Origin of the sequence: Rothia sp. L_38 (assembly GCF_050689125.1) — a bacterium.
Lineage (GTDB): Bacteria > Actinomycetota > Actinomycetes > Actinomycetales > Micrococcaceae > Rothia.
The window spans coordinates 57494-115164 of sequence record NZ_JBOEQD010000007.1 but is presented as its reverse complement, the minus strand read 5'-3'; the positions used below and the strand labels follow the sequence as shown (position 1 = coordinate 115164).

43 protein-coding genes (2 of these 43 running past the window's edge) are annotated in these 57671 nt (G+C 60.9%); 16 read left to right on the top strand and 27 right to left on the bottom strand.

The genetic code is table 11. The annotated features are described in order from the left end of the window. Positions 1 to 1003 carry the 3' portion of a hypothetical protein gene (locus tag ACRCJM_RS07055; RefSeq protein ID WP_431464354.1) on the top strand. Its footprint begins 524 nt before the window's first position, so only the last 1003 of its 1527 coding nucleotides appear in the window; the start codon falls outside the window, past its left edge; its stop codon occupies positions 1001 to 1003. 71 nt (positions 1004 to 1074) lie between these two features. Here the strand turns inward: ACRCJM_RS07055 and ACRCJM_RS07050 are convergent, their stop codons facing one another. From ACRCJM_RS07050 to ACRCJM_RS07010, 9 genes are all read right to left on the bottom strand, one after another. Further along, on the bottom strand, positions 1075 to 2334 hold the full coding sequence (locus tag ACRCJM_RS07050; RefSeq protein ID WP_431464353.1) for an FAD-dependent oxidoreductase: 1260 nt from the start codon (positions 2332 to 2334) through the stop codon (positions 1075 to 1077). A gap of 179 nt (positions 2335 to 2513) precedes the next feature. After that, entirely contained in the window at positions 2514 to 5639 is a 3126-nt protein-coding gene (locus ACRCJM_RS07045; RefSeq protein WP_431464352.1) for a fibrinogen-like YCDxxxxGGGW domain-containing protein, read from the bottom strand. A 337-nt stretch (positions 5640 to 5976) separates the two neighbouring features. Next, positions 5977 to 6516, bottom strand: a complete 540-nt coding sequence (locus tag ACRCJM_RS07040; protein WP_431464351.1) for a hypothetical protein — start codon at positions 6514 to 6516, stop codon at positions 5977 to 5979. A 116-nt stretch (positions 6517 to 6632) separates the two neighbouring features. Then, on the bottom strand, positions 6633 to 6767 hold the full coding sequence (locus ACRCJM_RS07035; protein ID WP_431464350.1) for a hypothetical protein: 135 nt from the start codon (positions 6765 to 6767) through the stop codon (positions 6633 to 6635). Between the two features lie 288 nt (positions 6768 to 7055). Beyond that, positions 7056 to 7385, bottom strand: a complete 330-nt coding sequence (locus tag ACRCJM_RS07030; RefSeq protein WP_185172966.1) for a metal-sulfur cluster assembly factor — start codon at positions 7383 to 7385, stop codon at positions 7056 to 7058. 27 nt (positions 7386 to 7412) lie between these two features. Beyond that, positions 7413 to 8171 (bottom strand): Fe-S cluster assembly ATPase SufC, encoded by a 759-nt coding sequence (sufC, locus tag ACRCJM_RS07025; protein WP_185172967.1) that lies wholly within the window; start codon positions 8169 to 8171, stop codon positions 7413 to 7415. A 29-nt stretch (positions 8172 to 8200) separates the two neighbouring features. Beyond that, positions 8201 to 9448, bottom strand: a complete 1248-nt coding sequence (sufD, locus tag ACRCJM_RS07020; protein WP_431464349.1) for a Fe-S cluster assembly protein SufD — start codon at positions 9446 to 9448, stop codon at positions 8201 to 8203. A gap of 3 nt (positions 9449 to 9451) precedes the next feature. Further along, positions 9452 to 10909: a Fe-S cluster assembly protein SufB gene (sufB, locus tag ACRCJM_RS07015; protein ID WP_237206843.1), complete on the bottom strand. Its 1458-nt coding sequence runs from the start codon at positions 10907 to 10909 to the stop codon at positions 9452 to 9454. A gap of 99 nt (positions 10910 to 11008) precedes the next feature. Then, complete coding sequence (locus ACRCJM_RS07010) at positions 11009 to 11767, bottom strand: helix-turn-helix transcriptional regulator (RefSeq protein ID WP_431464348.1); 759 nt, start codon at positions 11765 to 11767, stop codon at positions 11009 to 11011. Positions 11768 to 11906: 139 nt separating this feature from the next. On the opposite strand from ACRCJM_RS07010, the gene ACRCJM_RS07005 reads away from it, so the two are divergent. The 4 genes from ACRCJM_RS07005 to ACRCJM_RS06990 all read left to right on the top strand — a co-directional run bounded on the left by ACRCJM_RS07005 (position 11907) and on the right by ACRCJM_RS06990 (position 16048). Further along, positions 11907 to 12941, top strand: a complete 1035-nt coding sequence (locus ACRCJM_RS07005) for an ABC transporter ATP-binding protein (RefSeq protein WP_431464347.1) — start codon at positions 11907 to 11909, stop codon at positions 12939 to 12941. Next, a complete protein-coding gene (locus ACRCJM_RS07000) occupies positions 12938 to 13705 on the top strand; it encodes an ABC transporter permease (RefSeq protein WP_431464346.1) in 768 nt (255 codons plus the stop codon). The genes ACRCJM_RS07005 and ACRCJM_RS07000 overlap by 4 nt, the downstream gene beginning before the upstream one ends. Positions 13706 to 13746: 41 nt before the next feature. Beyond that, positions 13747 to 14910 carry a COX15/CtaA family protein gene (locus ACRCJM_RS06995; RefSeq protein ID WP_431464345.1) on the top strand — a complete coding sequence of 388 codons (1164 nt, stop codon included), beginning with the start codon at positions 13747 to 13749 and terminating at the stop codon, positions 14908 to 14910. 802 nt (positions 14911 to 15712) lie between these two features. Beyond that, positions 15713 to 16048 carry a hypothetical protein gene (locus ACRCJM_RS06990; protein ID WP_237195883.1) on the top strand — a complete coding sequence of 112 codons (336 nt, stop codon included), beginning with the start codon at positions 15713 to 15715 and terminating at the stop codon, positions 16046 to 16048. Between the two features lie 80 nt (positions 16049 to 16128). Here the strand turns inward: ACRCJM_RS06990 and ACRCJM_RS06985 are convergent, their stop codons facing one another. Further along, a complete protein-coding gene (locus tag ACRCJM_RS06985) occupies positions 16129 to 17088 on the bottom strand; it encodes a heme o synthase (RefSeq protein ID WP_423816782.1) in 960 nt (319 codons plus the stop codon). Between the two features lie 479 nt (positions 17089 to 17567). Here ACRCJM_RS06985 and tkt point away from each other — a divergent pair, with 479 nt between their 5' ends. The 5 genes from tkt to pgl all read left to right on the top strand — a co-directional run bounded on the left by tkt (position 17568) and on the right by pgl (position 24280). Next, positions 17568 to 19679 (top strand): transketolase, encoded by a 2112-nt coding sequence (gene tkt, locus ACRCJM_RS06980; protein WP_431464344.1) that lies wholly within the window; start codon positions 17568 to 17570, stop codon positions 19677 to 19679. Between the two features lie 26 nt (positions 19680 to 19705). After that, entirely contained in the window at positions 19706 to 20812 is a 1107-nt protein-coding gene (tal, locus tag ACRCJM_RS06975; RefSeq protein ID WP_431464343.1) for a transaldolase, read from the top strand. A 186-nt stretch (positions 20813 to 20998) separates the two neighbouring features. Further along, positions 20999 to 22534, top strand: coding sequence for a glucose-6-phosphate dehydrogenase (zwf, locus tag ACRCJM_RS06970; protein ID WP_431464342.1), 1536 nt, complete (start codon positions 20999 to 21001; stop codon positions 22532 to 22534). Further along, positions 22531 to 23514 (top strand): glucose-6-phosphate dehydrogenase assembly protein OpcA, encoded by a 984-nt coding sequence (locus ACRCJM_RS06965; protein WP_431464341.1) that lies wholly within the window; start codon positions 22531 to 22533, stop codon positions 23512 to 23514. Before zwf ends, ACRCJM_RS06965 begins: the two co-directional genes overlap by 4 nt. Then, positions 23507 to 24280 carry a 6-phosphogluconolactonase gene (gene pgl, locus ACRCJM_RS06960; protein ID WP_431464340.1) on the top strand — a complete coding sequence of 258 codons (774 nt, stop codon included), beginning with the start codon at positions 23507 to 23509 and terminating at the stop codon, positions 24278 to 24280. Before ACRCJM_RS06965 ends, pgl begins: the two co-directional genes overlap by 8 nt. 71 nt (positions 24281 to 24351) lie before the next feature. On the opposite strand, the gene secG is transcribed toward pgl, so the two are convergent. The 10 genes from secG to uvrA all read right to left on the bottom strand — a co-directional run bounded on the left by secG (position 24352) and on the right by uvrA (position 36994). Then, entirely contained in the window at positions 24352 to 24609 is a 258-nt protein-coding gene (gene secG / locus ACRCJM_RS06955; RefSeq protein WP_431464339.1) for a preprotein translocase subunit SecG, read from the bottom strand. A 74-nt stretch (positions 24610 to 24683) separates the two neighbouring features. Next, positions 24684 to 25460, bottom strand: a complete 777-nt coding sequence (gene tpiA, locus ACRCJM_RS06950; protein WP_431464338.1) for a triose-phosphate isomerase — start codon at positions 25458 to 25460, stop codon at positions 24684 to 24686. Positions 25461 to 25572: 112 nt separating this feature from the next. Then, positions 25573 to 26796: a phosphoglycerate kinase gene (locus tag ACRCJM_RS06945; RefSeq protein ID WP_431464337.1), complete on the bottom strand. Its 1224-nt coding sequence runs from the start codon at positions 26794 to 26796 to the stop codon at positions 25573 to 25575. Between the two features lie 151 nt (positions 26797 to 26947). Continuing rightward, the gene (gene gap / locus ACRCJM_RS06940) at positions 26948 to 27952 is read right to left on the bottom strand and encodes a type I glyceraldehyde-3-phosphate dehydrogenase (protein WP_185172979.1); all 1005 of its coding nucleotides are present in this window, start codon (positions 27950 to 27952) and stop codon (positions 26948 to 26950) included. Positions 27953 to 28254: 302 nt separating this feature from the next. Continuing rightward, positions 28255 to 29235 (bottom strand): DNA-binding protein WhiA, encoded by a 981-nt coding sequence (gene whiA / locus ACRCJM_RS06935; protein WP_237212037.1) that lies wholly within the window; start codon positions 29233 to 29235, stop codon positions 28255 to 28257. Positions 29236 to 29297: 62 nt separating this feature from the next. After that, positions 29298 to 30320, bottom strand: a complete 1023-nt coding sequence (locus ACRCJM_RS06930) for a gluconeogenesis factor YvcK family protein (protein ID WP_431464336.1) — start codon at positions 30318 to 30320, stop codon at positions 29298 to 29300. Further along, complete coding sequence (gene rapZ, locus ACRCJM_RS06925) at positions 30320 to 31210, bottom strand: RNase adapter RapZ (protein WP_431464335.1); 891 nt, start codon at positions 31208 to 31210, stop codon at positions 30320 to 30322. The genes ACRCJM_RS06930 and rapZ overlap by 1 nt, the downstream gene beginning before the upstream one ends. Before the next feature lie 47 nt (positions 31211 to 31257). Further along, positions 31258 to 33246: an excinuclease ABC subunit UvrC gene (uvrC, locus tag ACRCJM_RS06920; RefSeq protein WP_431464334.1), complete on the bottom strand. Its 1989-nt coding sequence runs from the start codon at positions 33244 to 33246 to the stop codon at positions 31258 to 31260. A 65-nt stretch (positions 33247 to 33311) separates the two neighbouring features. Then, positions 33312 to 33998, bottom strand: coding sequence for a lysophospholipid acyltransferase family protein (locus ACRCJM_RS06915; RefSeq protein WP_431464333.1), 687 nt, complete (start codon positions 33996 to 33998; stop codon positions 33312 to 33314). Between the two features lie 122 nt (positions 33999 to 34120). Continuing rightward, positions 34121 to 36994, bottom strand: a complete 2874-nt coding sequence (gene uvrA / locus ACRCJM_RS06910) for an excinuclease ABC subunit UvrA (protein ID WP_431464332.1) — start codon at positions 36992 to 36994, stop codon at positions 34121 to 34123. A 162-nt stretch (positions 36995 to 37156) separates the two neighbouring features. On the opposite strand from uvrA, the gene ACRCJM_RS06905 reads away from it, so the two are divergent. The 3 genes from ACRCJM_RS06905 (at position 37157) to ACRCJM_RS06895 (ending at position 41415) form a co-directional block, all read left to right on the top strand. Then, the gene (locus tag ACRCJM_RS06905) at positions 37157 to 37861 is read left to right on the top strand and encodes an MBL fold metallo-hydrolase (RefSeq protein WP_377130023.1); all 705 of its coding nucleotides are present in this window, start codon (positions 37157 to 37159) and stop codon (positions 37859 to 37861) included. Positions 37862 to 37905: 44 nt separating this feature from the next. Next, positions 37906 to 39618 carry a D-lactate dehydrogenase gene (gene dld / locus ACRCJM_RS06900; protein WP_431464331.1) on the top strand — a complete coding sequence of 571 codons (1713 nt, stop codon included), beginning with the start codon at positions 37906 to 37908 and terminating at the stop codon, positions 39616 to 39618. A 183-nt stretch (positions 39619 to 39801) separates the two neighbouring features. Then, entirely contained in the window at positions 39802 to 41415 is a 1614-nt protein-coding gene (locus ACRCJM_RS06895; RefSeq protein WP_431464330.1) for an alpha/beta hydrolase, read from the top strand. A gap of 133 nt (positions 41416 to 41548) precedes the next feature. Here the strand turns inward: ACRCJM_RS06895 and ACRCJM_RS06890 are convergent, their stop codons facing one another. Next, positions 41549 to 43258 carry a formate--tetrahydrofolate ligase gene (locus ACRCJM_RS06890; RefSeq protein ID WP_431464329.1) on the bottom strand — a complete coding sequence of 570 codons (1710 nt, stop codon included), beginning with the start codon at positions 43256 to 43258 and terminating at the stop codon, positions 41549 to 41551. Positions 43259 to 43496: 238 nt separating this feature from the next. Here ACRCJM_RS06890 and ACRCJM_RS06885 point away from each other — a divergent pair, with 238 nt between their 5' ends. After that, positions 43497 to 45005 (top strand): L-lactate MFS transporter, encoded by a 1509-nt coding sequence (locus ACRCJM_RS06885; protein ID WP_431464328.1) that lies wholly within the window; start codon positions 43497 to 43499, stop codon positions 45003 to 45005. A 49-nt stretch (positions 45006 to 45054) separates the two neighbouring features. Here the strand turns inward: ACRCJM_RS06885 and ACRCJM_RS06880 are convergent, their stop codons facing one another. The 3 genes from ACRCJM_RS06880 to ACRCJM_RS06870 form a co-directional block, all read right to left on the bottom strand. Continuing rightward, the gene (locus ACRCJM_RS06880; protein WP_431464327.1) at positions 45055 to 45684 is read right to left on the bottom strand and encodes a cation transporter; all 630 of its coding nucleotides are present in this window, start codon (positions 45682 to 45684) and stop codon (positions 45055 to 45057) included. Positions 45685 to 45780: 96 nt separating this feature from the next. Beyond that, positions 45781 to 47523: an ABC transporter ATP-binding protein gene (locus ACRCJM_RS06875; protein WP_431464326.1), complete on the bottom strand. Its 1743-nt coding sequence runs from the start codon at positions 47521 to 47523 to the stop codon at positions 45781 to 45783. Then, positions 47516 to 49165 (bottom strand): ABC transporter transmembrane domain-containing protein, encoded by a 1650-nt coding sequence (locus tag ACRCJM_RS06870; protein ID WP_237198843.1) that lies wholly within the window; start codon positions 49163 to 49165, stop codon positions 47516 to 47518. Before ACRCJM_RS06870 ends, ACRCJM_RS06875 begins: the two co-directional genes overlap by 8 nt. A 339-nt stretch (positions 49166 to 49504) precedes the next feature. On the opposite strand from ACRCJM_RS06870, the gene ACRCJM_RS06865 reads away from it, so the two are divergent. Beyond that, on the top strand, positions 49505 to 52108 hold the full coding sequence (locus ACRCJM_RS06865; protein WP_431464325.1) for a DEAD/DEAH box helicase: 2604 nt from the start codon (positions 49505 to 49507) through the stop codon (positions 52106 to 52108). 210 nt (positions 52109 to 52318) lie between these two features. Then, positions 52319 to 53731, top strand: a complete 1413-nt coding sequence (locus tag ACRCJM_RS06860; RefSeq protein ID WP_431464324.1) for an alpha/beta fold hydrolase — start codon at positions 52319 to 52321, stop codon at positions 53729 to 53731. 91 nt (positions 53732 to 53822) lie between these two features. On the opposite strand, the gene ACRCJM_RS06855 is transcribed toward ACRCJM_RS06860, so the two are convergent. The 3 genes from ACRCJM_RS06855 to uvrB form a co-directional block, all read right to left on the bottom strand. Next, complete coding sequence (locus ACRCJM_RS06855) at positions 53823 to 55019, bottom strand: TerC/Alx family metal homeostasis membrane protein (protein ID WP_431464323.1); 1197 nt, start codon at positions 55017 to 55019, stop codon at positions 53823 to 53825. 163 nt (positions 55020 to 55182) lie between these two features. Beyond that, positions 55183 to 56391, bottom strand: a complete 1209-nt coding sequence (locus tag ACRCJM_RS06850) for an MFS transporter (RefSeq protein WP_431464322.1) — start codon at positions 56389 to 56391, stop codon at positions 55183 to 55185. 78 nt (positions 56392 to 56469) lie between these two features. Further along, a protein-coding gene (gene uvrB, locus ACRCJM_RS06845) for an excinuclease ABC subunit UvrB (protein WP_431464321.1) crosses the window boundary here: on the bottom strand, positions 56470 to 57671 show its 3' portion. Its footprint extends 943 nt past the window's final position; the window shows 1202 of its 2145 coding nt (coding positions 944–2145); its start codon lies beyond the right edge, outside the window; its stop codon occupies positions 56470 to 56472.

Here is a 57671-nt window from a genome sequence, read left to right as displayed (position 1 = left end):
ACTAGCTGAAGAACTGCTCAAAACCACCTACGGCTCTAAAACCGGGTCCATCAACTATATGAACAGCTACATGGAATCGGGCGAAGTCTCACCCCTCATCATCGACGAGGTGGGCACCCAGTTCCTGAACGGGGCAACGGTGCAGGGCAAAATTAAGCACTGGGCCAACCTGCGCTCCAACGGGTTTGAGGGCCCGCAGGGAACCATCATTCTGACCTCAAACGCCGACGGGGCTGTGCTGCAAGATGCCATCAAAAAACGCGTCTGGTACATCTCTATTACCAGCGACTACAAGCCCACTGACCAGCAGGTCTATAACTTCACCTCCCTGGCGGGGTCGGTCAACAACAACCTCTTCCGCCACGTGGTCTACACCCTCAGCCAGCGGCTCGACCACCTGACCGCCCACGAGATTCAGCGTTTTTCACGCAACTGGGTCTGGCTTACCGCCGAGATTCTGCAAGAAACCCTGGCCCGCTTTGGGCTAGAAACGGCCTTTCCTGCCAAAATGTTCACCCCCTACAGCTACCGCGACGAAATCGCCCGCGGCATCATCACCGACACCATCCACCAGGCCCACGCCAAGGACGCCCTAGCCTTCAGCGCGCACAGCCCCGAGGTGGCGTCCGTCCTGCGCTCTGCCTGGGAGGCAGCCGGCACCTTCAACAAGACCCAGAAAGAAGAGATGATTGAATTTCGCTCTATTCTGCCCGCCGACTGCGTTTTAGAGGCAACCCCTAAGGCCATCACTCTAAACATCGAGCGTACCGACGCCTATCTGGGCGAGCCCCTGCTAGCCGGCTACCGCGAGCGCAGTCCGCTCAATGTGGTGACCAAGAGCGAGCATGCCCTCGCCCTGCTCGAAGCGCAGCGGGAGAGGTCTGAGCGGGAGAAGGCCGAGCTGAGGTTGGAGTTAGAGACTGAGCGGGTTGCTTTGTTGACTCGGCAGATTCAGGACGCTGAAGCCCGCTCGCGCGGGTGGGGGCGGCTGTGGCGGCGGTAGGCTCCGCTGCGCCTGAACCGAGCGTGCACCTATCGGGCGCACGCTCGGCGATTTGGTGCACGCTCGCTCGCCTAAGCCAGCAGCGCGTTGAACACCTCAGAGGTCGAGGGGTGGGTGTAGATGCCCTCACCGACCGCAGCGGCCGGGATCTTCTGGGTCATGGCCAGGGCTACCGTGTTAATCAGCTCCTGGGAGTCAATGCACCAGAGGGTGGCACCCAGGATCTGGTTGGTTTCCTGGTCGAGAACGAACTGGGCAATACCCTCTGGCTGACCCATGATCTTGGGGCGGGGCACAATCACCAGGTCAGCGATTTTTGACTCGCGCACCTCAACCTTGTAGTCACGCCCAGCAGCCTCGGCGGTCAGCCCCACGGTGGATAGCGGCGGGTCAATAAAGGTAGTGGTGGGCAGCAAGCGACCGGTGCGGGTACGAGATCCGTCGCCCCAACGGTGCGACATCACGATGCGATGGTCGTCAAAGGACGCGTAGGTGAACTGGGGTGCGCCGGTTACATCCCCGACCGCGTAGATACCCTCAACGCTGGTGCGGCAGTGGTCATCGACCTCAATTCCCTTCTCGGTGTACTCGACCCCGGCTGCCTCAAGATTGAGCCCGGCAACTACAGGGCGGCGGCCGATCGCAACCAGAATAGCCTCATCGTCAAGCTGCTCGCTAGCCTGTTCAACTGCAATACGCTGGTCAACGATGTTTATACCCTGGTTCTCCAGGTGCTCGCGCACCGCCTGGGCAATGTGCCGGTCGAGGGCAGGTAGGAAGTCCCCTTCCCCCTTGTAGATGGTAACCCTGCTACCAAAGCCAGAGAACATGGTAGCGAACTCTAGACCAATCGGCCCGCCGCCAACTACGGCGAGAGAAGCCGGGGTGCTCTCAAGCTGCTGGATGCTGGTGGAGTCGTGCACGCGTCCGCCCACCTCAACACCCGAGCTGGCCCCGGTGTTAATAATGATGGTTGAAGCGCTCACCTGCACCTGCTCCCCCACCTGCACGGTAGAAGAATCAACAAACCGGGCAGCCCCATCGAGTAGCAGTACGCCTTTACCCTCTACCATCTTCTGGTTGGCGGCGTTGAGTCGGGCAATGAAACCATTACGGTCATCGCGAGCCTCAGTAAATTCCCGGTGTAGGTGGGTCTGCTCCAGCAGGAACTTGGTTGGAACACAGCCAATATTGATGCAGGTGCCACCGTACATGGCAGGGTCTTGCTCAACCAGCGCTACCCTATCGCCGGCAGCTGCACGCTTCATGGCAATCGTTTTACCCGCCTTACCAAAGCCCAGTACCAGCACATCGACGGTTAATTCTTCCACCAGATCTCCTTTTGTTTGAAAGTCGATTACGGATCTTACCCTGCCTACCTTACTCCTGGCAGGCGTCCGCCCCGGGCACCTGCCCAGCAATTTCGCAGAGAAAAAACTCCCCGCTAGCAGATAGAGTTCGTCTGCTCGCGGGGAGTTTTCAGGGGCTAGCGCGGTTTCAAAACCGGGGCTTAGCGCACCTCACCGATCATGTCGAAGGTGGTTGCTGCACCCTTGGTGTTGGAGTTGACCATTACCGCAATGGAGTTCTTGCCCTGCTTGAGGTCAGAAGCGGGAATCTCGATAACCAGCGGGGTGGTGCGGGCAGCCCCAAAGTCTACAGCGCGGGTGGCGGTGTAGGTGGGCAGGGCACCCCAAATCAGGTTCTGGCGGGTGTATTCCTTGCCGTTGACCCAAATCATCATTCCGTCATCCACGTAGGTGGTGAGCACCAGCTTCTGGCCCGCTGCCAGGTTGAGGTTGAGCTCCTTGCGCAGCATCATCGACACCGGCTGAGCTCTGGATGAGAACTGGTACATAGTCGCCACACGCGGCTCACCCCAACCTACAGACGAGTAGGTGGTGTACCACTTGGCGGTGTCGTACTTATAGTCGGTGGCGCGCCAGGTGGAGTCCAGCCCCTGCCAGGCGTTCAGGCCGAAAGCAATCTTCCACTCATCCCCCGATGCCAGAACCGGTTCAGAGTTTTCTGCCGGTACAGCAAAAGGTTCAATGGGAGCAGGGTTGTTGATGACGGTACCGTTGGCAGGTGCCTCAGTGGTTGCTTCGGCGGTCGGGGTAGGCTCGGCAGGCACCTCAGCGGTAGGCTCAGCGGTGGGCTGAACAGTAGGTTCGGCGGTGGGCTCCACCGGAGCTACAGGCTGCTCGGTCTTCTGTGCCAGAGCAACGGGGGTTGAGGCTGAGAAGTTGCCTGCGGCGTCCGCCGATCGCACGAAGTAGCGGGCATCGTCGGTGTGGGCCACCGAGTAGGTGGTGTCGGTGGTGGTTGCGATGACGCGGTTATCGCGCAGCACCTGGTAGATGACGTTGCGACCGGCTGAGGGCCAGGTCAGGACGTCGGTGGCACCGTCGGTGCTCACAGCCAGTGAGCGCGGGGCGGCAGGGGCAGTAACGTCGCGAGGTGCGTAGCGGGCAAAGCCCACGGTCTGCTGCATACCGTTAGCACCCTGGGAACGGTTGATGTCGCCACCCAGCCAGAGGGTGCCGGTGGAGTCAACGAACTGTTCCCAAACACCGTCACCGCGAGGGCCGCGCAGGTTGGGGGCGAACTCGCCGATCACGCGACCGGTTTCAGCGTCAAAGGCTGCTGAGAGGCGGATGGACTGCAGGTTGAAGAAGCCCTTGTTGGTCCAAGGCTGCATCCAGGTGCCGGAGCCCTCGTAGATGTAGTTGCCGCAGTGGCAGGCACCGTAGATGACCTTGTTGTTCTGGTCTTCGTAGAGGTCCTGGAAGTCGCCGCCCTCGATGGTGATAGCCGAGTAGAGACGGCTCATGGTGTTCTTGGCGTACTGGTGGATGATGTGCTCTGAACCGGCAGCCCAAACGGTAGAGCCGGCATCCTCAACGTCGTTCTGGTAGCCCTGGCGCTGAATGGTGGGGAAGGACGGTTCCCAGGTCCATGCCTTGGCAATGTTGCCGTCGGTGGTGTTGAGCTGGGCTAGCTTCCAGGTCTTGGTGCCGTTGACCTCTGAGAAGTAGCCTGCGGCAGCAACAGTTGCCCCGTCATCTGCTGCTGAGAGGCCGTTGACGGTGCCGTTGAGGTAGGGGCGCCAGTTAGCATCCGGCCCGTTCTGGCTGAAGCTGAAGCGACCCGCGTTGCGGGAGTAGCCGGTGGCCCCGGTCTTGGTGTTGACCACGTGCGAGAAGGCACCGCCCACGTAGAGGTAGTCGCCCTGCACATCGAGGGTACGGGCGCTGGTGATGGAGCCTGCACCGCGGTTTTCGATACCGAAGTTGTAGGTGCGGTCGATCTCACCGGTGACGGGGTTAAGAATGACCAGGCCGGCCACCTTTTCGCCGTTGACCTCGGTGAACTCACCGCCTACAGCCAGGGTGCCGTTAGGCAGGGCTTCAAGGGCCTTAATCTGACCGTTGAAGGTGGGCATGAAGGTGCGCACGAGCTCACCGGTGGTCACATCGTAGCCAGCGAGGAACTTCTGCTGTACCTTTTCGCCGGTGGCAGCGTTTTCTACCCAGGCGAAGTCGCCGCCGGTGAAGACGGTGTTACCCACCTGGGTGATGGCCTGCACATAGGTGTTGAGTTCGCCCAGGGTTCCGGTGCCGGTGGTGTCGCTGGTGCGCCAGGTGACCTTGGCTGAGTAGGAGTTGGGCAGGGCACGGCGGGTAGAGCCGGACGCCCCCGCGTCAGCGTAGTCGGATAGGTTCAGGTCTGCCTGAGTCAGCTTGGGGCGCAGGAACACCTGGGAGAAGGGAATGGGGTTGGAGCCGGTCTTGGACCACAGGTGGGTGGTGGCATTATCGGCGCCGCGAGCGATAGGGCCGTAGGCAAAGCCCATGCGCCAGGCCTGCTTGCTGGTACCGAGGAAATTGACCTGGTACATGGAGAGTACCGGCTTCATCATCTGCCCGGTAAGCGATGAGAAATTGCGGAAGGAGCTGGTGACGGTCGGTGAATCGCCACGGAATTTGATATCGCGCCAGGTCTGGGTACCTGAGAGGGCCCAGGTCCAGTCGGTGGCGTTGGCGCGGGTGGCGGTGACGTTCTGCCATTTGGTGCCCTCGGCGTTGGCTGCACGGCGGATGCGGAAGCCCCCGGTCAGGTCTGAGACCTTCTGGTTGCCGATGAGGGCATCGATGGTGGTGGAGGGCAGCTGCACGGGGGTGAAGGCGTCGGTACCGTCGGGGTTGTTGTACAGTTCAGAGGCCTTGCCCTTGCCGTTGTAGCTTTCCTCCCAGCCGTCGCGGCCGCGGCCGATCATAACCCAGCCGCCACCGTCAGTTTCCTGGTCGCAGTAGAACTGTTCGGGGGCTGCCATCTCTGGGGTCCAGAGCCAGTAGGTGCCGCTGGTGGCAGCGGGGTCGGTCTGCTTGGCTTCCCAGCAGCTGGCGGCTGCGGTTTCACTGGTTTTACCGTCGGGGGTGTAGCTATCCGAGGCGGTTGCGCCAGGGAGTACGGTCACGGCGGTTGCCAGGGCGAGGACGCCTACCCCGGCCTTGGTGGCAAGGTTGGGCTTTTTGAGTGAGAAGGGGGCTTTGAGCTGGGTGCGGGTAGCCGCCCAAAAATCGCGCGCTGTGGTGCGCTTCGACGGGCGCGCCGAAGTGTCTTTATGTTCCATGTGTTCCCTAGTGTGCGAGTTGTCCGCCGGTTAGTCGGCGGATCATTGTGCGTTATATATAGCTTAGGGTTTACCGCACCCACCCTGCCTATTGCGGCCTGTGGTCATTGCTGGGGCTACACACCACCAACTAGCCCACAAATAAAAACCGGTCAGGGTATATGACCACGTGAAAGCCCCTGCAGCGCCCAAGATGAGTCTTCAGCGCAATAAAGACCAAACTGTGGAACCAGCCACACCAGCTCACTTTAACTGGATACAACAAGGACGCCGCCCGGCACTCCCCTGCCCGAGGGCAAGAAAGGTGCAGGGCGGCGCCTAAGTATAAAACTACGATTTAGAGAACATTAGAACCGTTCTTGATGAGAGCTCCGTTGTTCCACATGAAAGCCACAATTTCAAGCTGTCGCCCAGCTGAAGTTCTTACCAGCGCACGGACGCCCCAGTTAGGAATGAAGTGGCGATTAGCTGCGTCAAATTGCAAAGGAGACACGTTTGCCCCATAGGATACAACCAGCGGCTGACTAAGAACAGTACTTACATGACTAAAGCAACCATCAGAAGTTGCCGACGAAGCACCTACTCCGTTGCGGTTCATGTACTCCACTGACCACATATCAGCAGATACGGTAGTCCCCTGCGACGTTAGAGTTACCGGAGTAGCCGATGACCCACCATAAAAATTCCATCCGGCGTTAGTGGTGCCTCCGGTTTCAGACTGGGCGTCACCATAGGGGTAGAAGCCAGCCGGGTTCTGAGTCAAGTCATCGTTAGAAGTAAGCGTTTGAACGTACTGAATAAGCTGGGTGCTGGTAATGGTCTCACCGTCTGCCAGACCGTTAACAGTTACGTTCAGATTGCTCAGTGACCAGCGCATGTAAGGTTCAACTTGATCACCGTTTGCGTTGGTGTTGGAGTATACCCACCGCCCGGTAGCTGAATCGAGCTTTGTATTGCCATAGTAGAAGTCATTAGTTGCCGTAAGACTTCCACTTAATTGGCATAGGTCGTTGGAAGCGGCGAAAGCAGGAATAGTAGCTGATGCGGCGACAACAGGTGCGCTCCAGGCGGCACCGCGCACCAGGCGGCACCGCGCACCAGGGTGCGGCGTGAAAGTGAGGTAGTCATGGTGTTTCCCTAAAAAGTGTACGTGAGTTTTCTCGAACTACTTTATCACCCTACAGCCCGATATTTGCGCAAAGAATTCTATCCTTTTCATCACAGCTAGCTGATTCAAAACTGAAAGTTCCCCGCGTTTCAGCAGGTCACTTCTAAGATACACTCACTTTGCCAACACAGCCGGATGGCAAAAGTTATTGAAAACACAGGGCACAAAAATGAGGACGCCGCCCCGCACTCCCCTACCCGAGGGCAAGAAAGGTGCGGGGCGGCGTCCGCCCATGTTAACCGCGTGGGTTAGATGTTGAAGCCGAGGGCGCGCATCTGGTCGCGGCCGTCCTCGGTGATGCGCTCGGGGCCCCACGGGGGCATCCAAACCCAGTTCACGTGCCACTCGTCAATCATGGTTTCCAGGTTCTGCTGAACCTGTTCCTCGATGACGTCCTGCAGGGGGCAGGCGGCGGTGGTCAGGGTCATGTCGAGCACGAGGGCGCCTTCGTCATTCCAGCGCATACCGTAAAGCAGACCCAGGTCAACGATGTTGACGCCCAGTTCGGGGTCAATCACGTTCATGAGGGCTTCTTCGATAACCTCTTGGCTGGGGGCACCAGCGGGGGCTTCTGACATAGCAGTCACCTTTCAGTTCAGCCGCTACTACTTAGCAGCCAGGTAGCGCTCGTAGCCCTCTTCTTCAAGACGGTCAGCGAGCTCGGGGCCGCCCTGATCTACCATCTTGCCGTCCACGAAAACGTGAACGAACTGGGGCTTGATGTAGCGCAGGATGCGGGTGTAGTGGGTAATCAGCATAACGCCCATGTCGTTGGCCTGGTGAGCGCGGTTAACACCCTCAGAAACGACCTTGAGAGCGTCGACGTCCAGGCCGGAGTCGGTCTCATCGAGAATACCGAACTTGGGCTTGAGCAGTTCCAGCTGCAGGATCTCGTGGCGCTTCTTTTCGCCGCCGGAGAAGCCTTCGTTGACGTTACGGGAGATGAAGGCGGGGTCGATGGAGAGGTTCTCCATGGCTGCCTTAACGTCCTTGGTCCAGGTGCGCAGGGCGGGAGCTTCACCGTCAACAGCGGTCTTGGCTGAACGCAGGAAGTTGCTCATGGTGACGCCGGGGATTTCGACGGGGTACTGCATAGCCAGGAAGAGGCCGGCGCGGGCACGCTCGTCGACGGACATCTCGGTGACGTCTTCACCGTCGAGCAGGATCTCACCGGAGTCGATCTGGTACTTGGGGTGGCCGGCGATGGTAGAAGCCAGGGTGGACTTACCGGAGCCGTTGGGGCCCATGATGGCGTGGATTTCACCGGAGTTAATGGTGAGGTTAACGCCCTTGAGGATGGGCTTGGTGTTTTCGTCGTCCAGAATAACGGAGACGTGGAGGTCCTTGATTTCAAGGGTTGCCATAGTTTGTTTCTCCTGTAAAAGGTAAAGCTTTAGTTGTTGGAAATCGCGAGTTCAGCTTCGAGGGCATCGGTGAGCTGTTCTTCAAGCTCGGGGATGCGGATCTGCTGAATAATCTCGTTGAGGAAGCCGCGGACGACCAGGCGGCGGGCTTCAGCCTCGGGAATACCGCGGGCCTGCAGGTACCAGAGGTGCTGCTCGTCGAGCTGACCGGTGGTGGATGCGTGGCCGGCGCCTTCGATGAGGCCGGTTTCGATTTCCAGGTTGGGTACGGAGTCAGCGCGGGGGCCGTCTTCGAGAATCAGGTTGCGGTTGAGCTCGTAGGTGTCGGTGCCTTCTGCGTCCTTACCGATGAGCACATCGCCTACCCATACCGAGTGTGCACCCTTGCCCTGCAGGGCACCCTTGTAGGTGACGCGGGACTTGCAGTTGGGCTCGGTGTGGGCTACGAAGAGACGGTTCTCAATGTGCTGGCCGGCATCGACGAAGTAGAGGCCGTACATCTCGGTTTCAGCGCCGGGGGCGGTGAACTTGGTGGAGGGGGTGACGCGCACCAGGTCGCCACCGAGGGAGATGTTGACGTGCTTGAACTTGGCGTCGCGACCCAGAGCAGCGTACTGGGCTGAGGCATGGATTGCGTCGTCCTCCCACTGCTGAACGGTGATGACGGTCAGGGAGGACGAGTCGCCCACCTTGAACTCTACGTTCTGGGAAAGCACAGCTGAGCCGGTGTGGCGCAGTACAACAACGGCCTTGGAGAAGGGCTTGGTCTCGATGAAGAGATGCTGCGCTGCGGCGTCCTTGCGGGTGCCCTTGACAGCAACCTCAATCTGGCCTTCCAGTTCAGCCTCGGCGGGAACAGTGATAGCGGTTGCCTCTGAGAAGGTGCTCCAGGCGTTAGCCGCTACACGGTCCTCGGGAATGCCGGCCGAGCCAATGCGGGCGTCGTCGCGGGTGATGGTTTCAACCTGGACGCCTGCGGGAGCATTGACCTCTACAGCGGGGGCAGCACCGGTGAGTTCATCGGTGTGCAGGCCACCTAGACGCTTGAGCGGGGTGAAGCGCCAGTCTTCTTCGCGGCCGGTCAGGGCTGCGAAGTCTTCGACCTTGTAGGAGGTCTTGCGCTCGGCGCGGGAGCCGTCGATCTCGACCTTGTCGGTGTTGTGCTTTGAGACGCGGATGGTGTCGTCGGTGGCTAGCTCGGTAGCGAGCTTTTCACCTTCCTGGTCCATACCGGGAATCGCGGGGTTGTTGTGACCCTGGTTTTCTGCGTTAGCCATAATTTAGCCTACGGATCCTTCCATCTGGAGTTCGATCAGGCGGTTGAGTTCAAGGGCGTATTCCATGGGTAGCTCGCGGGCGATAGGCTCCACGAAGCCGCGCACGATCATGGCCATGGCTTCGTCCTCGGGTAGGCCGCGCTGCTGCAGGTAGAAGAGCTGCTCTTCTGAGACGCGGGAGACGGTTGCCTCGTGGCCCATGGTGACATCGTCCTCGCGGATATCTACGTAGGGGTAGGTATCTGAGCGGGAGATAGTATCGACCAGCAGGGCGTCACAGACGACCGAGCTCTTGGCGTGGGATGCACCTTCGCGTACCTGAACCAGGCCACGGTAGGCGGCACGGCCACCGTTACGGGCCACAGACTTGGACACGATGGTGGATGAGGTGTTGGGGGCGATGTGGACCATCTTGGAACCGGTGTCCTGGTGCTGGCCCTCGCCGGCGAAAGCGATGGAGAGGGTTTCACCCTTGGCGTGCTCGCCGACCATGTAGACAGCGGGGTACTTCTGGGTGACCTTGGAGCCGATGTTGCCGTCAATCCATTCCATGGTGGCGCCCTCGTGGGCGATGGCGCGCTTGGTCACCAGGTTGTAGACGTTGTTGGACCAGTTCTGAATGGTGGTGTAGCGAACGCGAGCGTTCTTCTTCACAATGATCTCAACGACTGCGGAGTGCAGGGAGTCGGTCTTGTAGATGGGGGCGGTGCAGCCTTCGATGTAGTGAACGTAGGAGCCCTCGTCAGCGATGATGAGGGTACGTTCGAACTGGCCCATGTTCTCGGTGTTAATGCGGAAGTAGGCCTGCAGGGGGATCTCTACGTGAACTCCCGGGGGAACGTAGACGAATGAGCCACCTGACCATACGGCGGTGTTCAGAGCTGCGAACTTGTTATCGCCTGCGGGGATCACGGAGCCGAAGTATTCTTCGAAGAATTCGGGGTGTTCCTTGAGGGCGGTGTCGGTGTCCAGGAAGATAACACCCTGGGCTTCGAGGTCCTCACGAATCTGGTGGTAGACAACCTCTGACTCGTACTGGGCGGCAACACCGGCGACCAGACGGTTACGTTCTGCTTCGGGGATGCCGAGCTTCTCGTAGGTGTTGCGGATGTCTTCGGGCAGTTCTTCCCAGGTTTCGGCCTGGCGCTCGGTGGAGCGAACGAAGTACTTGATGTTGTCGAAGTCGATGTCCGAGAGGTCTGCACCCCAGGTGGGCATGGGCTTGCGGTCGAAGAACTTGAGGGCCTTCAGGCGAAGGTCCAGCATCCATTCGGGTTCGTTCTTCTTGGCTGAAATGTCGCGCACGACATCTTCGTCAAGACCACGCTTTGCAGCCTGGCCTGCTTCATCGGAGTCAGCCCAGCCGTACTCGTAGGTACCGATACCTTCGAGTTCGGGGTTTGCCTCCAGAATTTCTGAAATGACGGTGTTGTTGGCGGTGCGCTCAACCTGTTCAGTCATTACGGCCTTTCTTGGTGGGTTGGTTTTCACCGAGGTAAGTCGGTGAAATCTTCTTCTCAGTGGCAGAATCTGCTGGGCATGCCCTGCCGGTGGAAAGTTTTATGGGGCGGTGTCGCCTGCGGTTTCTTCGGGGTTTTGTGGGGCGGACGCCGGTGCGCGGCCGAGCGGGATGTGGGTGGTGCAGACGTGGGCACCACCTGCCATGGTGGAGAGTCTGCGCACATCGACCCCGAGAAGTTCGGAGATGATTTCGGTTTCCTGGTCGCAGAAGACAGAGAAGTCTTCGGCGAGGTCTCGCACGGGACAGTGGCCCTGGCAGAGCTGGATGGAGGCCAGCAGGTTATCGGGCAGCTTAGACCGCATGCCAACAGCCGGGGCCATTTCGTTGGCGGTAGCGACGAAGCCGTCGCGGGTCATTGCCTCTGCGAGCGCTTCGGCGCGGGCTGAGACGTCATCGCCTGCCGCTTCGACGATGGGGCGGTAGCGCTCTGCCATGTCGTGGGCGCGGGCTGAGGCGAACTGGCGCAGAGCGTCTTCCCCGACGGCGTCCTTCAGCATGGTGAGGGCGTCGCGGGCGATGTCGAGGTAGTCGTTGCCCAGTTCGCTGTGCCCCTGCGGGGCGATAACGTAGCGGCGGGCGGGACGGCCTGCTCCGGCACCGTGCTGGCGGTGGGAGGCAACCTCGATGAGGCTGTTCTTTTCAAGCGCGTCGAGGTGGCGGCGGACGGCTGCCGGGGTGAGGCTGAGCAGTTCACCCAGTTTGGCCGCAGAAACAGGGCCGTGAGTGAGAACTCCCTGGAGCACGCGGTCGCGCGTGCGTTCCTCTGTTTCTGCAGGGCGGGCAGTTTTAGTGGACACAGTTCTGCCTTTCTCTGCGGAATACACAAATAAAGTATGTCGTAATTGGGGTCCTTTAAGCTAGTAAGGACTACCTATTTAAGGCAGTACGGCAGCAGGCGTCCGCCCAGAGCCGAAACGAAAGGGCTAGAATAGACGGGTGACGACACACCACCTGCCCCCCAGCCTTAGCCCACGTGAGAGCGCATCTGATGCACCCGCGTCCGCCGCTCTCATCATTGACAACCTGGTCAAGGACTTCAACCCCTCCAAGGACTTCGCGCGCAAGCACCCCGAAGCTCTCACCAGTGAGGGGCTCAAACGAGCGGTAGACCACCTCTCCCTCACCATTGAACCGGGTCAGGTAACGGTTCTGCTGGGAGCTAACGGGGCCGGGAAAACCACCACCCTAGCCTGCGCCCAGGGCCTGCTCAAACCCACCAGCGGTAGCATCTCCCTGCTCGGTCACACCCCCTGGGGGGCCTCCCCTGAACTGCGTGCCCGCGTTGGCATCATGCTGCAGGACGGCGGCCTACCCCCGTCCGTCCGTCCGCTTCCCCTGCTGCGGCACATCGCCAGCATGTACACCAACCCCCTCGACGTTGATGCCCTAGCAGCCCGACTCGGAATCGATGCCTTTAACGGCACCACCATCCGCAGACTCTCGGGCGGGCAAAAACAGCGGGTCGCTCTGGCAGCTGCCATCATCGGTCGGCCCGACATTCTCTTTCTCGACGAACCCACCGCCGGCCTTGACCCCCAATCGCGCAGCGTCGTTTTCGACATCATCCGCGAACAGCGCGACGCCGGCGTAGCCGTTGTACTCACCACCCACCTGCTCGATGACGCCCAGCGCATCGCCGACTACGTCTACATGATTGAGCACGGCAAGGTGGTGCTCTCAGGCACCATGTCTCAGGTATTAGCTAGCGGACAGGACGACACCCGCTGCCTGACCTTCACCGCCCCACCCGGCATCACATTGGATGCTATCTGGCCGCAGGCTGACCCTTCCCTGCAGCTGGTGGAGAGCCCCGAGGGGCACTACCGGTTGAGCGGGCCGCTAACCCCCCAGCATCTGGCCGACCTCACCGCCTACTGGGCCGCCCAGGGCATCATGCCCGGCGAATTCTCCCTGGCCAACCGCACCCTAGAAGACGTCTTCCTCGAACTATCAGGCAGGGATATCCGATGAGCACCACCTCAACAGCCGCACCGACCCTCACCCGGGTGCTCGCCCAGGGCAAGTTCGAAACGATTGCCATGCTCAAAAACGGCGAGCAGCTCATGCTCAACATCGCCTTCCCAATTATGAGCCTGCTCGCCCTGGCCTACACGGGCTTTCTCGACCCCTGGGCCAACCGCTACGGGGTCAGCCGCGTCGATATAGCTGTACCCGGTGTTCTAGCCCTCTGCGTGCTCTCCACAGCCCTATCCGGTCAGGGCATCGCCACCGGCTTCGACCGCCGCTACGGGGTGCTACGCTTTATCTCCACCACCCCGCTCGGCAAGGGCGGCCTGATCGCGGGCAAGGTACTTGCAGTACTCTCTGTGCTTTTAATTCAGTACCTGCTGGTAGGGGCACTAGGCCAGCTGCTGGGCTGGACGGCCACCGTACCCGGCGTCCTCATGTCCCTACCCACCCTGCTCCTGGGGGCAGCCTGCTTCACCTCCCTGGGGCTACTCATCGCCGGGACCGTGCGTGCCGAAGCAACCCTGGCCATCGTCAACATGGCCTGGGTGCTGCTGGCTGCAGCCGGGGGAATCCTGATTCCCACCGACCGCTACCCCACCTGGCTATCCCCCATCATTGACCTGCTCCCCTCAGCAGCCCTGGGCAACGCCCTACGCGGGGACTACATCTACCACAGTTTCCTGCTGCTCCCCCACCTCATCCTGGTAATAGCAACCGTCGTTTTTGCCACCCTGGCCACCCGATTCTTCAAGTGGTCAGCCTAAGCTGACCCACACCGTCCGCAACCCTCGTGAAGGAAAGCTCCATGCCGACCACGCACACACCCACCGCAGGCACCTACCAGCCTGCTAGCCTGGGTGAAAAACTTATCCCCCGCTCCTACACCCGCTGGGTCAGACAGACCGCCTGGGCAGTAGCCATCGCCAATATCGTGCTCATTATCTCCGGCGGCGTCGTCCGCCTGACCGGCTCCGGCCTGGGCTGCGACGCCTGGCCCCGCTGCACCTCAGACGGCTCCTGGACCACCACCCCCGAAATGGGCATCCACGGCATGGTCGAATTCGGCAACCGCCTACTAATCTTCGTGCTGGTCGCCGTTACCGTCATCGCCTTCCTGGCGGTGCTGGGAGTGGTATTCCCTAAGCGCCTTTCCCCCATCTCTTTCCTGTGGGGACTTCTCGTTGGTGCCCGCCCAGAGGCCTACAAAGCTGGCGGCCTGGGCGCCTGGTTCGAAGCCCGCTGTCTCGTAGCCCCTCGGTCTCGTTACTCCGATCTCTTTAACCTGACCCTGCTGCTGCTCTGGGGTATTCCGGTGCAGGCTGTGGTCGGTGGTATCTCGGTCTGGCTGCGCCTTAACCCCTGGATGATTACCGTCCACTACATGCTTTCAGCCCTGATGATCATGATTGCCGGTATCTACCTCAACCGCGTTTACCGCTACTTTGAGGGAACCGCAGCACGCGAAGGCCTCTCCTCCACTGGCCAGTCTCGGGGTGCGGACGCCGGCACCCCCGCGTCCGCCCATCTCATGCGGGTACTCGGTTGGATCGGTGTAGTGCTGGTTGTTGCGCTGATGTTCATGGGTACCGTTACTACGGGTACCGGCCCGCACGCCGGGGACGCCGAAACCCACCGCCATGCTTTCAACCCCGTCTGGGTGACCCGTATGCACGGAACTCTTGTATGGGTCTACTGCGCATCGGTGCTGGGCTTCTTCGTGCTGTGGAAGCAGAAGGGCTGGGCACCTATTTTCGGCAAGTCTCTGGTCTTTGTGCTGGTGGTCCTGGGCTACCAGGCTGTGGTGGGCTACACCCAGTACTTTAACGGGCTGCCGATCTGGCTGGTGGAGATGCACCTAATCGGGTCGGGCATCTTTGCGCTGGCTGCGTCTTCCCTGTTTGAGCGTCAGCTGGTGCTGTCATCCCCCGCTGCGCGCGAGAAGGCGGCGGGACGCGTCCTAACGCCCTAGCCTCCTCGGTAGGTACCATCTAAATCAGAAAAACCCACGAACTAGGTGGGTTTTTCTGATTTAAATGGTCTTTTCCACAGTGCCCTGGGCTTACTTCACAATGCCGTCATAGCTGCACCAATTTTAGGTACGTCGGAGCATCTCCCTCCCGAATTCTCACTACTGGCAGTGCCCGAACCTTATCCACAATCACCTCCAGCGCTAGCCAAAAGATTTGGCCTTGGTTATGCCTAGTGTCATGAAGATGAATAAATACACCACCACGATACGTACGACCCAGCAACTCCTAGACCAGGGCTATACGCATGACAGCATCAGACGAGGGCTGGTAGACCAGCAACTTACCCGCATCAGAAAGGGTATCTACTGCCCAACTATCTGGTGGAACTCCTTGAAACCCCATGAAATCTACCGAGTACACATTGCCGCTGTGCACATATCTGACCCTACTACCACGTTCTCGCACGCAGCAGCAGCCTGCCTACACGGATTAGCTCTAGCGAAAACCCCGCCAGCAGTCGACATCGTTGGCCCACCAGATTCACGCGGACGGGCTGCCGGAACCCGCAAACATTACACCTACAAACCGATAGAGGAGCACAGGACGCTCGTGGGCGGCTTGAGAGTGACAGGTTTGCTCCAGACGGTTGTAGATTGCGCGAGGTATCTTCCCGTAAACGAGGCAACCGTCATCGCAGACAGTGCCTTGAACCAAAAACTGGTGAGTGTGGAGGAACTCTCACACGAGCTTTCTCAGATAGTTGGGTGGGGTTCTCGCAAATGCCGAAGGGTTGCACTGGGTATGAGCCCCCATGCCGAAAGCCCGGGTGAAACCTTACTTCGTCTTATCTTGATTGATGCGGGTCTGCCAGCACCGGCCGAACAGGTTGAGGTAACCGTTGGCGGGCTACGTTTCAGGCTTGATTTGGCCTACCCTGATCAGATGATTGCCCTTGAGTTTGATGGCGAGGTCAAGTATGAGAACTTCGGCCCACGACAAGATGCTGAGTGGTCTGAGCGCCGTCGGGAGTCTCTTCTCCAAAATTCGGGGTGGACAGTCCGCCGGTATCGATGGGTTGATCTTATGACACGTCGGGCAGAAATCGTTGCCGAAATCCGTTACCTCCTTAACCGCTAGCGTCCGCCAGAAAAGACCATTTAAATCAGAAAAACCCACCTAGTTGGTGGGTTTTTCTGATTTAGATGGTACCTACCTGTTTAGAGGGGGAGCACCGGGCCGCCCACGAAGGGGTCGACCGCCAGGGCAATGAACAGCACGGTCAGGTAGGTGATTGAGCCGTGGAAGACCACCATAGCTGTCCGGCTGGTTGCCTGCTCCGCCAGCGCCAGGCGGTGCAGCTTGTGGCAGTGGTAAAGGAACCAGGCACCAATCAGCACGGCGGTGGCAGTGTACACCCAGCCAGCTCCACCCAGCGGAACCAGCAACAGGGAGCACATGACCATGGCCCAGCCGTACAGCACAACCTGCACCGACACGCTCTTGGCGGAGTCAGTAGCGCCCAGCATGGGAATGCCGGCTGCACGGTAGTCCTCGGCGTACTTCATGGACAGGGGCCAGTAGTGCGGGGGCGTCCAGAGGAAAATCACCATAAAGAGCACCACAGCGGCCCAAGAAATGGTGTTCTCCACAGCAGCCCAGGCAATGAAGACCGGCATACAGCCAGCGAGGCCACCCCAGACGATGTTCTGCTTGGTGCGCTTCTTCAGCCACAGGGAGTAGAAGACAACGTAGAGGAAAATCGCGACAACGCCGAGACCAGCTGCCAGCGGGTTCACCAGGAAGTAGAGGTACACGATTGAAACAACCGACAGCACCCAGGCAAAGATAAGGGCTTCCCGATCGGTGAGCTCGCCGGTGACCAGCGGACGCTTCTCGGTGCGTTTCATCAGTCGGTCAGCTTCGCGGTCGATATAGCAGTTGAAGGCACAGGACGCGCCGGCGGCAAGTGAGCCGCCAATCATGGTGTGGAGCACCAGCCAGAGGTTGGGGAAGCCACCGGCGGCAAAAATCATGGTGGGCGCAGTGGTTACCAGAAGCAGCTCAATAATTTGAGGCTTTGTGAGGTGAATATAGGCCCTAATTTTGCGACCCAGGGAGACGCGGCCGGGTGCAGGCGCAGCGGGGGTTTGCTGGCCTTCTTCGGTACGGTCGATCACGGTGTTGATGCCATGGCCCTTCACGTATGCTGACTTCCCTTGACTGTTGTGTGTGCAGCTCTTCGGTTCCCCCGCCGGGCGATTCACTATGTGAAATAGGTGGCGGTTTTCGGCGTGTTGGGGTGCGGACGCCGTCTGCGCGCCCGGGTGCCCCTCGCACCGATTTTTTTGGGTGGTGCCCATCACTTTTAGCCAGGGTTGGCCGGTTTGTGAGCACGCCAAAAGAGCTTTTGGTCAAATTACATCGTATAACGCCTACCTACCCCCTGGCTAATAGATTAAGCGCACCCCTAAAGCGGGGGCGTCCGCTGAGAGGCAAACCAAGCCCACATATGCGCAGGTGAACTATCCTGGAAGTAGCGTCTTTTGCCGGTTTTACCGTGTGCTTGTGTGGGCTTGTCCCGCTGGGCGTCGGTGGGCGGGTAGAAGAATAAGTTTGATGAATATTTCTGGGTAGCCAGATTGAGAGAGGACGGCTGATGCCTAACCTGAATCAGAAGCTTGAATGGACCGAGAAAGACCAGCGCGCGGTTGATACCGCTCGCGTGCTTGCTGCGGACGCCGTTGAGAAGGTTGGCTCAGGCCACCCCGGTACCGCTATGAGCCTGGCTCCTGTGGCCTACCTGCTCTTCCAGAAGGTCATGCGTCAGGATCCCCGTGATGACCGCTGGGAGGGCCGCGACCGCTTTATTCTCTCCCCCGGCCACACCTCGCTGACCCTGTACAACCAGCTGTTCCTGGGTGGTTTTGGTCTGGAACTTGACGACATTAAGGCCCTGCGCACCGCTGGCGCCCTGACTCCCGGCCACCCCGAATTTGGTCATACCAAGGGCGTCGAAATCACTACCGGCCCCCTGGGCCAGGGTCTGGCGTCCGCTGTGGGCTTTGCCTACGCCCAGCGTCGCATGCGCGGCCTCTTCGACCCCGAAGCTGCCCCCGGCACCTCCCCCTTTGACCACACCGTCTTCACCATTGCCTCTGAGGGCGATGTGCAGGAGGGTGTAACCGCCGAGGCGTCCGCTCTGGCCGGCCACCAGCAGCTGGGCAACCTGGTCGTCATCTACGACCGCAACCACATCTCCATTGAAGATGACACCGACGTTGCCTTCACCGAGGACGTCGCAGCCCGCTACGAGGCCTACGGCTGGGACGTTGCCAAGGTCGATTGGACCGCTGGCGGCGACTACAAGGAAGACGTCGAGGCCCTCTACGACGCTATCGTCGCAGCAACCAAGGTCACCGACAAGCCCTCCTTCATCGAGCTGCGCACCATTATCGGCTACCCCGCCCCCACCAAGCAGAACACCGGTGGCATCCACGGCTCCAAGCTGGGTGCCGACGAAGTTGCAGCCACCAAGAAGGTACTGGGCTTCGACCCCGAACAGCACTTCGTGGTAGAGCCCGAGATTCTTGAGCACACCCGCGCCCTGGTTGAGCGCAGCGCAGCTGAGCGTGACGAGTGGCAGAAGTCCTTCGACGCCTGGGCTACTGCCAACCCCGAGCAGGCCAAGCTCTACGAGCGCCTGGTTGCTGGCGAGCTGCCCGCCGAGCTGGATGAGGCTCTGCCCACCTTTGAGGCTGGCACCTCCATCGCAACCCGTGCAGCATCGGGCAAGGTTATCAACGCAATCGCTCCGGTTCTGCCCGAGCTCTGGGGCGGTTCAGCCGACCTAGCAGGGTCAAACAACACCACCATCGATACCGAGAAGTCCTTCAACCCCGAGTCCCGCTCCACCAAGAGCTGGACCGGTCACCCCTACGGTCGTGTACTGCACTTCGGTATCCGCGAGCACGCCGCCGCGGCAATCACCAACGGTATCGCGCTCTCCTCACCCACCCGTCCTTTCTCTGGCACCTTCTTCGTCTTCACCGACTACCAGCGCCCGGCCGTCCGTCTGGCAGCGCTCATGGGTGTGCCTAACATCTTCGTCTGGACCCACGACTCTATCGGTCTGGGCGAGGACGGCCCCACCCACCAGCCCGTTGAGCACCTGACCGCTATGCGCGCAATCCCCAACCTCGATGTTGTGCGCCCCGCTGACGGCAACGAAACCGCCGTAGCCTGGCGCAAGATCCTGGACATCAAGGACCACCCCGCCGGCCTGGTGCTCTCCCGCCAGAACCTGACCAACGTGGCTCGTGAAGACCTGCATGCGGACGCCGAGGGTGAGAAGTTTGCTTCCGCTAACGGCGCTGCCCGCGGCGGTTACGTGCTAGCTGATACCGAAGGCACCCCCGACGTCATCCTCATTGCCACCGGTTCTGAGGTCGAGGTTGCCCTAGCAGCCCGCACCCAGCTGGCTGAAGAAGGCATCGCAGCCCGCGTGGTCTCCATGCCCTGCCGCGAGTGGTTCGCAGCTGAGTCGGCTGAGTACCGCGAGTCGGTGCTCCCCTCAGCCGTCAAGGCCCGCGTGACCGTTGAAGCCGGTCTGGCTATGCCCTGGCTGGACATCCTGGGTGAAGCCGGTCGTGCCGTTTCCCTGGAGCACTACGGCGCTTCAGCCTCAGCAGAAGAACTCTTCGCTGACTACGGCTTCACCGCCGAGAACGTCGCAGCCAAGGCCCGCGAGTCCATCGCCGCTGCCCGCTAACCGAACGTCAAGTTAAGGAAAACATTATGACTACCCCCACCCAGAAGCTTTCAGACGCAGGCGTCTCCATCTGGCTCGATGACCTCTCCCGCGAGCGTCTCACCAGCGGTAACCTGCAGGAGCTCATCGACACCAAGAACGTGGTCGGTGTAACCACCAACCCCTCCATCTTCGCTGCAGCTCTGTCGAACGGAGCAGCCTACGCCGAGCAGATGAAGAAGCTGGCAGCAGAGGGCACCGAAGCAGAGGCAGCTGGCTTTGCTGCCATGATTGACGACGTGCGCGACGCCTGCGACGTGTTTGCCCCCATCTACGAGGCGACCCAGGGCTTTGACGGCCGCGTCTCCATCGAGGTCTCTCCCTTGCTGGCCCGCGAATCAGCTGCAACCCTGGCCCAGGCTAAGGAGCTCTACTCAGCAGTTGGCCGAGAGAACGTCATGATCAAGATTCCCGCCACCGAAGAGGGCCTAGAACCCATTGCTGAGGCTCTGGGCGAAGGTATCTCAGTCAACGTCACCCTGATTTTCTCCCTGGAACGCTACCGCGCCGTCATCAACGCCTACCTGCTGGGTCTGGAAAAGGCTCTGGAAAACGGCAAGGACCTCTCAAAGATCCACTCCGTAGCCTCCTTCTTTGTCTCCCGCGTGGACACCGAAATCGACGCCCGCCTGGAGGCCATCGGCACCGATGAGGCCCTGGCCCTGCGCGGCAAGGCCGGTGTAGCCAACGCCCGCCTAGCTTTCGAGGTTTACGAGCAGGCCTTCTCCTCAGAGCGCTGGGCCCGACTGGAGGCAGCAGGAGCCAACCGCCAGCGTCCGCTCTGGGCATCCACCGGCGTGAAGAACCCCGCCTACCCCGACACCCTCTACGTCACCGAAATTGCAGCCCCCGGCACCGTCAACACCATGCCCGAGGCAACCCTCAACGCAACCTTCGACCACGCAGAGGTTGCGGGTAACGCTATCGAGGGCACCTACGAGGAATCCACCGAGATCCTCAACCAGCTCGAAGCTGTAGGTATCTCCTACAACGACGTGGTAGAAAAGCTGGAAACCGAAGGCGTTGAGAAGTTCGAGGTCTCCTGGAAGGAACTGCTCGAGACTGTCACCGCCGCACTGGCTGACAGCAAGTAGTACCGTTTCACGCTGAGGGTGGGGGTCGTATCCCCCACCCTCACTGCACCCGCTCACCATCACCCCAGCCCGGCGGCAAGCACCTGCCGGCCCGGTGGGCACTAGTACACTAGAACAAGAGAACCGCGGCAGCCCCCACGCCTTTCGCAGCTGCCGCCCCAACCAACCTGTGAAGGATTCACGGCGGTGGCCAACACTCACGATTCAAACCCCCTGCGCGACCCGCGCGACCGCAGACTAACCCGCGTGGCAGGCCCGTCCTCCCTGGTCTTCTTCGGCGTCACCGGCGACCTTGCGCGCAAGAAACTACTCCCCGCGGTCTACGACCTGGTTAACCGCGGCCTGCTCCCGCCCAGCTTTGGCCTGGTGGGTTTCGGACGCCGCGAGTGGAGCCACGAGGACTTCCAGCAGGAGGTGCGCGGGCACGTTGAGGCCCACGCCCGCACCCCCTTCCGAGAGGACGTCTGGAACCAGTTCGCTGCCGGCATTCGCTTTGTCACCGGCACCTTCGACTCCGATGAGTCCTTTGAAAAGCTCAAGGTGACCCTGGCAGAGCTCGACGAAACCCGAGGCACCCGCGGCAACCACGCCTTCTACCTGTCGATTCCGCCCAAGGACTTCGACCAGGTACTGCAGAAGCTAGCCGATCACGACCTGGCCAACCACAACCAGCACGAGGGTTGGCGCCGTGTGGTTATCGAAAAGCCTTTCGGCCACAATCTCGAAACCGCCCGCGAGCTCAACGCCATTGTTGAGCGGGTCTTCCCCGCCGATTCGGTCTTCCGTATCGACCACTATCTGGGCAAAGAAACCGTGCAGAATATTCTGGCCATGCGCTTTGCCAACCAGATGTTCGAGCCCCTGTGGAACGCCACCAACGTCGACCATGTGCAGATCACTATGGCCGAAGATATCGGCATCGGTACCCGCGCTGGCTACTACGACGGCGTGGGCGCTGCCCGCGACGTCATTCAGAACCACCTGCTGCAGCTGCTGGCACTCACTGCCATGGAAGAGCCCGTCAGCTTTAACGCCGAGCACCTGCGCGCCGAGAAGGCCAAGGTGCTTGAGGCAGTCCAGATTCCCGATGATATTGCCTCAGCCTTTGCCATCGGCCAGTACGCTGCCGGCAACCAGGGCGGTGAAGAGGTCAATGGCTTCTTTGACGAGAACGACATTCCCGCCGACTCCCGCACCGAAACTTTCGCCGCCCTCAAGCTGAACATCAACACCCGCCGCTGGGCGGGCGTGCCCTTCTACCTGCGCGCGGGTAAGCGTCTGGGCCGCCGCGTCACCGAAATTGCCGTGGTCTTCAAGAAGGCTCCCAACCTGCTCTTTGGCGGCAGTGCCGATAGCTCCGGCCAGAACGCTATTGTGATTCGCGTGCAGCCCGATGAGGGAATGACCCTGCGCTTTGCCTCGAAGGTGCCCGGCACCCAGATGGAAATCCGCGACGTCAACATGGACTTTGGCTACTCCCACTCTTTCACCGAAGAGTCTCCCGAGGCCTATGAGCGTCTGATTCTCGATGTGCTGCTCGGTGAGCCCCCGCTCTTCCCCCGGCATGAAGAGGTTGAGCTCTCCTGGAAGATTCTTGACCCCTTCGAAGAGTACTGGGAAGAGAACAAGATTAAACCCGAAGCCTACGCCCCCGGTTCGTGGGGCCCGGCTTCAGCCCACGAAATGCTGGAACGCGACGGCCGTGCTTGGAGGCGCCCATGATGAAGAAACTCAAAGACACCACTGTGGGCGAGGTTGCCAAGGAGCTCTCCCGCCTGCGCAGTGAGGAGGGGGCGACCACGTCCTCTCGTGTGCTCACCCTGGTCATTCTGGCCGAGAAGGGCCACTCAAAGACCGCGGTTGAGGCGGCACTGAAGGCCTCCTACGAGCACCCTTCCCGCATTATCGTCCACATTGACTACGGTCAGGACGCCGACGATCGGCTTGATGCCCGCATTTACGTAGGCGGCGACGCGGGTGCTTCAGAACTCATCATTCTGCGCGGGTACGGTTCGGCGGCTGTTGCTACCGAGTCCCTGATTTCGGGGCTGCTGCTACCCGACTCCCCTATCGTTGCCTGGTGGCCCCACTCGGTCCCCGAGAACCCGGCAGAGCACTCTATCGGCAAGATTGCCCAGCGCCGTATCACCGATTCAGCCCGCGCCTACGACCCCTTGGGTGTGCTAGAGAAGCTGGCTGCCAGCTACAAGGACGGTGACACCGACCTGGCATGGATTCGCCTGACCCTCTGGCGTATTCAGATTGCTGCTGTCTTCGACCAGATCGAGCCCTCCCCCGTCAAGCGCGTGGTGGTCTCCGGTTCGTCCATGAGCCCCTCGGTCGTTCTACTCGGTGCCTGGCTGGGTGACCGCCTGGGCGCTGAGGTACACCTGCGCACCACCGATGTACAGCGCGGCCTCTACAAGGTAGAACTTGAACGCGAAGACGGTTCCATCATCATCCACCGCCCCGGTCGCAACATTGCTACCATTTCTTCCCCCGGTGTGCCCGACCAGCAGATTTCCCTGCCTGCGCGCTCCCTGGCCGACTGCCTGGCAGAAGAGCTGCGTCGCCTTGACCCCGATGAGGTCTACGGCGAGGTGCTCAAGTCTGTTGTCGCCAGTGGCAACATCGTGGTCGATGTGAACGTAGACGATGTGCACGATGAGAGTGCCGACTATACGGAGGTCTACGATGCCTAATCCTATCGTCGTTTCCCACCTTGATAAGGCCCAGCTGCAGCTGGCCGGTGCCACCCGTATCATCAATGTGGCTGCCACCGCTGTGGCTGCCCGCGGTATTGCCCACCTGTCGCTAACCGGTGGCACCATGGGCATTGCGGTACTTGCGGGTATTGCAGAAAACCCTCTGAGCGCTACCGTGGACTGGTCCAAGGTTCATTTCTGGTGGTCAGACGAGCGGTTTGTGCCGCGCGGCCACGCTGATCGCAACGAACAGCAGGCCAAGGACGCCTGGCTCACGTCCCTGGGGCTGCCGGAGGAGAACCTGCACGTCATGGGTGCCTCAGATGTTTTTGACACCCCGGAGGCAGCAGCCGAAGCCTACACCGCTGAGCTAGCCCGCTACGCCCCCGAGGGTGAGGCGTCCCCCCTCTTTGACCTGACCCTACTGGGTATGGGACCCGATGGCCACATCGCCTCCCTCTTCCCCGACCGGGCCGAGATTCTAGAGGCTGAGGCCACCGCCCTCGCGGTGCACAACTCCCCCAAGCCCCCACCCACCCGCGTAAGCCTGACCCTGCCGGTGATCAACTACTCAGAGCGCATCTGGTTCCTGGTTGCCGGTAGCGACAAGGCCGAGGCAACTGCCCGCCTGCGGGCGGCGTCCGCTCTGCCTGAAACCCAGCTAACCGCCGAGATTCTCACCCAGACCCCGGCAGCTGGAGCCCGCGGCCTGCTCGAAACCCTGATTCTGGCAACCGAAGACGCCCTCGGCTCAGCTTCCTAGAGTTCAGGGATTCAGAGACAAAAAATTCCCGCCTACCGGTGAACCGGTAGGCGGGATTTTTTGATGTAAGCCTAGATAACAGCAACCTCAGAGAAACGCATCACCAGGGCGTAACCGATAACCGCAAAGACCCACAGCAGAATCACTGTAACGGTCAGACGGATCAGGTTTTTAGATGCCATGCCCGAAGAGTTCAGCGAGGTGGTCATGCCACCACCGAACATATCTGAGAGGCCGCCGCCCTTACCGCGGTTCAGTAGAACCAGCAGGATGGTAAGAATGCTCGCGATAGCGATCAGGACCATCAGGATAATCTTGAGGGTTTCCACGCAGAACCTTTCAGTCGGGTTGAAGGGCGTTTCGAAGCGCCACCAATCTACTATACCCCTAGTTAGGGTATTTTTTAGGCCTTGTATCGTGCGATGTTAGCGAATTCGGTGGCGTCGAGGGATGCACCGCCCACCAGTACGCCGTCGACGTCTGCCTCTGCCATAATCTCGGGGGCTGATGCTGCCTTGACGGAACCGCCGTAGAGTACACGAACCTTATCGGCGACCTCTGCGGAGTAGAGCTTGGTCAGTTCCTCGCGGATAGCCTTGCTCATTTCCTGGGCGTCAGCTGCGGTTGCAACCTTGCCGGTACCGATAGCCCAGACGGGTTCGTAGGCTACGACCAGGGTCTCAGCCTGTTCTGCGGTCAGACCCTCGATGGAGCCGCGCAGCTGGTCCAGGGTGAAGTCAACGTGCTCACCAGCTTCACGCTTGTCGAGGCCTTCACCCACGCAGAGCACGGGGGTGAGCTCGTTGCGGTAGGCTGCCTGTACCTTGGCGGCGCAGATACCGTCGGTTTCACCGTGGATGGTGCGACGCTCTGAGTGACCAACCAGTACGTAGGTTGCGCCCAGCTTCTTGAGGAAGACGCCGGAGATGTCGCCGGTGTAGGCGCCGGAGTCCTGGTCTGAGAGGTCCTGGCCGCCGTAGACGATGTTGAGCTTGTCGCCGTCAACGAGGGTCTGTACGGAGCGGATGTCGGTAAAGGGAGGGAAGACGGCAACTTCAGCGGTGTCGTAGTCGAAGTTGGTGTCGTCCAGGGTCCAGGCCAGCTTCTGGAGCAGGGTCACACCTTCGGTGTGGTCCATGTTCATCTTCCAGTTGCCTGCGATGAGGGGCTTGCGAGTCATGGGCTCGTTCCTTTCGCGAAATCTTGAGGTGGGTGGGCAGGACGCGGCGGGTGCGGCGTCCTGCCCGTTGGTGGTTTAACCGCCGGGTGGCTTACTGCCACGTGGTGTTGTTTTAGGCGCCGAGTGCTTCGAGGCCGGGCAGGGTCTTACCTTCGATGTATTCGAGGGAAGCGCCGCCGCCGGTGGAGATGTGGCCGAACTGGTCGTCGGAGAAGCCCAGGTTGCGCACTGCTGATGCTGAGTCGCCGCCACCGATGATGGAGAATGCCTCTGACTCGACGAGGGCGTCGGCTACTGCCTTGGTGCCGCTTGCGAAGGCTTCAATTTCGAAGACGCCTACGGGGCCGTTCCAGAAGACCAGCTTAGCTTCCTTGATCTTCTGGGCGAAGAGTTCCCGGGTGGCGGGGCCGATATCGAGACCCTCTGCCTTGGCGCCTAGCTTGCCGCCGGTAAGGTCTTCGATGGGGCGGATTTCGGTGTTAGCGTCGTTGGAGAAGTCATCTGACCAGACGATGTCTGAGGCGATGATGAGTTCGGTACCCTTCTTGGGGGCTTCTTCCATGTAGCGCTTGCAGTTTTCGATCTGGTCTTCTTCCAGCAGGGACTGGCCGATCTCGTAGCCCATGGCCTTGGCGAAGGTGTAGCCCATGCCGCCGCCGATCAGCAGGGCGTCTGCCTTGCCGATGAGGTTGTCAATAACTGCCAGTTTGTCTGAGACCTTAGCGCCACCCATGACAACGACGAAGGGGCGATCGGGGTTCTTGATGACCTTCTGCAGAACGTCAACTTCGGTCTTGACCAGGTCGCCCAGGTAGGCGGGCAGTTCCTTAGCGATGTCGTACACCGAAGCGTGCTTGCGGTGCACAGCACCGAAGGCGTCATTCACGTAGGCGCCGTTCTCGCCGGTCAGGGCTGCCAGCTCTGCTGCGAATTCGGCGCGCTCGGCGTCGTCCTTGGAGGTTTCGCGGGCGTCGTAGCGTACGTTTTCAACAACGAGCAGTTCGCCGTCCTTCAGAGCCTCGGCCTTAGCCTTGGCGTCCTCGCCCACCAGGTCGGTTGCGATGATGACGGGGAAGTCTGCCAGTTCTGCCAGGCGTTCTGCGGCGGGCTTGATGGAGTACTGGGGGTCTACCTGGCCCTTGGGGCGACCCAGGTGGGCGGTGACGATGACGCGGGCACCGGCATCGGTGAGCTTCTTGAGTACGGGCAGGGAGGCGCGGACGCGGCCGTCATCGGTGACGACGCCGTCCTTGAGGGGTACGTTCAGGTCGGAGCGGACGAGAACGCGGCGGCCTGCTACGCCACCGTCAATGAGCTCTGCGAGAGTCTTAGCCATGGGAGTTTTCATCTCCATTGTTTGTGAGGGTAAATGGGGTGGGCACCAGGGTGGTGTCGGGTATAGGTAAGGGTTAGCGAACCGCGCTTGTGCGCGTCGATTCGCTAACCCTATCCTATTGCTGTCTCATGAAAGACCGGTGGATGACAGCTTAGAGAGCTGCAACTACCTTGTTGGTGAACATGACGAGGCGTGAAACGTAGCCGTATTCGTTGTCGTACCAGGCGATAACCTTGACCTGGTTGCCGATGACCTTGGTCAGGGGTGCGTCGAAGACGGTTGAAACGGGCTCACCTTCGATGTCCTTGGAGACGATGGGCTCCTCGGAGTAGGTGATGATGCCCTTCATGGCACCCTCTGCTGCTTCCTTGACGGCTGCGTTGACCTCTTCAACGGTAACTTCGCGTGAAGCGGTGAAGGTCAGGTCGGTGATGGAGCCGGTGGGGGTGGGAACGCGAACTGCGAAGCCGTCCAGCTTGCCCTTCAGTTCGGGCAGAACCAGGCCAACAGCTGCTGCTGCACCGGTTGAGGTGGGAACCATGTTCAGGGCTGCGGCGCGGGCGCGGCGCAGGTCTGAGTGGGGGGCGTCCTGCAGGCGCTGGTCAGCGGTGTAGGCGTGGATGGTGGTCATCAGACCCTTTTCGATACCGAACTTGTCGTTCAGTACCTTAGCCATGGGAGCCAGGCAGTTGGTGGTGCAGGATGCGTTTGAAACGATGTTCATGGTGGCTGAATCGTACTGGTCGTCGTTGACGCCCATGACGAAGGTGCCGTCGATGTTCTTACCGGGAGCAGAAAGGATAACCTTCTTGGCGCCAGCTTCGAGGTGAGCCTTAGCCTTCTCACCGTCGGTGAAGAAACCGGTGGATTCGAGAACAACGTCTACGCCGAGGTCTGCCCAGGGCAGGTCAGCGGGGTTGCGCTCAGCCAGAACCTTGATTTCCTTGCCGTTGACGGTCAGGCCGTTTTCTGAAACAGCAACTTCGCCGTCGAAGCGACCCATGATGGAGTCGTACTTGAGCAGGTGTGCGAGGGTCTTGACGTCGGTCAGGTCGTTGATTGCAACGATTTCGAAGCCTTCGCCGTGCTGCTGTGCGGCGCGGAAGAAGGTACGACCGATGCGGCCAAAGCCGTTAATAGCTACGCGTACAGTCACTGAAATCAAACTCCTAGATACAGTTAGTGACGTTGGTGGACGAGACGCCGGTTCTGGCGTTTCATCGCCGAACTTGGGAAAACGTGGTTCCTTCAGCTCAAGCGGGTGAGCTCTCGTCCGGTTCGTTAACCATCATACCCTGTTTATGTGAGTTTTGGTGTGTTTCTGTCGTTTTTTTAAGTGGACTTACGTGCGTTTATGGACGCTTGACCCCCGTTTTGACCTGCAAATATGGGTTTTGCCGGGTGAGAGCATGAGGAAGACCACCCAGTAAAGGGCAAACCAACAAAAACCCACACAGCCTAGTTGAGGTGGTTTGTGCCGTTCACGCCCGCTTCAGTACCCGGGATTCCACGCTCGGCGGCCCGTTTATCGGCCATGGCAATCAGGCGGCGGATACGACCGGCGATAGCATCTTTGGTCATGGGTGGTTCAGCCAGGCGGCCCAATTCGTCAAGGGATGCCTGCTTGTGGGCAACACGCAGTTCGCCGGCGTAGCGCAGGTGCTCGGGTACCTTATCGCCCAGGATTTCCAGAGCCCGTTCAACGCGGGCACCGGCGGCGACAGCGGCCTGGGCTGAACGGCGCAGGTTGGCGTCGTCGAAGTTAGCGAGGCGGTTAGCGGTCGCGCGAACCTCTTTACGGGCGCGGCGTTCCCGCCAGTTGTCGAGGGCGTCAACAGCACCCATGCGCTCTAGCAGCAGGGAGATGGTCTCACCGTCGCGCACGACCACCCGGTCTACTCCGCGTACTTCGCGGGCCTTGGCAATCACGTCGAGTCGGCGGGCGGCACCGACCAGGGCTAGGGCAGCCTCGGGGCCGGGGCAGGTAAATTCCAGGGCGGACGAACGCCCGGGCTCGGTCAGCGAACCGTGAGCCAGGAAGGCCCCGCGCATGACAGCTTCAGCATCGGCCAGGGAGCCGTTGACCACGGCAGGGGGTAGACCGCGGACGGGGCGACCGCGTCCGTCCAGCAAACCGGTCTGACGGGCTAGCGCTTCGCCGCCCTGATCAACGCGAACAACGTAGCGTCCGCCCCGGCGCAGCCCGCCACCCGAGATAGAGGTAATGGAAGCCTCATGGCCGTACATTTCGGCGATGTTATAGCGCAGGCGCTCTGCGGTAGTTTCAAGGTCAACTTCAGCCTCGACCACGATTTTGCCTTGCACAAGGTGCAGACCGTTCGTGAAGCGCAAGATTGTGGCCACCTCAGCTTTGCGCACGGATGAGCGCGTGGCTTCGTAGTGTGCCAGCTCTTCTTTGACCGATGCCGTCAGGGCCATGCGGGTCTTCCTCCAAAGTAGTGTCTGCTCTTGTAAGCGAGGGTGCCGGTGTGTGGTCGGCGTTAGCGTTTGAAGACGTGCTTGTAGGCAGCTGCTAGTTTAAGGGGGTCGTGGACGCCCGGTTGGTCGGCTTCCGCTACATCAGCCCAGAGCACCTTCGCCCCTAGCTGGGCCGCTACGTCTTCAAATGTGGTGCGCTCTCCTGCGGTCGCAGGATCAGCGATAACTGTATTAACCCTAATTTCTGGAACGTATTCACGCAAAACGAGCAGGTGGTCTGCGGCACTCATACCGCGGGTTTCTTTGCCGTCAAGTTCCAGATTCATGACCAGGCAAATCTGGGCGCTGGTGTTGAGTATGGCGTCGCGCAGGCCGGGCAGGAGCAGGTGCGGGAGCAGGGAGGTGTAAAAAGAACCCGGCCCTAGCACCACCCAATCGGCCTCGTGCACCGCGCGGATGGCGTCCGGGCAGGCTTCGGTGTTCTCGGGGAGCAGGCGGACCTTGTCCACACGCCCTGCCTTGGCGAGGGTTGCCTGGCCCTGGACAGTATCGCGGAAGGTCACCCCGTGATCGTTGGTGGTGACGATATCGCCTTCAATAATCAGGGGCGAGGTCGCCATGGGCAGCACTCGCCCGCGGGCGTTGAGTAGGGCCCCGGCCCAGTCCAGTCCAGCGATGGTATCGTCCAGGAGCTCCCAGAGGGTGACAATCAGCAGGTTACCCAGAGCGTGGTTATTGAGGGAGGTAGGGCGTTCCGGGCTTCGAGGAGTGAAGCGGTGCTGCATGACGTCGCGCCAGGTGTGCCCCCAGTCGGTATCGTCGCACAGGGCCGAAAGAGCCATGCGCAGGTCTCCGGGTGGCAGCACATCCAGCTCTTCGCGGAGCTTACCCGAGGAACCCCCGTCGTCCGCCACGGTTACCACGGCGGTGAGGGCGGTGGTGATGAGCTTGAGGGCAGAAAGGGAACCGTAGAGCCCGTGGCCGCCACCCAGGGCAGTGACGCGCACGGGCAAATCGTGCCCCTGGGTGGTGATGGGTAGCAGACCGGTTTCGGGGAAACGGCTCATACGAGTTGCCTCAGACATTATTCACGCCCCATGTCGCGGTGGTGCACGGAGATGTTTACATCTTCCATTTCGCTCAGGCGGCGGGCGACCTCTTCGCTCACGGCAACCGAGCGGTGTTTACCCCCGGTGCAGCCGATGGCAAAGGTAGCGTACAGCTTTCCTTCGCGGCGGTAGCCGGCGATAACGGGCTGTAGTGCAGCGATGTAGTTGCTGATGAACTCTTCGGTGCCGTCCTGGGCAAAAACAAAGTCGCGGACGGCGGCGTCCTGCCCGGTCTGGGCGCGTAGGCCGGGCACCCAGTGGGGGTTAGGAATAAAGCGCATATCGGCCATGTAGTGCACATCTGAGGGGGTACCGTACTTAAAGCCGAAACTCATGACGGTGATGTTAACCAGACGCTCCTTGCCCGGGGCGTAGGTTTCGCGCACCTTTTTTGCCAGCTGGTGGACGTTCATGCCGGAGGTGTCGATGATGTAGTCCGCTTCCTCCTGCAGCCCGGCAAAGATACGGCGTTCTTCGGCAATTGCCTCAGCTACAAGCCCACCCTGCTGCAGGGGGTGGGGGCGGCGCTGGGCCTCGTAGCGGGCGATGATGTCCTTATCGGCAGCGTCCATGAAGAGCATGGAGAAGTCGATATCTGAGGCACGGAGCTTATTGATAGCTTCAGGCAGGTCGGCCAGCTGGCGACGGGCACGAATATCGATACCCACAGCTACTTTGGGGAGTTTTCCCGGTGAGTCTTTGACCAGCTGGGCCAGAGAACCGAGCATCTGAGGGGGAATATTATCAACCACGTACCAGCCCTCGTCTTCGAGGGTGTTGGCTGCTGTGGATCGGCCGGCTCCCGAGATACCGGTAATCACGAGAATCTGCGGCTTGACGGTCTGCTCGCTGGAGGTAGGTGACATGGGTGGGATCTCTCGCTTCCACAAATTATTGGGGTGGTAGTTCTAGCTTAGTGCACAGCTTCATTCTTGGGGTCGCTCTCAGCACCCGGTGTGAAACGCTCCAGAATTTTCTGTGCCATGGCCGGGCCGATGCCGGGCACGGCCTGCAGCTCCTCAGCGCTCGCTTCTGAAAGCTGTTTGAGAGAGCCAAAGTGTTTGATGAGGGCTTCGCGTTTGGCGGGGCCCAGCCCGGGTACGGTGTCGAGGGCTGATTTGACCATTTCTTTACCCCGCTTAGAGCGGTGGAAGGTAATAGCGAAGCGGTGGGCCTCGTCGCGAATACGCTGAATCAGGTACAGGGCGTTAGAGGTTCTGGGCAGAATGACGGGGAAGTCGTCGCCCGGCAGCCAGAGCTCTTCGAGTCGCTTGGCGATACCGACCACGTAGATATCGGTAATTCCCAGGTCTTCGAGGGCTCTGGTGGCGGCGGCAACCTGGGGCTGGCCACCGTCCACCACGACTAGGTTGGGCGGGTAGGCGAACTTGGCCGGCTCCTTGGTGTGCAGGTCCTCGTCGCTGATTTGGCCGGATGCCCGCACCCGGGCCCCTGGGGCCTCGTCGGTGAGATAGCGGCGGAAGCGGCGGTAGATGACGTCGTACATACTGGCGGTGTCGTCGCGGGCGGCGTCCCCGGTGACGGAGAACTTGCGGTAGTCGCTTTTCTTGGGCAGGCCGTCCTCAAAGACCACCATGGAGGCAACCACATTGGTCCCCTGCACGTGGGAGATATCGTAGCACTCAATGCGCATGAGGGCCTCGGGCAGTTCCAGGGTTTCTTGGAGCTCTACCAGGGAGGCCGAGCGGGTGGTGAGGTCCCCTGCCCGGCGGGTCTTGTGCAGGGTCAGGGCCTGTTTGGCGTTCTCGGCAACGGTTGCCATCAGCTCAACCCGGTCGCCGCGCTGGGGCACGCTAATGGTCACCTTGGCTCCGCGCACACCCGAGAGCCATTCTTCGAGTTTCTCGTGGTTTTCGGGTAGAACCGGCACGTTGATATGGCGGGGTATCTCGTTGAGGTTGTGGTTGATTTCTTCCTCGGTTGACCCAGCGGCCAGGGCGGCAGCGGCCTCGCCGTAGACCTGAACCAGTAGGTGGTCGACCAGGGCTTCGGGGGTGGAGTCTTCGACCTTCTCAACGATCCAGCCTCGCTGGCCGCGAATGCGTCCGCCGCGCACATAAAACACCTGCACCGCAGCTTCTAGGTCATCTTCAACAAAGTTGAACAGGTCGGCATTCACCGAATCGGGCAGCACCACGGCGTTGCGTTCAAAAGCCTTGGTCAGGGCTTCGATGTCATCGCGCAGGCGGGCCGCCTTTTCAAAATCAAAGTCGGCGGCGGCGTCCTTCATCTGCCGAATCAGGTCGGCAATGAACTTCTCGGCTCCCCCGGCCATAAACGAGCACAGGTCCTCAGCAATTTTCTGGTGGTCTTCGCGGCTCACCCTACCCACACAGGGAGCGGCGCACTTGTCGATGTAGCCCAGCAGGCAGGGCCGGTCGGACGCCTGCGCCCGGTTGAAAACGCCGGCTGAGCAGGTGCGCACCGGGAAGACCCGCAAGAGGGCGTCAAGGGTCTCGCGGATAGCCCAGGCCTGGGAGTAGGGGCCGAAATAGCGCACCCCCTTCTTCTTTTCCCCGCGCATGACCTGGGCGCGCGGGAAGCGGTCTTTAAGGGTGACAGCCAGGTAGGGGTAGGACTTATCATCGCGGAAGGCGATGTTGAAACGGGGCTTGTATTCCTTGATCCAGGTGTACTCCAGCTGCAGCGATTCGAGCTCGCTGCCCACCACCGTCCACTCCACCGAGGCGGCCGTGTGCACCATAGCGTAGGTTTTGGGGCTCAGGGAATCTACGCGGGCAAAATAGGAGTTCAGGCGGTTGCGCAGATTCTTGGCCTTACCCACGTAGATAATACGACCCACCTCGTCGCGGAAGCGGTAGACCCCGGGGTTGGTAGGGATTTCGCCGGACGCCGGGCGGTAGGAGGCAGGATCGGCCACGTGTATCAGGTCCTTTGAGCTAGGTCAGGAGCGGCAGGAGCCTCTAGCCCGCGCTGGGTGCTGGGCTAGATTCCCCCGTCGCGTTCTGCTGACGGTGAGACGTTGTATTCATTTTTGCGGGGCTGGCCAGAGAGCTGGGCGATAGCGTCCATAATCTGGTCGGTGGTCTGGCGGCGCTGCTTGCCACTCATACGCTCCCCCAGTTTTTCGAAGGTCATGGGCTCCCCCACCCGCACCGTAAAACGGTGAGGGTAGACCATGTTGGAGCCCGGCTTTTGAATCTTATCGGTACCAATCAGGCCGATAGGCACTACGGTGGCCCCGGTCATGTGAGCCAGCCAGGCTACCCCGATTTTTCCCTTATAGAGGTAGCCATCGCGGGAGCGGGTGCCCTCGGGGTAGATACCGAAGACTCTGCCCTCGTTGAGGCGGTCGAGGGCAGTTTCGAGGGCCTTCATGGACTCTTTTTTGTCGGTGCGGTTGACCGGAATAATGTCGATGACCTGGAAGAGGGTCTTCATGGCCTTGCCCTTAAGACCCGGTGAGTTGACGTACTCAGACTTGGCGAGAAAGGCAACCCGGCGGGGCATGAGGGCTGAGATAATCACGGAGTCAAGGAAGGCCAGGTGGTTGGAGGCCACGATGACGGGGCCCTCAGCGGGGAAGTTCTCAAGGCCGGTCACGCGGGCGCGGAAGACGGTACGGAGCAGGGCTTCGACGGTCTTTTGAGTTGCCTTGTATTTGAGGGACATGAGAACTCCTTGGTGCACAGCTGGCGGGGCCTACCGTGGCAGGCACCCCACCCGGGGTATGCTTTTTGAAATTTTAGGGCTGTTTTGACCTATTTAGCATACCCCGGCGGGGTGCTGCTGCCCTAGAGCATCTCAGCTAGGAAGCGGCCGGTGTGGGATTCGGGAACGGTTGCCAGCTGCTCGGGGGTACCGGTTGCCAGCACGGTGCCACCGCCGTCGCCGCCTTCGGGGCCCATGTCGATGAGCCAGTCGGCGCTCTTGATGACGTCCAGGTTGTGCTCGATGGTAATGACGGTGTTGCCCTTATCCACCAGGCCCTGTACCACTCCAAGAAGCTTGCGGATATCTTCAAAGTGCAGACCGGTGGTGGGCTCATCGAGCACATAGATGGAGCGGCCGTTAGAACGCTTTTGCAGTTCGGTAGCCAGCTTGACGCGCTGGGCTTCACCACCGGAGAGGGTGGTCGCGGACTGGCCCAGACGCACGTAGCCGAGGCCCACGTCCACCAGGGTATCGAGGTAGCGCGAGATCTTGGTGAAGGCGGCGAAGAATTCGGCGGCTTCAGAGACCGGCATTTCAAGTACGTCGGCAATGGTCTTGCCCTTGTAATGCACTTCGAGGGTCTCGCGGTTATAACGCTTGCCCTTGCAGACCTCACAGGGCACGTAGACATCGGGCAGGAAGTTCATCTCGATCTTCAAGGTGCCGTCACCCGAGCAGGCTTCGCAGCGTCCGCCCTTGACGTTGAAGGAGAAACGACCGGGCTGGTAGCCGCGCATCTTGGCTTCCGTGGTTTCTGCAAAGAGCTTGCGGATGTGGTCGAAGACGCCGGTATAGGTCGCCGGGTTTGAACGCGGGGTGCGACCGATGGGTGACTGGTCCACGTGGATAATCTTGTCGAGGTGCTCCAGGCCGGTAATGGTCTTGTGACGGCCCGGCACCTGCTTGGCACCGTTGAGCTTATTTGCCAGGGAGGTGTAGAGAATATCGTTGACCAGGGTGGACTTGCCCGAACCGGAGACGCCGGTGACGGCGGTGAGCACGCCCAGGGGGAACTCGACATCTACGTTCTTGAGGTTGTTTTCGCGGGCCCCAATAACCTTGATGGTGCGCTTGGGGTCAACCGGACGGCGGGTGGTGGGCACCGTGATGGCGCGGCGTCCGGCCATGTAGTCACCGGTCACGGAGTTTTTATTCTCAAGGAGCTCGGCAAAGGTACCCGAGTGCACGATCTGCCCGCCGTGCTCGCCAGCGCCGGGGCCGACGTCCACAATCCAGTCGGCTTCCTTCATAGTATCTTCGTCGTGTTCCACCACGATGAGGGTGTTGCCCATGTCACGCAGCTTGGTGAGGGTTTCAATCAGTCGGCGGTTATCGCGCTGGTGCAGGCCAATGGAGGGCTCGTCCAGCACGTAGAGCACGCCCACCAGGCCGGAGCCAATCTGGGTTGCCAGGCGGATACGCTGGGCCTCGCCGCCCGAGAGGGTACCCGCTGAGCGGGCCAGGTTCAGGTAGTCCAGGCCCACATCGAGTAGGAACTGCAAGCGGGCATCAATTTCTTTGAGCACCAGCTCAGCAATCTTAGCCTCGCGCTCACTCAGGGTCAGCGAGCGCATGAAGGTGAGTGCTTCGCGCATGGGCATGTCGGTGACGTCGGCAATTGACTTGCCGCCGACGGTGACGGCCAGGATGGTGGGGTTGAGGCGGGCGCCGTTGCAGGAGGTGCAGGCGACCTTACGCATGTACTGTTCGTAACGGTCTTTTGACCAGTCTGATTCGGTTTCTTCGTACTTGCGTTTGATGTAGGCGCTGGCGCCCTCGAAGCCGGAGGTGTAGCGGCGTTCGCGGCCGAAACGGTTTTTGTAGGCGACGGTGACCTTGTAGTCCTTGCCGTTCAGAATAGCTTTTTTGACCTTGGCGGGAAGGTCTTTGAAGGGGGTGGCAAGGTCGAAGTCGAGTTCTTCGGCAAGACCGGCGAGGAGGCGCAGCCAGTATTCGCTGGTTGCCTTGCCGGTGGCCCAGGGGGCGACCGCTCCCTCGGCCAGGGAGAGGTCGGGGTTGGGCACGATCAGGTCGGTGTCTACTTCAAGTGTGGAGCCGATACCGTCGCAGGCGGCGCAGGCACCGAAGGGCGAGTTAAAGGAGAAGGCGCGGGGTTCTACCTCGGTGACGGCCAGCAGGTGGCCGTTGGGGCAGGCCAGGTTTTCGCTGAAGGAGCGGGTGCGGCCCGGGGCGTCGGCGTCCTCGTCCACGAAGTCGATGAGGACCTTGCCGTCGGCGAGCCCCAGCGCGGTTTCGACGGAGTCGGTCAGGCGCTGGTGGACGCTCTCCTTGATGGCGATACGGTCAACGACGACCTCGATGGTGTGCTTGTACTGCTTTTCGAGTTTGGGTGGGTCGGTGAGTTGGATGACCTCGCCGTCCACGCGGGCGCGGGCGTAGCCGGCGGTGGAGAGTTCTTTGAAGAGGTCGACGAACTCGCCCTTGCGGGCTGAGACCACGGGGGCGAGCACCTGCAGGCGGGTTTTCTCGGGGTAGTCCATGAGCGTATCGACGATTTGCTGGGGGGACTGCTTGGAGATTTCCTCGCCGCACTCGGGGCAGTGGGGGTGGCCCACGCGCGCCCAGAGCAGGCGCATGTAGTCGTAGATTTCGGTGATGGTGCCGACGGTTGAGCGCGGGTTCTTAGAGGTAGATTTCTGGTCGATGGAGACAGCCGGTGAGAGGCCCTCGATGAAGTCGACGTCGGGTTTGTCGACCTGGCCCAGGAACATGCGGGCGTAGGAGGAGAGGGATTCGACGTAGCGGCGCTGGCCCTCGGCGAAGATGGTATCGAAGGCGAGGGAGGATTTACCCGACCCGGAAAGGCCGGTGAAGACGACCATGGCGTCGCGGGGGATGTCGAGGTCGACGTTTTTGAGGTTGTTTTCGCGGGCGCCCTGCACACGGATATGGGTGAGGTCGTTGCCGGTGGGTTGTGTGGCTGAGCCTGCCATGAGTCACCTATCTAAGAGATTGTTTCGAAGATATATTCTATAGGGTTTGCGTGGGCGATGAAAGCGTCTACCCCTCCCGGTTTGTACCGCCTCCTGCTCATTCTGGGGTCTTAAAACGGGCAGGGCATGGTACAAAGTGGTGTGAGAGCCTAGAATGGGGCCATGAGTGACCTAGCCAATACCCTAATTTTTGAGTCCGATGCCCTGACCGTGCGGTCCATTGCGGTATCGGAGATGGAAAACAACGTCTACCTGCTGACCCACCGGGCAAGCGGTGGGCAGGTGCTGATTGATGCCGCGGACGATTTTCCCGCCATCAACGCCTTCGCTCAGCAGGCTGCCGCCGCCGACTCCCCCGCTGCCCACGGCCAGGCGGGAGGCGGCGTCCGCGCCCTGGTAACCACCCATTCCCACTGGGATCATATTCGCGCCCTGCCCGAGGCTGTTGAGGCCTGGGACCCGGTAACCTACTGCGGTGCCCCCGATGCTGAGGCTATCGCCGAGCAGGAAGGCGTAGAGGTTGAAGAACGTCTGGTGGGCGGCGAGCGTCTGACCTTAGCCGGTATTGAGCTTGAGGTGATTGCCCTGCGCGGGCATACCCCGGGTTCAATTGCCCTTGCCCTGCGGGTATCTGAGGGGGCGGACGCCGGCAAGCGGGCTCTGCTGTTCACCGGGGATTCGCTCTTCCCGGGCGGGGTGGGTAAGACTAACTCTCCCCAGGATTTTGAGCAGCTTTTTGCCGATGTTTCAGAACGTATCTTCGCCCGCTTTGACGATAGCACCCTGGTGCTGCCGGGCCACGGCGACTCCACCACCCTGGGCAGGGAACGCCCCCAGCTGCCTGCGTGGAAGGAGCGGGGCTGGTAGTAGAATCAAAGTGAAAGCACTAGCCCTCGACAGAAAGATGTGAGATGACCTCCCCAGCAAACTCAGGAGCCCATCAGCAGGCCCTCGCGGCATTCAAGGACATTGTGGGCTCTGACCATGTGCTCACCGCAGAGCACGCGACCATGCCCTACAGCAAGGGCTACCGCTTCGGCGGCGGCCCCCTGCTTGCCGTCCTCCGCCCCACCACCCTGGTGCAGATGTGGAAGGCGCTCCAGGTCTGCGTCGACCACAACCTCATGGTAATTCCCCAGGCCTCTAACACCGGTCTGACCGGCGGTTCCGGCCCCGGCTTCCAGGACTACGACCGCCCCATCGTGCTCATCTCAACCCACCTCATCAACCAGGTGCACCTGATTAACGACGCCCACGAGGCCATCTCCCTGGCGGGCGCCACCCTCACCCACCTGACCGAAGAACTGGCACCACACGGCCGCGAACCCCACTCGGTGATCGGGTCCACCTCCATCGGTGCCTCGGTCATCGGCGGTATCGCCAATAACTCCGGCGGCAGCCAGATTCGTAAGGGCCCGGCCTTCACACGCGAAGCCATCTACGCCCGCGTCACCGAAGAAGGCAAGGTCGAGCTGGTCAACCACCTGGGCATCTCCCTGGGCGACGACCCCGAGGTCGCCCTCGACCGCCTGCAGCGCGGCGCCTGGTCGGCGGACGACGTCACCCCCGCCCCTGCCGACAGCAGCGAGACCGAGTACGCCGCCCACCTGCGCAAGATGGAGCCAACCCCCGCCCGCTACAACTCCAACCCCAAGTACCTGTTTGAGGCGTCCGGATCCGCTGGCAAAATCATGGTCTTTGCCGTGCGAACCCGAACCTTCCCGCTCGAGAAGAACCCCGCCATGTTCTACATCGGCACCAACAGCCCCCGCGAGCTCGAAGAAATCCGCCGTATCTTCCTCGAAGCCGATATGCCCCTACCCATCTCTGGTGAATACATGGGTCGTAGCGCCTTCGACCTGGCAGAAAAGTATGGTAAAGACACCTTCGTCTTCCTCAAATACATGAGCTCTGCCCTGCAAACCCGTATGTTCGCCTTCAAGACCTGGGCCAACGGGTTCTTCGGTAAGGTACCGGGCATCGGCCCCACCTTTGCAGACACCGTCTCCCAGCGTTTCTTCGACCTGGTCCCCAGCCAGCTACCCAAGCGTATGCTGGAGTACCGCGACCGCTTCGAACACCACCTGCTACTCACCGTCAGCGAGGCCCAGAAGCAGGCGACCGAAACCATGCTCAAGGACTTCTTTGCGGCCCCCGAGCACGAGGGTGACTTCTTCATCTGCACAGCGGACGAGGCCCAGAGCGCCAACCTCCACCGCTTCGGCGCTGCCAGCGCCGCCACCCGCTACGCCAGTATGAAGCGCAAGGAGCTGGGCGAGCTCATTCCCATCGATGTTGCCCTGCGTCGCGATGACTGGGACTGGCTAGAGGTGCTACCCCCTGAAATCGCTAGCCAGCTGGATGTTACCGCCTACTACGGCCACTTCTTCTGCCACGTCATGCACCAGGACTACGTCGCCAAGAAGGGCGTAGACCCCCACAAGCTGCACGACGATATCCAGGAGCTGCTCGAGGCTCGTGGCGCCAAGCTGCCGGCTGAGCACAACTATGGGCGTCTCTACCACATGCCCGAGGCTATGGTGGAGCACTTTAAGGAGCTTGACCCCACCAACACCTTCAACGCCGGCATCGGTGGCACCTCCCCCAAGAAGGACTGGGCCTAGTTACCGTTTATCCGCCTGTAGGCGGGGAACAGGTTCATCCTGACGGCTGATTTCTTAAGACAGGTGTGAGACTACACTGGTTTTTACAGACACATGAAAACCATTCTCACCAGGTTCAACCTGTTGCCTGCGCGGCCCATACGCCGCGCAGGCAACAGGCTCAACCGTCGAAAGAAGACAGCCGTGACCATACTCCAGCACCAACCGGCCCGACGCCGCGCCGCCTACCTCACCACAGCCGTCCTGACCGCCAGCACCCTAGCCCTGGCAGGCTGCAGCCTCAGCGTCCCCTCCGCCCAGCAGCCGTCAGACCAGGCCCCCGCTCCCGCAGCCGACCGCGCCCACGGGGCCAGCTGGCAGCGGGAAAACTTTGAAAACTTCTACGAGCAGACCATCACCTGGGGCGAGTGCACCGCCGAGCACAGCGGCTTCTCCCCCGAGAACGAAGAACTGCTGAAAGAAACCGGCTTCGACTACGCCAACTACGAGTGTGGCACCGTCACCGCCCCGCTCAACTGGGGAGACCCGGACGATAACCGCACCCTTGAGCTGGCCGTCAGCCGCACCGTCTCCACCGGCAACGACAAGCAGGTACCCCTCTTCACTAACCCCGGCGGGCCGGGCATCGGCGGTATTCAGCACGCCATGTCGCTAGCAACCGACCCCTCTTTTGCACCCGTACTGGAAAGCCACCAGCTCTGGGGCTTTGACCCCCGCGGTATTGGGGCCTCCTCCCCCGTAGTGTGCGAGTCAGACTCTGAAGTTGCCGCCGTACAGCTTGCCGAATGCGCCGCCAGCTCAGAGGTTGCCAACTACATGGGCACCTCCCAGGTAGCCCGCGATATGGAGCTGCTCCGCTCCCTAGCCGGGGGTGAGCGCCTCGACTACCTGGGCTACTCCTACGGCACTATGTTGGGGGCCACCTACGCTACCCTCTTCCCCGAGAAGGCAGGACGCATGGTGCTCGACTCGGCTGAAAATGCCCAGTGGGGTGCCCTGACCCACAACTACGACCAGATGGTGGCAGTATCGAAAGCTGTGGGTGCCCTAGCAGAGCGCTGCTCCGACCTCACCACCTCAGAAGGTGCAGCCGTGACCTGCCCCTTCACCAGCGAGCGCGAAATGCTCGACTACCAGAAGTCCCTAACCGACAAGCCCCTGGTGGCCAGTGACGGCACCGAAATTACCGGATTGGAGCTGCGTGATTACCTGACCAGCCAGCTCTACGGGCCGGACGTCATGCAGGGGGACGGCCTGGACCTGCTGGGTAAAGCCAAGGCCGGAGACAAGGAAGCGGTAGACGCCCTGGCCCAGATGATTGCGACCAATAGCGCTGAGATTGATACGGCCGGGCAGCTGGTGGTGTGCCCCTCGAAGCCTAAGACTCCGGACGTGGAGGCCCTGCTGGCTCACATGAAGGAGGTGGGTGTTCCCGAGTTCATTGGCGGCCCTGAAATCACCGATGAGGTGCTGGCTGAGTTTACCGAGTTCGACTGTGCGGTTTTGCCCGCTACCGGCACCGATATCACGACGTCTTTCGACGCTTCGAAGGTTTCAACCGACCTGCTGGTCATTGGCATTACCGGTGACCACGCCACCCCCTACCAGCACGGTAAGGAGCTGGCCCGCCAGCTGGGGAAGGCTTCCTTCGTAACCTTGGAAGGGACTGGCCACGGGGCGTCCTTCTCCGGCCGCTCTACCTGCGTCGATGAGCTGGCGACCGCCTACCTGGTCGACGGCACCGTTCCCAAGGACGGTACCGTGTGCCAGCCGGACGCCCCAGAGGCTTATTCATAGGAGGTTCCGCAGGCTCACGCTCGCTGCCGACCCTCTCGCTGGTTCGCTTCGCTCACAAGCGATTCACGCCAGCCACCGAGCCAGCAGCTTCGCTGTGAGCCTGCTCCACCTACCCTAATAAATAAGCATCATTTTAGAAGAGGCCGACCATGGTGCCGTTCTCGTCAAAACCAATTCGCTCAGCAGCCGGGGACTTGGCCAGGCCCGGCATGGTCCGCATGGTACCGCAGATGGCGTACACATAACCGGCACCGGCAGCCAGGCGCACCTCGCGCACAGGCAGGGTCCAACCGGTCGGAGCACCCTTCAGCGAAGCGTCAGCCGAAATCGACAGGTGGGTCTTGGCAATAACAACCGGCAGCTTGCCGTAGCCCAGCTCCTCGTAGCGGGCCAGCTGCTTGGCCGCAGCGGGGGCGACCTCAATGCCGTCCGCCCCGTAGACCTTGGTGGCCACCTTCTCAATCTTGGTGGTCAGGCTGTCTTCGTCCTCGTAGGTGTAGGTCAACTCGCTCACGCCATCACACGCTACGGCGACGGCGTCCGCCAGCTCGGTCACGCCCTTACCGCCCTCGGCAACACCGCGGTGAATCGCCACGCGGGCACCCGCTTCCTCGGCAATGCGGCGAATCGTCTCGTGTTCTGACTCGAAATCAGTGGGGAAGGCGTTGATAGCAACCACCGGCTGAACGCCGAAGGAACGCACAATCTCGATGTGCTTGAGCAGGTTAGCGGCGCCTGCCTCGACGTCCTCGGTGTTCTCTGCCAGCAGGCCCTCGGGCAGGGGCTTGCCGGGCACAATCTTGTAACGGCCTGAGTGGGACTTGAGGGAGCGGACGGTGACCACCAGGACGGCGGCGTCCGGCTTGAGGCCGGAGACGCGGCACTTGACGTTGAAGAAGCGCTCCGCCCCCATGTCTGCGCCGAAGCCGGCCTCGGTAATCACATAGTCGGCGTGCTCAAGACCAACGTAGTCAGCGACGACCGAGGAGTTGCCAGTGGCGATATTACCGAAGGGGCCTGCGTGAATCAGGGCGGGGGTCTTCTCGAGGGTCTGGAGCAGGTTGGGGTTGATAGCGTCAGCCAGGATGACGGCCATAGCACCGTCGGCCTTAAGGTCGGCTGCAGTGACGGGGTCCCCGTCTACATTGAGGCCAATCACGATCTTGGCCAGGCGCTCCTGCAGGTCGGCGAAGCTGGTGGAAAGCGAGAGAATCACCATGATTTCGCTGGCTGAGGTGATGTCGAAGCCGGTTTCGCGGGGCACGCCGTCCATGCGCTCGCCCAGACCGATAACGATGTTGCGCAGGGCGCGATCGTTCATGTCGATGACGCGGCGCCAGGTGATAGCGCGGGTGTCGATGCGCAGCTCGTTGCCATGGTGCAGGTGGTTGTCAATCATGGCAGCAAGCAGGTTGTGGGCTGCGGTGACGGCGTGGAAGTCACCGGTCAGGTGCAGGTTGAGCTTCTCCATGGGGACGATCTGGGAGTAGCCGCCGCCTGCTGCGCCGCCCTTGATGCCGAAGGTGGGGCCCATGGAGGGCTGACGCAGGGTCAGCATGGCCTTGCGGCCGGTTGCTGCCATACCCTGGGCCAGGGAGACCGAGGTTGCGGTCTTACCTTCACCGAGAGGGGTGGGGGTAACGGCGGTGACCACGATGTACTTGGAGCCACGGGCCAGGGCCTTTTCTGCGGTGGTGTCGTCGGTCAGCTGCACCTTGGCAACGTACTTGCCGTAGGGCTCTAGGCGATCTTCATTGATGCCTGATGCCGCGGCAATCTCGGTAATCGGCTGCAGGGTCGCTGCCTGGGCGATTTCAAGATCAGAGGGGAAGGGCTTGCTCATAATGTGAACTTCCTTGTTAACTAGCTTATCTGCCACCACCCAGTTTAGTGCCCTGAGTCATGTTTTGCAGACCCAGCACACTCAACATATCTCAAGGAATACTCAAAATTTTAGAAGAGTTACCAGGCCCGCCATCCTAGGAGAGGTAGCACACTTCAGCCGTCGGCATGAGGTAATGTTGAGCGCATCACTACACATTGAATTTCGCCAGCAGACATACATCTCAGAGGAAAGCTTCATGTCAGTTCTTGATAGGTCAGCCATCATCGCGCCCGTCACTTTTAACCGCTGGTTCATGGCACCAGCGGCACTCGCCATTCATCTCTGCATCGGGCAGGTCTACGCCTGGTCAGTCTTCAAGACCCAGCTGGTCACCCACTTTGGCTCAACCGAAACCGCAGTTGGCTGGGTCTTCTCTCTCGCCATCGCCATGCTGGGTATCTCAGCGGCTATCGGCGGTACCTGGGTGGAACGGGTTGGTCCTCGCAAGTCGATGCTAACGGCGGGAACCTGCTGGGTTCTAGGCTTTCTCATTGCGTCTCTGGGTGTGACCACCAACCAGCTGTGGTTAGTTTTCCTGGGTTACGGTGCGCTCGGCGGCGTTGGTCTGGGTCTGGGCTATATTTCCCCGGTATCTACTCTCATGAAGTGGTTCCCTGACCGCCCGGGCATGGCAACCGGGCTTGCTATCATGGGTTTTGGCGGCGGTGCGCTCATCGCTTCTCCCGTATCAGCCCAGCTCATGGAACTCTTTTCAGGCTCAGCCGAAAAGACAGAACAGGCATCAGCGCTCGTCCCCTCATTCTTGGTTCTCGCTGCCTCCTACGCTCTTATTATTCTGCTCGGCGCCTTCGTCATCAGGGTCCCCCACCCCGACTGGAAGCCCAGCGGCTTCGACCCAGCCCAGCAGAAGCCCAACACCATGCGCACCAATAAGAACGTCACCGCAGCCCAGGCTATCCGCACGCCCCAGTTCTGGCTGCTCTGGACGGTACTATTCACCAACGTCACCGCCGGTATCGGTCTGCTGGAATCAGCCTCCCCCATGATTCAGTCCTACTTCCCCATCTCCGCCGCGGCAGCAGCCGGCTTCGTCGGTCTGCTGTCCCTGGGCAACATGGGTGGCCGCTTCATCTGGTCATCAACCTCAGATATCATCGGCCGCAAGAACATCTACGTCATGTACCTAGGTGTGGGGCTGGCCCTCTACATCATCTGGGCGCTCTTCGGTAACGTCAGTCTGGTGCTCTTCATCGCTACCGCTTTCATCATCATTTCCTTCTACGGCGGTGGCTTTGCCACTATCCCGGCCTACCTGCGCGATATGTTTGGCACCCTCCAGGTAGGGGCTATCCACGGCCGTCTGCTAACCGCCTGGTCAGCTGCGGGCATTGCTGGGCCGCTCATCGTCAACCTGGTTCAGGACACCGTACGCGGCGGCAACCCCGATGCCTCGGGTGCCGAGCTCTACCAACCCTCCCTCTTCATCATGGTGGGCGTGCTGGCTATCGGGTTCATCGCCAACCTGCTGGTCAAGCCGGTAAACGAGAAGCACCATGCCTCAGAAAAGGACATGGCCAAGCTGGCGGGCCACGGGAAGCTAGGTACCTCCGACCAGCAGATTAGGGTCAACGCCGGTGGCCCGCTGCATACCCTGGCAGCCTGGGCCCTGACCCTACTCGTCACAAGCGGCTTGGTCTATGGCCTGGCCCAGACCGTGATTCGCTCACTGGCGCTTTTTAGCTAAAGACCAGATGCCCTGCCCTGACAGCTCCCCGCGATTTCAGAGCAGGGCCTTAGTCGTCGTCGAGGTCGCCAGCTAAGGCCTTGGCGGCCAGCGATTCCTCCTGGGCGGTTTCCCATACTTCCTTGGCAGCCCCCAGGTTTAGCACCAGAATGAGGGCACCAAGTACCAGATCAGGCCAGCCGCTACCTACCCAGGCGGTGAGACCGGCTACGACGATGATAGCGAGGTTGATGAGCACATCGTTGCGAGCTGCCAAAAAGGCGGCTGCGGTGAGCGACCCGGCACCGGCACGGAAACGAGCCAGAATCAGGGTACAGATGAGGTTAACCACCACAGCGCCACCCGCAGTAACGAAGAGAGCGAGCGCATCGGGGGCGCCGGGGTCAGGGAATTTAGCCACGATCTGCCAGACAGCGGCCAGGGCCGGGAGCAGGATAATGAGGGCGGACGCCTTCCCCGCCCTCGCCTGCCAGGTCAGTGACCAGCCCAGGGCGATTGCAATGAGAGTATTGACCGCGAAGTCCTCGAAGAAATCTACGCTGTCGGCCAGCAGGCTGACCGAGCCAATGGCCAGGGCGATAGCTCCCTCGATGAAGAAGTAGGCCAGGTTGAGACCGGCAACCAGCAGGACGGCGCGGCGCAGGCGGACGGGGTCGATTAGGGGCTTAGATGAACTCACAGGTCTAGATTAGCACCGCCCCGCCCGGGGTCTCGGGCGGGGCGGCAGCTTAGCCAGGGTGAATGAAGCCCAGACGTCTTAGACCTGTGAGGTTTCTTAGGCGCGGGCAAAGATTTCTGCCGGGGCCCCCTCTGCAACCAGCTCACCGTCTTCAAGGAGCACGGCCCGGTCAGCCAGTGAGGCGATGCGGGCATCGTGGGAGATGATGATGACGGCCCGGCCCTGCATTACCGCGGCCAGGGACTGGCGGGCGTCCGCCAGTTCCAGCTGGGTGGTTGATTCATCCAGAATCACCGCGTGGGGGTTGGCAGCCACGATGCGGGCTAGACCCAGCTGCTGAATCTGGTCGCGGGTGAGCTCTGTGCTACCGCCGCCGACCCGGCTCTCCAGCCCCTCGGGCAGGTCATCGACCCAGGTCGCGCCGACCGCCCGTAAGGCGGTGAGCATCTGCTCGGTGCTAGCGTCGGGGGCTGCCACGGTCATGTTCTCGGCCAGGGAGCCGACAAAGACGTGGGCCTCCTGGGTGCAGATGAGCAGGGCGGGGCGTCCGCTGGCATCGGGCTGGGTGGGGTACAAACCGTTGCCCACTAGCTGACTGCCGACCTGCACGGTGCCGCTATCTGCGGTGAGCGACCCGGCAATCAGGCGGGCAAGGGTGGTCTTACCCGAGCCGGAGCGCCCTACCAGGGCAAGGCTCTCCCCCGCCGCCAGCTGCAGGTCAACCCCCTTAATCACGGGGGCGTCCGGGTTGTACCCGTAGGTCACGCCCTGCAGACTAATGACCGGGGCGGACGCGCCCTGCCCGGGCAGGTGCGCCGGGGCAGATACCTGCCCGGCGGCACGGCGGGCCTGCTGCTGGTTCGACAGGTCAATAACACCAAAGACACGCCCCATGGTGACGGTCATTTCGCGCAGGCGGTCGAGCCAGAAGGTGAAGATATCCGAGTTGTCGCGCATAGTGAAGAGCATGATTGAGGCGGTTGCAACGTCGCCCCAGGTAGCCCACCCCTGCTCCACGCAGTAGGCGCCCCAGGCCATGGAGAGCACCAGGGGTAGGAAGGAGTTGAAGGCGTCCACGGCCCAGAAGATGGAGCGTACCACGACCATGCGGTCGCTGACCTCAAAGGTTTTCCAGATGCGCTCATCCTGCACCCGGGCACGGGCCTCACTGATCCCCAGCTCTTCAACGGTTCCAGCACCGCGAATGTTTTCGGTTGCTACCACGGTCAGGTCGCTGACCGCCTCGGTCTTTTCCCGGGTGAGCTTGGCAATCCGGGGTAGGAAAATCGAAAGCACGATGGTCATCACGATAAACATGGGCACGGTCACCAGGCCGATGGCCGGGTTGACGGTGAAGATGGTAGCTGCGGTAATCAGCATGTAGATGCTGATATGGGCGAATTCCGGCAGGCCGGTGGCCAGTACCTGGCGCACGCTGTCGACGTCGTCGGTCAGGCGGGCTACCAGGTCGCCGGAGCCGGCATCCTCAACGGTCTGGGCGTCCAACTGCAGGGAGGCCCCGACCAGGTCAATGCCCAGGTCGCGGTTGAGACGCACACCCATTTTCTGGCCCTGGAAGGTCCAGGCGCGGGCCAGCAGGGCCCCGGCCAGCACAGCAGCACCGATAACCGCCAGCTCTGCCCAGGGGTAGCCGGTCAGCTGCCCGGTGGTAGCCCGGTCAATGAGCTGCCCCACCATGATGGGGGTAATCAGGGTTGCCACGGAACTAGCTACAAACAGCAACACCAGCAGAGCAAGCTGCCAGGGGGTCTTGAGAATGGACCGAGCCAGCAGCCGCCAGGTGGTCTTACCGTCGGTTATGGGAAGGAGGTTAGCCACGGGCCTCACCTGCTTTCAGTCGTCGCTCAACCTCCATGGTGGTTGAGACCAGGTAAATCTGGCGGATGTGTTCGAGAGGGCCGGGCTGGCCCGTATGGGTTTCGAGCTGGTTCAAGATGAACTTCTGGCTGGGTTCGTCCACCGAGTTCAGCGGTTCGGTGAGCACCAGCACAGACGCCGGCTGGGCCAGTGCCCGGGCTAGGGCAAGGCGCTGCCGCTGGCCACCAGAGAGGTTGGTGCCCTCTGAGGCCAGGGTGCTGGCCAGGTACTTTTCGGGGTCGCGGCCACCGAGTCGGAAGGCGATTTCTTCGGAGTCGGTGAGCTTCAACAGCTCAATCATGCGCTCCCGGCTCAGCCCCTCGGTGCCCATCTGCAGGTGGTCAGCCAGGGAGCCGGCAAAAATCATGGGGTTGGGTTCCGAAAGAAGCACACGCTCACCCCCGGCGAGGACGCCCGCCGCCTGCTCCCTGCCCGGGGCAGGTTGAGTTTGGCGTAGGGCTTCGGTCAGAGCTTCGGCGTAGTCCTGGGCTGGCAACCCGGCTTCGCGCGGGTTGATGTAGTGAACCGGGGTGCTGGCCCGGGGAACCTCAACCAGCGCCTGCCCTGCTGCGGCGCTGGTCGCCGGGGCGGGGGCGTCCTTACCCTCTACCTGAGAGTTACCCTCAACCTCAGCCGCAAGTCTATCTACACGCTTGAGGGCAACACGGGCATTGCGCCAGTCAAAGAGCAGCATCTCCACCGACCAGATGGGGCCGGTTAGGGTGTTAATCAGACCAACCACTGTGACCAGCTGACCCGCGGGTACCTCTGTTATCCAGGTGCCCTCAGGGGCAGCCCCACGCAGGGCCAGGGCGATTACTACCCAGGTTACGGTACCTACCAGAAAATTACGCACTGCATAAGACCAGGTCTGCACGCTCTCCAGGCGGATCTGGGAGGTGTAGACATCCTGGGCCGTTGCCCCGTAGCGGTCCATCATGCGGCGCTGGGCGCCCAAGCCCAAAATAGTGCGAATCGAAGAGGCAATATCTGAAGCCCGGGAGGTAGACACCCCCACCTTGTCACGGAAAATATCCGCGTGCTTTTCCAAGAGTTTGGAAATCCAGGTGAGGGTCAGCATGGTGAGAATCAGCCCGCCCAGAGCCACCACCGCAATCGCCGGGCTAATGCGCCAGAGCTGCCAGGTGCCCAGGGCGGTCACGCCCACCGCAGAAAAAGCCATAATCATGGGCTCCCACATCTCGGCCATTGCCCGGGCGTCCTTATTCAAAATCGCAATGAGGGCACCGGTATCGCGGTTGGGGCTGCGGGAGATTAGGTGGGCGATGTAGAGCCGCCAGTCCCTCTCGATGCGGGCTACTACCCTAAAGGTGATGCCCCAGCCCACAAATTCAACGATCGACAGGTAGACCACTACGCCCACTAACAGCCAGACCAGCCGCCAGGCAGCTACCTCATCGCCGGAGGTATGCAGGTCAATAATCGTGCCCACCAGAACCGGCAGGAAGACCAGGGCGAGGGAGGTCAGAATATCGAGGGGAAAGGGCAGAAAGAAGAGGGGTCGCCAGCGGAAACCCGGCGGGGCGATACGGAACTTAACTTTTTCTTTGGGCGTCTTTATCTCGTCAGTCATCTCAGTCATCAGGCTACTCTTTCAGCGTGCGGGTGTGCAGGTCGTGTGTGAGGGAAAAACCCGCAGGGCATAAAAATACCTACCGGGTTCGCTTGCCCCGATAGGTGTGTCTACGTCAGGTTATCGTACTCGTCTAACCGGCAGTCGGGCTAGAAGCGAGCGCACCATCGATGTGTCTACCCACGGGGAGGCTGTTGAAGGGAATAGGTCGATTATTCATTTCGCGGGCCTCCTTTCGTGAGCTAGATATGCGGTTAAGTTCTGCCCTTTACCTTAGAACACTCTAGGCAGGTTTGACAAGCGTCATACCCGCCTTTATCTTGACCGGTCTATTAAACTAGAAGAACCATGAAGATTCTTCCCTTTCTCTCCCCCTCTTTAGCCGATAACAGCAAGCCCTATTTCCGTGGCGATTTTGCCTCTAACCCGCTCACGGGCGATGAAGCCTACGAGGCCTTTCTGGCCTGGATTGAGGCTCGCGGTATGCAGCTGTACCCGGCCCAGGACGAAGCTGTGCTTGATTTGGCGGCGGGCAACAACGTCATTTTGGCGACCCCTACCGGGTCGGGCAAGTCGACCGTGGCGGTTGCGGCTCATTTTATGGGTCTGGCGACCGGCCAGCGCTCCTACTACACCGCCCCTATTAAGGCCCTGGTGTCTGAGAAGTTCTTTGATCTCTGCGAGATTTTCGGGGCTGAGAACGTGGGTATGGTGACCGGCGATTCTTCTATTAACGCCGATGCCCCCATCGTCTGTTGCACCGCCGAAATTCTTGCCAATATTGTGCTGCGTGAGGGTGAAGGGGCTGATCTGACCCAGGTGGTCATGGATGAGTTCCATTTCTACTCTGACCCCCAGCGCGGCTGGGCTTGGCAGGCTCCCCTGCTTGACCTACCCCAGGCCCAGTTCCTGCTCATGAGCGCAACCCTGGGCGATACCAGCCGTTTTGAGCGTGAGCTGACGGAGCTCACCGGGCGGCAGACCTCCCTGGTCACCAGCGAGACCCGCCCCATTCCGCTCAACTACACCTACTCCCGGGAGCCCCTGGTTGAGAAGGTAGACGAGCTAGTATCGACCCACCAGGCCCCGGTCTACATTGTGCATTTCTCTCAGCTTCAGGCCATCGATACAGCCGCTTCGCTCATGAGTCTGGCTATTGCGTCTAAGGAAGACAAGGAGCGCATCAACGAGCTGACCGCCGGCTTCCGCTACTCGGCGGGCTTCGGTAAGCAGCTACAGAAGTACATCAAGAACGGTATCGGCATTCACCATGCCGGCATGCTGCCCAAGTACCGCCGCCTGGTGGAGCAGCTAGCCCAGGCGGGCCTGCTCAAGGTCATTTGCGGTACCGATACGCTGGGTGTGGGTATTAACGTCCCTATCCGCACGGTGCTCGTAACTGCTCTTTCCAAGTTTGACGGGCAGCGCACCCGCCGCCTGAAGTCCCGCGAATTCCACCAGATTGCAGGACGCGCGGGCCGAGCTGGCTTTGATACGGCCGGTTACGTGGTGGTTCAGGCCCCCGAACACGAGATTGAGAACGACCGGCTTGAGGCCAGGGCCCGGGAGAAGTTCAACGGGGATGAGAAGAAGATGGCTCAGTCGTTGCGGGGTAAAAAGAAGAAGCCCCCGCAGGGCTTTGTGGCGTGGAGCGATAAGACTTTCGAGCAGATTATTGCCGCAGAACCCGAGCCGCTGACCTCGTCCTTCCAGATGACCCACTCCATGATGCTCAATATTCTGCAGCGTGAGGCTGACCCCTTTGAGACCGTCATGCTCTTCCTCACCGCCAACCACGAGCCGCCGATTAAGCAGCGTGCCCTCAAGCGCAAGGCGATTGGCATCTACCGGGAGCTGCTCAACGGGGGCGTGGTGGAGCGCCTGCCGGAGCCCGACGAGTTTGGCCGCACCGTGCGCCTGACCGTCTCACTGCAGGAGAACTTCGCCCTGAACCAGCCGCTCTCCCCCTTCGCGCTGGCTTCGCTGTCTCTGCTTGATAAGGAGTCGGAGTCCTACGCTCTCGATGCGGTCTCGGTGATTGAGTCCACCCTGGAAAAGCCCCGCCAGGTGCTGATTGGCCAGGAGAAGAAGGCTAAGAGTGAGGCCCTGGCCGAGATGAAGGCTGAGGGGCTGGACTACAACGAGCGTATGGCTGAGCTCGACAAAATCACCTACCCGCAGCCCCTGGCTGACCTGCTAGAACAGGCCTTTGAGACCTACTCGGCGGGCGCTCCCTTCATGAAGGAGTTTGAGGTAGAGCCCAAGAGCGTGGTGCGCGATATGTACGAGCGAGCCATGGGCTTTGGCGACTACATCCAGTATTACGGGCTTGAGCGCTCCGAGGGTATTCTGCTGCGCTACCTGTCGGACGCCTACAAGGCCCTGCGCCAGACCGTGCCCCTATCTGCCCTGACCGATGAGCTCACCGACGTAATCGAGTGGCTGGGTGAGGTCATCCGCCAGACCGACTCGTCCCTGGTGGACGAGTGGGAGCGCCTGGCCGCCGGTGAAGAAGGCATCCCCGTACAGGACTCTCTCGAAGAGCTCGTTGCCGAGTCTGCCCCCAAGGTGACGAGTAACGTCCGCGCCTTTAAGGTGATGGTGCGCAACGCGATGTTCCGCCGGGTGGAGCTCTTTGCGGACGAGCGCGACCGCCTGCTGGGCGAGCTGGACGGTGAGCGCTCGGGCTGGGACGCCGACCGCTGGGCTGAGGCCATGGACGACTACTTTGAGGAGTACGAGGATATCTATACGGACGCCGAAGCCCGCTCCCCGCGCCTGATTGAGATTGATGACGACACGGCTGAGCACCCCGGAGTATGGAAGGTACGCCAGGTCTTTGCTGACCCCGACGACAACCACGATTTCGGGATTGTCGCCAGGGTCGACCTGGACGCCTCAGACGAGGAAGGCGCGCCCGTGGTGCTGATTGAGAGTGTGGGGGCTTTCTAGTTTCCCAATAAGGGACCAGATTCCTACCGAAGTCCTGATGGGCATGACATACTATCGGTAGTTATCTGGTCCCTACTAGGTGGGGGTAGCGATTCTCACTTCTAAAGCGGTCACATTAGAACTTCTTACTCACCACCTCAGAGCCGGTGCAGGGAAGCTAGGGTAGCCTATCGGTAGAAGAAAGACCTTACTTGCGTGCAAAGGAGCCCCATGCCTACCCACCCCCACCTGCCCCAGCCGACCCACCGCGTCGGCGTCACCCACACCATCGACTCCCTCAAACTGGTAGACCACTGGTTCACCGTACCCCTAACCCACGGGCTCATCTACGGCAAGGGCGAAGCTGCAGCCCTGGACTCCCGTTTTGCCAATCAGACCATCACCGTCTTTGCCCGCGAAGTCATCGACACCTCTGACGCCCTGACCACTCCCGTGGACGAGCGCCCCTACATGGTCTACCTGCAGGGCGGCCCCGGAGGCAAGAGCCCCCGCCCTATCTCTGAAGGCGGCTGGGTCCACGAGCTAGCCAAGACCCACCGCCTGGTTCTGCTAGACCAGCGCGGCACCGGCAATTCCACCCCGCTCTCAGCCCGCGTCATCACCGCCCAGGGCAGCCCCGAGGTGCAGGCTGAGTTCTGCGAGCTCTTCCGCGCCGATTCCATCATTGCCGATGCCGAGGTCGTCCGTGAATTCCTGCTGGCAGACCGCACAGATAAGCGCTGGTCGACTATGGGCCAGAGCTTCGGTGGCTTCTTGACCCTCTCCTACCTTTCCTTTGCGCCCGAGTCCGTCAAGGATTCCCGCATGACTGCCGGGCTTGCCCCCATCCGCTCCCACGTGGATGACGTTTACCGCTCCACCCTCGACCGCATGAAGGAGCGCACCGAGGAATACTACGGCTGGTACCCCGAAGATAAGGAGCTGGCCGTCCGCATCTGCGAGCACCTGGCCAAGAACGAGGAATACCTGCCCACCGGCGAGCGCCTGACCCCGCACCGCTTCCAGATGCTGGGCAATATTCTGGGGGGTAACGGCCGGGCTAGGGGCCTGCACTATGTGCTAGAGTCCGCTTTTGCTGAGTCTGATAAGTGGCTCTCTGACCAGTTCCTGGCGGCTGTGGGCGAGCAGGTCAGCTTCCAGGCTTCCCCCCTCTACGGCCTGCTACATGAGACGATTTATGCGGACGGCCCCGCCCAAGAGCTGGGGGGCACTTCGCCGTCTGTTTCACCGACGAACTGGTCTGCAGCCCGCATGTACGCGGAGCGCCCGGACTTTGCCGAGGACGCCTCTCCCCTGCTGCTGACCGGTGAGCATATCTTCCCCTGGTATTACGAGGAGGACCCGGCTCTGCGTCCGCTGGCTGAGGTTGCCCAGCTGCTGGCGGAGAAGAAGGACTGGGGCCGGCTCTACGATCACGATCAGCTGGCCCGCAACGAGGTGCCACTGGTTGCAGCAGCCTACGTTCCCGATGTGTATGTAGATTACGCCCACTCCATGAAGACAGCCGAGTTTGTGGGGAACACCCGCGTGTGGACGTCCAAGACCCACCACCACGACGGCCTGGGCGCTGACGGCCCGCTGATCCTAGGCCATCTGAAGAATCTGCTGGCTGATATGCGCTAAAAGGTTTGAGCTACAACAAAAAGACCGAGGGGTGCGGGTGCACCTCTCGGCCTTTTTGTTTAATGGTGGGCGGACGGACGCCTACCGCACCTTAGGCAGTACGCTCGGCGTGCGCAGAACGGGCACGACGGACCAGGTCCTGGTACTCGTTCTCCGACTCAATCAGTTCGTCGCGGTACTTCTGCGGAATCTCGCGGGACTTAGCAACCTGCTCATCCAACTGACGCTGAATCTCAGCGCGCTCAGCCTCAGAAGCATCAGCAGGCAGGTTCAGGTACTTCTCAGACAGGGCCTGAACCTTCTGGATAGTAGCCAGGGCCTTGCCCTTGGGTGAGAGGAGGGACGCAAGCACGGTAACAATCAGGACGCCCACAATGACAGTCAGTGAGAAACCAATAGTGACTTCAACAACGTGAACGGGCTGGCCGTCGTTGATGAAGGGCAGGGTGTTCTCGTGCAGGGCGTGCAGCAGCAGCTTGACACCGATGAAGGCCAGGATGATGGACAGACCCCATGAGAGGTAGATGAGGCGGTCCAGCAGGCCGTCAATCAGGAAGTAGAGCTGGCGCAGACCCATCAGTGAGAAGGCGGTCGCGGTGAAGACGATGTAGGCTTCCTGGGTCAGACCGAAGATTGCGGGGATGGAGTCCAGGGCGAAGAGGATGTCGGTACCACCGATAGCTACCATGACCAGCAGCATGGGGGTCATGACCTTCTTGCCGTTTTCTACGGTGAAGAGCTTGTCGCCGTCGTAGTAGTCAACGGTGTTAAACATCTTCTTAGCCAGGCGAACGACGAAGTTGTTGGCTTCGTCCTCTTCTTCCTTGTCGGTGACTTCACCCTTGATGAGGTTACCGGCGGTGTAAATCAGGATCAGGCCGAAGAGGTAGAATACCCAGCTCCAGCGCTCAATAGCGGCAGCACCAATCAGGATGAAGATGGTGCGGGCAATCATCGCGAAGATAATACCGAAGAGCAGAACCTTTTGCTGGTCCTCACGCGGCACCTTGAAGGAGGCCATGATAATCAGGAAGACAAAGAGGTTATCGACGCTCAAAGCCTTCTCGGTGATGTAGCCGCCGTAGTATTCTGCGGCGAACTGGGTGCCGTCCCAGAAGAGGATGACCAGGCCAAAGAGCAGGGCGATACCCACGTAGACGGCCGACCAAATCGCGGCTTCCTTGATGGTGGGTTCGTGCGCTTTACGCACGTGGAAGAAGAAGTCATAAGCAAGCAGTGCCAGGATGAACGCAATCGTTACACCCCACTGCAACCCAGTGATATGCATTGGGAGCCTTTCTTGTGGTTGGGGTTTGCCAAAATCCACAAGTCTCTCCCACCACCTCTGTGGGTGGTTTCCTGCCCCGGTTGGGCGCCTTCGATCAACGTGCTGACGATGCAGGAATTAGTGGGATACTCCCTTGCTCGGTCTACAACTATAACCCATCTTGTTACTTTTGAACAGACGCGCGGGCGTCCTTAAGGCCGAGCACGATGGCGCAGACCAGGAGAAGGACGGCCGCGCCCGCCCAGGCTGCGGCAAAGCTGGTCGCCTGCGCGGCGGCACCGATGGCAAGAGAGCCGAGTCCGGTGCCGATGTCGAAGTGGGAGTTCCAAGCGACGGACGCCCGCTGGGTGGCGTCCGCCCCACCGGCGTCCGACAGGGCACGCACCATGGTGACCGACTGTAGGAAGCCGTAGCCGAACCCGATCAGGGTTGCACCAGCCAGGAGGAATATGACTGAAGGCAGGCTCACGCCATTGACCCAGCCGACAAAGGCGACACCCAAGGCCGTGAGGGCCAGCACCGGAGTCATGAGAAGGCGGGTGCCGAACCTGTCGGTGAGAGAGCCGCCATAGAGGCGGGTGGGGGTTGCCAGGGCGCAGAGCAGGAGCAGGGCCCCGGTCGCCAGAGTGGCAGTGGGGGCAATTTCGGTGGAGAAGGTCATGAAGGCACCGCCGACGCTGGTGACGAGTGTGAGGGTCAGCAGCGCGGGCCAGATGCGGGCAATGATGGTTGCGGTGGAAGTTACAGGGGTGGCGTCACTCCCCTGCTCACCGGCCCTTTGTTCTTCCATGAAGTGGTCAACCAGTCGGCCTAGCTGCAGGGCGAAGGGAGCTGCTATTGCTGCGATTGCCCCGGCTGAGATCACCGAGCGGTAGCCAAAGGTATCGAGCGCCCAGGGAGCGACGGGTGTGAAGAACATCTGGGCACCTGCAGCTGCCAGCCCGTAGAGCCCGACAGCCCGCCCCCGGTACTCGACGGGAATGAGGTAGGACATAGCCGATGAGCAGCAGACGGTGACAATACCGAAGCCGATACCGCGCAGACCCGAGGTAACAAGGACGTTGAGTAGGTCGGGGCTCAGAGCCTGAATGAGGGAGGGCAGCCCCATAAAGAGGGTGCCCACCGGCAACACGAGCCCCCAGGAGAAGCGGCGAGTGAGAGCGGGGACGCTGAACTGGGTGGCTACGGTGACAGCCATCAGTACCGCGTTGGTGGCACCCGCGCCCAGGGAACCTGCCCCACCTGCCAGTGCCCAAGCCGGCGAGGCAGGAAGCAGGATAGATAGGCTGCAAATGGTCAGCCCGAAGGTAAGCAGAATCTGGGGCATACCCGGCATGCGGGCAACGCTGGGACGCGCGGTTTTCTGGCTCATCGAACCTCCCAAGGTGGTGCTGACACAAACTGCACCAGTCTACACTAAGCCCACGAGCTTCTAAAGAGCCCCAGGTGTTTAGGCGTGCCCGGCTTCCTGCATAGCGCGTAGCTCCTTCTTCAGATCGGCAATTTCATCGCGCAAGCGACCTGCCAGCTCGAACTTGAGCTCTTCGGCGGCCTGCATCATCTGGGCGTGCATCTCTTCGATCAGACCCAGCAGGTCTTCGGCGGGAGCTGCAGCAAGGCCGTCCTGACGCACCCGGGCTTCTGCCTTCTTGAAGAGCTCTTCGGCTTCGGGGCTGGTCGCCGCGTACTTGGTGCCCTTCTTAACCGGAGCCAGCTTGCCCGATGCCCCCTTGCGGGCGGCTAGGAGCTCTGCGGTGTCTTCTGACTCGCGGGCCAGGGCGTCGGTGATGTCGGCAATTTTCTTGCGCAGGGGCTGGGGGTCGATACCGTGCTCGCGGTTGTAGGCCTGCTGAATCTCGCGGCGACGGTTGGTTTCATCGATAGCGGTGCGCATGGAGTCGGTGATTTTGTCGGCGTACATGTGCACCTGACCGCCCACGTTACGGGCGGCTCGGCCGATGGTCTGAATCAGGGAGGTGGTAGAGCGCAAGAAGCCCTGCTTGTCAGCGTCCAAAATAGCAACCAGGGAAACCTCGGGCAGGTCTAGACCCTCACGCAGCAGGTTGATGCCCACCAGCACATCGAAGACGCCCTGGCGCAGCTCGCTGAGCAGCTCCACACGGCGCAGGGTATCAACATCGGAGTGCAGGTACTGCACCTTAACCCCGTGTTCCAGCAGGTAGTCGGTGAGGTCCTCAGCCATACGCTTGGTCAGGGTCGTGACCAGCACGCGTTCGTCGCGCTCTACCCGCACACGGATCTCTTCGAGCAGGTCGTCAATCTGCCCCTCGGTCGGCTTGACCACGATTTCGGGGTCGACCAGGCCGGTGGGGCGAATAATCTGCTCCACCACCCCGTCGGCCTGGGCCAGCTCGTACTTGCCGGGAGTAGCTGAGAGGTAGACGGTCTGGCCGATGCGGTCGAGGAATTCCTCCCACTTGAGGGGGCGGTTATCCATGGCTGAGGGCAGGCGGAAGCCGTGCTCGACCAGGGTGCGCTTGCGGCTCATATCGCCCTCAAACATGGCACCGATCTGGGGAATGGTCACGTGGGATTCGTCGACAATGAGCAGGAAGTCATCGGGGAAGTAGTCCAGCAGGCAGTGCGGGGCTGTGCCGCGAGCGCGTCCGTCGATATGGCTGGAGTAATTCT

Coding starts and splice junctions, on each gene's coding strand:
- ACRCJM_RS06860 (WP_431464324.1), top strand. CDS start 52,319: ATGCCTACCCACCCCCACCTGCCCCAGCCGACCCACCGCGTCGGCGTC.
- whiA (WP_237212037.1), bottom strand. CDS start 29,235: ATGGCCCTGACGGCATCGGTCAAAGAAGAGCTGGCACACTACGAAGCC.
- ACRCJM_RS06915 (WP_431464333.1), bottom strand. CDS start 33,998: ATGTCCCTCAAATACAAGGCAACTCAAAAGACCGTCGAAGCCCTGCTC.
- ACRCJM_RS06990 (WP_237195883.1), top strand. CDS start 15,713: ATGAGCCCCCATGCCGAAAGCCCGGGTGAAACCTTACTTCGTCTTATC.
- ACRCJM_RS07030 (WP_185172966.1), bottom strand. CDS start 7,385: ATGTCAGAAGCCCCCGCTGGTGCCCCCAGCCAAGAGGTTATCGAAGAA.
- ACRCJM_RS06930 (WP_431464336.1), bottom strand. CDS start 30,320: ATGTCTGAGGCAACTCGTATGAGCCGTTTCCCCGAAACCGGTCTGCTA.
- pgl (WP_431464340.1), top strand. CDS start 23,507: ATGCCTAATCCTATCGTCGTTTCCCACCTTGATAAGGCCCAGCTGCAG.
- ACRCJM_RS06890 (WP_431464329.1), bottom strand. CDS start 43,258: ATGAGCAAGCCCTTCCCCTCTGATCTTGAAATCGCCCAGGCAGCGACC.
- sufC (WP_185172967.1), bottom strand. CDS start 8,171: ATGGCAACCCTTGAAATCAAGGACCTCCACGTCTCCGTTATTCTGGAC.
- tpiA (WP_431464338.1), bottom strand. CDS start 25,460: ATGACTCGCAAGCCCCTCATCGCAGGCAACTGGAAGATGAACATGGAC.
- ACRCJM_RS06905 (WP_377130023.1), top strand. CDS start 37,157: ATGAGTGACCTAGCCAATACCCTAATTTTTGAGTCCGATGCCCTGACC.
- ACRCJM_RS06870 (WP_237198843.1), bottom strand. CDS start 49,165: ATGACTGAGATGACTGACGAGATAAAGACGCCCAAAGAAAAAGTTAAG.
- ACRCJM_RS06965 (WP_431464341.1), top strand. CDS start 22,531: ATGATGAAGAAACTCAAAGACACCACTGTGGGCGAGGTTGCCAAGGAG.
- dld (WP_431464331.1), top strand. CDS start 37,906: ATGACCTCCCCAGCAAACTCAGGAGCCCATCAGCAGGCCCTCGCGGCA.
- ACRCJM_RS07040 (WP_431464351.1), bottom strand. CDS start 6,516: ATGCGCTGGTCACTGAGCAATCTGAACGTAACTGTTAACGGTCTGGCA.
- ACRCJM_RS06865 (WP_431464325.1), top strand. CDS start 49,505: ATGAAGATTCTTCCCTTTCTCTCCCCCTCTTTAGCCGATAACAGCAAG.
- ACRCJM_RS06850 (WP_431464322.1), bottom strand. CDS start 56,391: ATGAGCCAGAAAACCGCGCGTCCCAGCGTTGCCCGCATGCCGGGTATG.
- sufD (WP_431464349.1), bottom strand. CDS start 9,448: ATGGCTAACGCAGAAAACCAGGGTCACAACAACCCCGCGATTCCCGGT.
- uvrA (WP_431464332.1), bottom strand. CDS start 36,994: ATGGCAGGCTCAGCCACACAACCCACCGGCAACGACCTCACCCATATC.
- tkt (WP_431464344.1), top strand. CDS start 17,568: ATGCCTAACCTGAATCAGAAGCTTGAATGGACCGAGAAAGACCAGCGC.
- ACRCJM_RS07000 (WP_431464346.1), top strand. CDS start 12,938: ATGAGCACCACCTCAACAGCCGCACCGACCCTCACCCGGGTGCTCGCC.
- sufB (WP_237206843.1), bottom strand. CDS start 10,909: ATGACTGAACAGGTTGAGCGCACCGCCAACAACACCGTCATTTCAGAA.
- rapZ (WP_431464335.1), bottom strand. CDS start 31,210: ATGTCACCTACCTCCAGCGAGCAGACCGTCAAGCCGCAGATTCTCGTG.
- ACRCJM_RS06995 (WP_431464345.1), top strand. CDS start 13,747: ATGCCGACCACGCACACACCCACCGCAGGCACCTACCAGCCTGCTAGC.
- ACRCJM_RS06945 (WP_431464337.1), bottom strand. CDS start 26,796: ATGGCTAAGACTCTCGCAGAGCTCATTGACGGTGGCGTAGCAGGCCGC.
- ACRCJM_RS06885 (WP_431464328.1), top strand. CDS start 43,497: ATGTCAGTTCTTGATAGGTCAGCCATCATCGCGCCCGTCACTTTTAAC.
- tal (WP_431464343.1), top strand. CDS start 19,706: ATGACTACCCCCACCCAGAAGCTTTCAGACGCAGGCGTCTCCATCTGG.
- ACRCJM_RS06855 (WP_431464323.1), bottom strand. CDS start 55,019: ATGCATATCACTGGGTTGCAGTGGGGTGTAACGATTGCGTTCATCCTG.
- ACRCJM_RS07045 (WP_431464352.1), bottom strand. CDS start 5,639: ATGGAACATAAAGACACTTCGGCGCGCCCGTCGAAGCGCACCACAGCG.
- ACRCJM_RS07035 (WP_431464350.1), bottom strand. CDS start 6,767: ATGACTACCTCACTTTCACGCCGCACCCTGGTGCGCGGTGCCGCCTGG.